This is a genomic window from Psychroflexus salis (genome assembly GCF_014640175.1).
GTDB classification, from domain to species: domain Bacteria; phylum Bacteroidota; class Bacteroidia; order Flavobacteriales; family Flavobacteriaceae; genus Psychroflexus; species Psychroflexus salis.
The window spans coordinates 57,672-115,342 of sequence record NZ_BMGL01000005.1; the positions used below are offsets into that span (position 1 = coordinate 57,672).

The 57,671-nt window shown below is 31.7% G+C and carries 54 protein-coding genes (2 of these 54 cut by a window edge); 14 read left to right on the forward strand and 40 right to left on the reverse strand.

What is annotated here, in order from left to right; translation table 11 throughout:
* Positions 1-372, reverse strand: the 5' end (the start) of a protein-coding gene (gene proC / locus IEV63_RS04975; protein WP_188405691.1) for a pyrroline-5-carboxylate reductase. The gene continues 432 nt to the left of window position 1, outside the view; the window shows 372 of its 804 coding nt (coding positions 1-372); the start codon lies at positions 370-372; its stop codon lies off the left edge, out of view.
* Between the two features lie 260 nt (positions 373-632).
* Between proC and IEV63_RS04980 the strand changes: the two genes are divergently transcribed.
* Positions 633-1,574 carry a glycerophosphodiester phosphodiesterase family protein gene (locus tag IEV63_RS04980; protein ID WP_188405692.1) on the forward strand — a complete coding sequence of 314 codons (942 nt, stop codon included), beginning with the start codon at positions 633-635 and terminating at the stop codon, positions 1,572-1,574.
* A gap of 46 nt (positions 1,575-1,620) precedes the next feature.
* Positions 1,621-3,075, forward strand: a complete 1,455-nt coding sequence (locus tag IEV63_RS04985; RefSeq protein ID WP_188405693.1) for a DNA methyltransferase — start codon at positions 1,621-1,623, stop codon at positions 3,073-3,075.
* On the opposite strand, the gene IEV63_RS04990 is transcribed toward IEV63_RS04985, so the two are convergent.
* From IEV63_RS04990 to IEV63_RS05010, 5 genes are all read right to left on the reverse strand, one after another.
* Positions 3,072-4,004 (reverse strand): hypothetical protein, encoded by a 933-nt coding sequence (locus IEV63_RS04990; RefSeq protein WP_188405694.1) that lies wholly within the window; start codon positions 4,002-4,004, stop codon positions 3,072-3,074. The two genes, IEV63_RS04985 and IEV63_RS04990, sit on opposite strands and share 4 nt — an antisense overlap.
* A gap of 105 nt (positions 4,005-4,109) precedes the next feature.
* A complete protein-coding gene (locus tag IEV63_RS04995; protein WP_188405695.1) occupies positions 4,110-6,734 on the reverse strand; it encodes a DNA gyrase/topoisomerase IV subunit A in 2,625 nt (874 codons plus the stop codon).
* Between the two features lie 6 nt (positions 6,735-6,740).
* Positions 6,741-7,211 (reverse strand): hypothetical protein, encoded by a 471-nt coding sequence (locus tag IEV63_RS05000; protein ID WP_188405696.1) that lies wholly within the window; start codon positions 7,209-7,211, stop codon positions 6,741-6,743.
* Entirely contained in the window at positions 7,192-9,069 is a 1,878-nt protein-coding gene (locus tag IEV63_RS05005) for a DNA topoisomerase IV subunit B (RefSeq protein WP_188405816.1), read from the reverse strand. The genes IEV63_RS05000 and IEV63_RS05005 overlap by 20 nt, the downstream gene beginning before the upstream one ends.
* Positions 9,070-9,154: 85 nt before the next feature.
* Complete coding sequence (locus tag IEV63_RS05010; protein WP_188405697.1) at positions 9,155-9,880, reverse strand: hypothetical protein; 726 nt, start codon at positions 9,878-9,880, stop codon at positions 9,155-9,157.
* A 297-nt stretch (positions 9,881-10,177) separates the two neighbouring features.
* Between IEV63_RS05010 and IEV63_RS05015 the strand changes: the two genes are divergently transcribed.
* The 4 genes from IEV63_RS05015 (at position 10,178) to IEV63_RS12985 (ending at position 13,305) form a co-directional block, all read left to right on the forward strand.
* Positions 10,178-10,912, forward strand: a complete 735-nt coding sequence (locus IEV63_RS05015) for a hypothetical protein (RefSeq protein WP_188405698.1) — start codon at positions 10,178-10,180, stop codon at positions 10,910-10,912.
* Between the two features lie 68 nt (positions 10,913-10,980).
* A complete protein-coding gene (locus IEV63_RS05020; RefSeq protein ID WP_188405699.1) occupies positions 10,981-12,066 on the forward strand; it encodes a DUF389 domain-containing protein in 1,086 nt (361 codons plus the stop codon).
* Positions 12,067-12,897, forward strand: coding sequence for an Nramp family divalent metal transporter (locus IEV63_RS05025; protein WP_229737182.1), 831 nt, complete (start codon positions 12,067-12,069; stop codon positions 12,895-12,897).
* A 36-nt stretch (positions 12,898-12,933) separates the two neighbouring features.
* Positions 12,934-13,305 carry a hypothetical protein gene (locus IEV63_RS12985; protein ID WP_229737183.1) on the forward strand — a complete coding sequence of 124 codons (372 nt, stop codon included), beginning with the start codon at positions 12,934-12,936 and terminating at the stop codon, positions 13,303-13,305.
* A 56-nt stretch (positions 13,306-13,361) separates the two neighbouring features.
* On the opposite strand, the gene IEV63_RS05030 is transcribed toward IEV63_RS12985, so the two are convergent.
* From IEV63_RS05030 to IEV63_RS05040, 3 genes are all read right to left on the reverse strand, one after another.
* Positions 13,362-14,201: a universal stress protein gene (locus IEV63_RS05030; protein ID WP_188405700.1), complete on the reverse strand. Its 840-nt coding sequence runs from the start codon at positions 14,199-14,201 to the stop codon at positions 13,362-13,364.
* Between the two features lie 17 nt (positions 14,202-14,218).
* Entirely contained in the window at positions 14,219-15,571 is a 1,353-nt protein-coding gene (hemN, locus tag IEV63_RS05035; RefSeq protein WP_188405701.1) for an oxygen-independent coproporphyrinogen III oxidase, read from the reverse strand.
* A 168-nt stretch (positions 15,572-15,739) separates the two neighbouring features.
* Complete coding sequence (locus IEV63_RS05040) at positions 15,740-16,123, reverse strand: DoxX family protein (protein ID WP_229737184.1); 384 nt, start codon at positions 16,121-16,123, stop codon at positions 15,740-15,742.
* 130 nt (positions 16,124-16,253) lie between these two features.
* Between IEV63_RS05040 and IEV63_RS05045 the strand changes: the two genes are divergently transcribed.
* On the forward strand, positions 16,254-16,889 hold the full coding sequence (locus tag IEV63_RS05045) for an SDR family oxidoreductase (protein WP_188405702.1): 636 nt from the start codon (positions 16,254-16,256) through the stop codon (positions 16,887-16,889).
* Positions 16,890-16,950: 61 nt separating this feature from the next.
* On the opposite strand, the gene IEV63_RS05050 is transcribed toward IEV63_RS05045, so the two are convergent.
* On the reverse strand, positions 16,951-17,202 hold the full coding sequence (locus IEV63_RS05050; RefSeq protein ID WP_188405703.1) for a type B 50S ribosomal protein L31: 252 nt from the start codon (positions 17,200-17,202) through the stop codon (positions 16,951-16,953).
* A gap of 360 nt (positions 17,203-17,562) precedes the next feature.
* On the opposite strand from IEV63_RS05050, the gene IEV63_RS05055 reads away from it, so the two are divergent.
* The 6 genes from IEV63_RS05055 to IEV63_RS05080 all read left to right on the forward strand — a co-directional run bounded on the left by IEV63_RS05055 (position 17,563) and on the right by IEV63_RS05080 (position 24,264).
* Complete coding sequence (locus IEV63_RS05055; RefSeq protein ID WP_373283717.1) at positions 17,563-17,880, forward strand: helix-turn-helix domain-containing protein; 318 nt, start codon at positions 17,563-17,565, stop codon at positions 17,878-17,880.
* A 277-nt stretch (positions 17,881-18,157) separates the two neighbouring features.
* Positions 18,158-18,679 (forward strand): DUF4199 domain-containing protein, encoded by a 522-nt coding sequence (locus tag IEV63_RS05060; protein WP_188405704.1) that lies wholly within the window; start codon positions 18,158-18,160, stop codon positions 18,677-18,679.
* A 9-nt stretch (positions 18,680-18,688) separates the two neighbouring features.
* Positions 18,689-19,657, forward strand: coding sequence for a glycosyltransferase family 2 protein (locus IEV63_RS05065; protein ID WP_188405818.1), 969 nt, complete (start codon positions 18,689-18,691; stop codon positions 19,655-19,657).
* Positions 19,657-21,375, forward strand: coding sequence for a phospho-sugar mutase (locus IEV63_RS05070; RefSeq protein ID WP_188405705.1), 1,719 nt, complete (start codon positions 19,657-19,659; stop codon positions 21,373-21,375). The genes IEV63_RS05065 and IEV63_RS05070 overlap by 1 nt, the downstream gene beginning before the upstream one ends.
* Positions 21,376-21,396: 21 nt before the next feature.
* Positions 21,397-23,220, forward strand: coding sequence for an ABC transporter ATP-binding protein (locus tag IEV63_RS05075; RefSeq protein WP_188405706.1), 1,824 nt, complete (start codon positions 21,397-21,399; stop codon positions 23,218-23,220).
* Positions 23,221-23,331: 111 nt separating this feature from the next.
* Positions 23,332-24,264 (forward strand): peptidylprolyl isomerase, encoded by a 933-nt coding sequence (locus IEV63_RS05080; protein WP_188405707.1) that lies wholly within the window; start codon positions 23,332-23,334, stop codon positions 24,262-24,264.
* A 112-nt stretch (positions 24,265-24,376) separates the two neighbouring features.
* Here IEV63_RS05080 and IEV63_RS05085 read toward each other — a convergent pair whose 3' ends face one another.
* The 3 genes from IEV63_RS05085 to IEV63_RS05095 all read right to left on the reverse strand — a co-directional run bounded on the left by IEV63_RS05085 (position 24,377) and on the right by IEV63_RS05095 (position 27,498).
* Positions 24,377-25,135, reverse strand: a complete 759-nt coding sequence (locus tag IEV63_RS05085; RefSeq protein ID WP_308419933.1) for a LytR/AlgR family response regulator transcription factor — start codon at positions 25,133-25,135, stop codon at positions 24,377-24,379.
* A 4-nt stretch (positions 25,136-25,139) separates the two neighbouring features.
* Entirely contained in the window at positions 25,140-26,159 is a 1,020-nt protein-coding gene (locus tag IEV63_RS05090; RefSeq protein WP_188405708.1) for a sensor histidine kinase, read from the reverse strand.
* Between the two features lie 214 nt (positions 26,160-26,373).
* Positions 26,374-27,498: a THUMP domain-containing class I SAM-dependent RNA methyltransferase gene (locus tag IEV63_RS05095; protein ID WP_188405820.1), complete on the reverse strand. Its 1,125-nt coding sequence runs from the start codon at positions 27,496-27,498 to the stop codon at positions 26,374-26,376.
* A gap of 134 nt (positions 27,499-27,632) precedes the next feature.
* Here IEV63_RS05095 and IEV63_RS05100 point away from each other — a divergent pair, with 134 nt between their 5' ends.
* Complete coding sequence (locus IEV63_RS05100) at positions 27,633-28,310, forward strand: ZIP family metal transporter (RefSeq protein WP_188405709.1); 678 nt, start codon at positions 27,633-27,635, stop codon at positions 28,308-28,310.
* A 649-nt stretch (positions 28,311-28,959) separates the two neighbouring features.
* On the opposite strand, the gene IEV63_RS05105 is transcribed toward IEV63_RS05100, so the two are convergent.
* The 27 genes from IEV63_RS05105 to IEV63_RS05235 all read right to left on the reverse strand — a co-directional run.
* The gene (locus IEV63_RS05105) at positions 28,960-29,967 is read right to left on the reverse strand and encodes a glycosyltransferase family 4 protein (RefSeq protein WP_188405710.1); all 1,008 of its coding nucleotides are present in this window, start codon (positions 29,965-29,967) and stop codon (positions 28,960-28,962) included.
* Positions 29,939-31,360 (reverse strand): O-antigen ligase family protein, encoded by a 1,422-nt coding sequence (locus IEV63_RS05110; protein ID WP_188405711.1) that lies wholly within the window; start codon positions 31,358-31,360, stop codon positions 29,939-29,941. The genes IEV63_RS05105 and IEV63_RS05110 overlap by 29 nt, the downstream gene beginning before the upstream one ends.
* Before the next feature lie 19 nt (positions 31,361-31,379).
* Positions 31,380-32,378, reverse strand: a complete 999-nt coding sequence (locus tag IEV63_RS05115) for an N-acetylneuraminate synthase family protein (protein ID WP_188405712.1) — start codon at positions 32,376-32,378, stop codon at positions 31,380-31,382.
* A 343-nt stretch (positions 32,379-32,721) separates the two neighbouring features.
* Entirely contained in the window at positions 32,722-33,816 is a 1,095-nt protein-coding gene (locus IEV63_RS05120; RefSeq protein WP_188405713.1) for a glycosyltransferase, read from the reverse strand.
* A 244-nt stretch (positions 33,817-34,060) separates the two neighbouring features.
* Positions 34,061-35,182, reverse strand: a complete 1,122-nt coding sequence (locus tag IEV63_RS05125) for a glycosyltransferase family 4 protein (RefSeq protein ID WP_188405714.1) — start codon at positions 35,180-35,182, stop codon at positions 34,061-34,063.
* Positions 35,182-35,682 (reverse strand): sulfotransferase, encoded by a 501-nt coding sequence (locus IEV63_RS05130; RefSeq protein ID WP_188405715.1) that lies wholly within the window; start codon positions 35,680-35,682, stop codon positions 35,182-35,184. Before IEV63_RS05130 ends, IEV63_RS05125 begins: the two co-directional genes overlap by 1 nt.
* An 84-nt stretch (positions 35,683-35,766) precedes the next feature.
* Entirely contained in the window at positions 35,767-35,973 is a 207-nt protein-coding gene (locus tag IEV63_RS05135; protein WP_188405716.1) for a hypothetical protein, read from the reverse strand.
* Positions 35,970-37,121: a glycosyltransferase family 4 protein gene (locus IEV63_RS05140; protein ID WP_188405717.1), complete on the reverse strand. Its 1,152-nt coding sequence runs from the start codon at positions 37,119-37,121 to the stop codon at positions 35,970-35,972. Before IEV63_RS05140 ends, IEV63_RS05135 begins: the two co-directional genes overlap by 4 nt.
* A gap of 8 nt (positions 37,122-37,129) precedes the next feature.
* The gene (locus tag IEV63_RS05145) at positions 37,130-38,032 is read right to left on the reverse strand and encodes a sulfotransferase domain-containing protein (protein WP_188405718.1); all 903 of its coding nucleotides are present in this window, start codon (positions 38,030-38,032) and stop codon (positions 37,130-37,132) included.
* On the reverse strand, positions 38,020-39,093 hold the full coding sequence (locus IEV63_RS05150; protein ID WP_188405719.1) for a GNAT family N-acetyltransferase: 1,074 nt from the start codon (positions 39,091-39,093) through the stop codon (positions 38,020-38,022). The genes IEV63_RS05145 and IEV63_RS05150 overlap by 13 nt, the downstream gene beginning before the upstream one ends.
* Positions 39,090-40,667, reverse strand: a complete 1,578-nt coding sequence (locus IEV63_RS05155) for a hypothetical protein (protein WP_188405720.1) — start codon at positions 40,665-40,667, stop codon at positions 39,090-39,092. The genes IEV63_RS05150 and IEV63_RS05155 overlap by 4 nt, the downstream gene beginning before the upstream one ends.
* A gap of 94 nt (positions 40,668-40,761) precedes the next feature.
* Entirely contained in the window at positions 40,762-42,141 is a 1,380-nt protein-coding gene (locus IEV63_RS05160; protein ID WP_188405721.1) for a hypothetical protein, read from the reverse strand.
* A complete protein-coding gene (asnB, locus tag IEV63_RS05165) occupies positions 42,131-43,849 on the reverse strand; it encodes an asparagine synthase (glutamine-hydrolyzing) (RefSeq protein ID WP_188405722.1) in 1,719 nt (572 codons plus the stop codon). Before asnB ends, IEV63_RS05160 begins: the two co-directional genes overlap by 11 nt.
* Before the next feature lie 562 nt (positions 43,850-44,411).
* Complete coding sequence (locus IEV63_RS05170; protein WP_188405723.1) at positions 44,412-44,726, reverse strand: GIY-YIG nuclease family protein; 315 nt, start codon at positions 44,724-44,726, stop codon at positions 44,412-44,414.
* Positions 44,727-45,074: 348 nt separating this feature from the next.
* The gene (locus IEV63_RS05175; protein ID WP_188405724.1) at positions 45,075-45,791 is read right to left on the reverse strand and encodes an acylneuraminate cytidylyltransferase family protein; all 717 of its coding nucleotides are present in this window, start codon (positions 45,789-45,791) and stop codon (positions 45,075-45,077) included.
* 50 nt (positions 45,792-45,841) lie between these two features.
* Positions 45,842-46,189, reverse strand: a complete 348-nt coding sequence (locus tag IEV63_RS05180; protein ID WP_093370025.1) for a four helix bundle protein — start codon at positions 46,187-46,189, stop codon at positions 45,842-45,844.
* A gap of 327 nt (positions 46,190-46,516) precedes the next feature.
* Positions 46,517-47,671, reverse strand: coding sequence for a UDP-N-acetylglucosamine 2-epimerase (gene neuC, locus IEV63_RS05185; RefSeq protein ID WP_188405725.1), 1,155 nt, complete (start codon positions 47,669-47,671; stop codon positions 46,517-46,519).
* A complete protein-coding gene (locus tag IEV63_RS05190; RefSeq protein ID WP_188405726.1) occupies positions 47,672-48,925 on the reverse strand; it encodes a glycosyltransferase family protein in 1,254 nt (417 codons plus the stop codon).
* A 6-nt stretch (positions 48,926-48,931) separates the two neighbouring features.
* On the reverse strand, positions 48,932-50,086 hold the full coding sequence (locus tag IEV63_RS05195) for a glycosyltransferase (protein WP_188405727.1): 1,155 nt from the start codon (positions 50,084-50,086) through the stop codon (positions 48,932-48,934).
* On the reverse strand, positions 50,083-50,997 hold the full coding sequence (locus IEV63_RS05200) for a glycosyltransferase family 2 protein (protein ID WP_188405728.1): 915 nt from the start codon (positions 50,995-50,997) through the stop codon (positions 50,083-50,085). Before IEV63_RS05200 ends, IEV63_RS05195 begins: the two co-directional genes overlap by 4 nt.
* 559 nt (positions 50,998-51,556) lie before the next feature.
* Positions 51,557-52,489 (reverse strand): glycosyltransferase family 2 protein, encoded by a 933-nt coding sequence (locus IEV63_RS05205; RefSeq protein ID WP_188405729.1) that lies wholly within the window; start codon positions 52,487-52,489, stop codon positions 51,557-51,559.
* Between the two features lie 3 nt (positions 52,490-52,492).
* Positions 52,493-53,263, reverse strand: coding sequence for a CatB-related O-acetyltransferase (locus IEV63_RS05210; RefSeq protein WP_188405730.1), 771 nt, complete (start codon positions 53,261-53,263; stop codon positions 52,493-52,495).
* Positions 53,260-54,378: a hypothetical protein gene (locus IEV63_RS05215; protein WP_188405731.1), complete on the reverse strand. Its 1,119-nt coding sequence runs from the start codon at positions 54,376-54,378 to the stop codon at positions 53,260-53,262. Before IEV63_RS05215 ends, IEV63_RS05210 begins: the two co-directional genes overlap by 4 nt.
* Before the next feature lie 374 nt (positions 54,379-54,752).
* Positions 54,753-56,057 carry an ABC transporter ATP-binding protein gene (locus IEV63_RS05220; RefSeq protein WP_188405732.1) on the reverse strand — a complete coding sequence of 435 codons (1,305 nt, stop codon included), beginning with the start codon at positions 56,055-56,057 and terminating at the stop codon, positions 54,753-54,755.
* 84 nt (positions 56,058-56,141) lie between these two features.
* Positions 56,142-56,759 carry an SGNH/GDSL hydrolase family protein gene (locus IEV63_RS05225; RefSeq protein ID WP_188405733.1) on the reverse strand — a complete coding sequence of 206 codons (618 nt, stop codon included), beginning with the start codon at positions 56,757-56,759 and terminating at the stop codon, positions 56,142-56,144.
* 14 nt (positions 56,760-56,773) lie between these two features.
* Positions 56,774-57,211 carry a NanQ anomerase/TabA/YiaL family protein gene (locus IEV63_RS05230; RefSeq protein ID WP_188405734.1) on the reverse strand — a complete coding sequence of 146 codons (438 nt, stop codon included), beginning with the start codon at positions 57,209-57,211 and terminating at the stop codon, positions 56,774-56,776.
* 74 nt (positions 57,212-57,285) lie between these two features.
* Positions 57,286-57,671 carry the end of an N-acetylneuraminate synthase family protein gene (locus IEV63_RS05235; RefSeq protein ID WP_188405735.1) on the reverse strand. The gene runs 598 nt beyond the window's last position, so the window shows 386 of its 984 coding nt (coding positions 599-984); its start codon lies off the right edge, out of view; the stop codon is at positions 57,286-57,288.

Below are 57,671 nucleotides of genomic sequence, written 5' to 3' on the forward strand. Positions count from 1 at the left end.
ACCCACTTTTGCTGGCAAATTAGGCATGGTTCGGACTACTTTTTTAATTTCTAATCCATTTTGAATGTGTTGAATAGTAACGCCAGCCATTAATGAAACAAAAATTTGTTGATCGTTAACCATCGGTTTCATTTTTTCCATTAGTGCGTCAGCATGATAAGGTTTTACTCCTAAAAACACAACATCTGCCATCGGAAGACAATCTTCAAGCTTTTCGTATACATCAAATTCTGGTTTTTTTCTTAACATTTCAATTAGTTCAGCAGAAAGATCGTGAATCATTAACTTTTTTCGATTAAGCATTGACGAAGTAGCCATGCCTTCTGAATAAGTCAAGCCCATATTTCCTGCTCCAATAACTAATACTCTCATATGTGTTTGTTTTTGATTTACCAAAAAGGTGCAATATGCGTGCAAAACATAATTTAAAGTAAAAAATAACAAAAGCGTTTACAAATTGATTTTTTATTAACTAATATTTATTTTTTTCTGATAAAATTTATCAATACCATAAAATTCATGCAAGTTTGTCAGTGACAGATTGGTAAAATAATGTTAGCTTAATGTTTTCTTCATCATTTAAAAACCTAGCTGTTTTAGATATCCTGTAAATTTGCCTATATTTTTATGTTATGAAAATCGTGAAATACATTAATCCAATTTTTATGTTTGCACTAACTCTAATCAACCAAAAAAGTACCGAACAGCAGCCCAAAGAACAAAAGGCAAAATCTTTCTTACAAAGAAAATATAACTTTGAAGTAATCGGACATCGCGGAGCTCGAGGTTTGGCTCCAGAAAACACCTTAGCAGCCTTCGAAAAAGCTATTGAAATAGGAGTTAACACACTAGAAATGGATGTAGTACTCACCAAAAACAAAAAAGTACTAGTTTCTCATGAAGCTTGGATGAGTGCTAAAATATGTGTTCATAAAAACAAAGTAATTGAACCTGAGCAAGAACAAAAACACAATATTTATAAAATGAAATATGCCAAAACTCAGGAGTATGATTGCGGCAGTTTAATCCATCCTGATTTTGATGAGCAAGAAAACGAAAAGACTACCAAACCTTTACTAAAGGATGTTTTACAAATGGCAAGTGCCTTATCTAGAAATCATGGAACTAGTATTCAATATTTAATAGAAATTAAGAGTTCTCCTGATGGAGATTTTATTTATCATCCCGATCCTAAAGAATTTGTAAATGTTGTTTTGAATGAGCTTGAGGCTTATGCAGACTTAAAGCATGTATGCTTACAAAGTTTTGATTGGCGTATTTTAAATGAAATAAAAAATAAAAATCCAGAAGTAAAGGTAGCCTTACTAACTTACGATATAAGCTTAGAAAACGCATTGGATAAATTGAAATTTATACCAGAAATTTACGCTCCACATTTTAAACAGATTAATAAAAACTTAGTTAGTTTAGCTAAAGCAAATGGCATGCATATATTTGCATGGACGGTAAATGAAATTGAAGATATGCACGATGTTTTGCAACTTGGTGTTGACGGAATTATAACCGATTATCCTAACCGTGCCATAAAATTAAAACGAAATTTAAAATTTTAGACGCATACTCTATTAAAGTTGCTATTTTTGAATTTAACTTTTTAAAATGGCAGGTAGAAACCGATTTAATAATATCTCTTCAAAAGAATGGCTACCTTTTCAAAAGTCTTGGTATCTAGAAACAGACCTTGAAGAAACTTACCGAAAAAACATTAGGTTTTTTGTGAAATTTGATTGGGAAGAACATCAGCCAAATATCTTTTTTTACGGTAATTCTGATAAAGAAAGCTTATTTAAAAAGGTAGCAAAAGAAGAAGGGGCAGAAGTTTTTACCAAAATTGAAAGCCTAACGGGTGATACTGAATTACAATTTGCATTGATTGATGTATTAGATGAAGCTGGTAAAATTGAAGATCTAAAAAAATTACTTCAGTTCAACATAAAAATTACAGCATTAGCAAAACAGCTGAAAAATAAAATAATTCATCGTCGATTTATTAGTGTATTTACCAAAAATATTTTTTCTAAAAACACCTACCTCCCATCTGCTTGGGATTTAAGTGAACGAGTTGCTGAAATTTATACACTTAAAGATGAAAAAATTGCGTGCTTACAATCTCAATTAAATAAAGAGTCTAAGCATTACTTTTCTACAAAGCAAGATTATTATTATGCTTTGTATTTTAGAAAGGATGAAAATTCTGGTTTAGATTATGGTCAGTTTAAAAATTCTAATTTTTTTAAACTGAATACACAACAAAGCTTTTTTGCTGCTCATAAAAAACCAATTAGCAATTGGCACATTATCAAACCACCGCGCAGAAATAAAAAAGAAGTTTTGCATCCTGCTAAATTTCCCGAAGAAGTGGTTGAGCTGTTTCTTCCTTTTTTTACTCAAAAACAAGATGCTGTTTTCGATCCGATGTCTGGGACAGCTTCCACTCAGTTGGCAGCCCTTCGAAACCAACGAAATGCATATGGAACGGAGTTGAGTCCTTTTTTTTATGAAATTTCAAAAGAGCGTTTACAAAATTTCTTGAAGCCTGAACAACAAGAAATTTTTGACAATATTCCTAAGGATGTTGATTTTAAATTGCTTCAAAAAGATGCGAGAACGATTACAAAAAAAGACTTTCCTGAAATAGATTATATTTTTACTTCGCCACCCTATTGGGACATGCTCAATATGGTTGGTGCAGAAAACCAAGCAAAGCGTATTAAAAAAGGCTTGCAAACCAATTATTCGAACGATGAAAAAGACTTGGGAAATATTACCGATTACAAACTATTTATTGAAGAACTAGTACATGTGTATCGAAATTTAATTCAGTTATTAAAACCTGGTGGATACTTTACCATAGTGGTTAAGAACATTAAAAAGAAAGGGAAAAATTATCCTTTCGCTTATGATTTGGGACATTTACTACAAGAAGATTTAATCTTACTCCCGGAAGTGTTTTGGCTACAAGATGATATAAACTTAGCACCTTACGGATACGGAAACACTTTTGTTTCCAATACCTTTCATCAATATTGTTTGCATTTTCAAAAACCAGCTTAATAATTTACCCAATCGCCACCAACTACCCTATTTTTTAATATTGGAAATAATTCTGTTATGGGCGATAGCAAACTTACAGGTAAAGTTTTATTGGTTATTGTACCCCAAATGCTTCCATTTAAAAATGAAAGTGATTTTTTTGCTCCAACCTTTAAGTACCAATTGGCCATAGGTTGCTGCATAAAATTATCTGCTTCGTTGGGTCCTGTATTTTTAAAAAGCAGCCAATGTTTTTCGTTTGCCATGCCTGCTATAACTAATTTGGGATAAAAATTAATGCTATACAATTCAGCCAAAGATTGTTGGCCCAATATGGCGCGTAAATAATCTTCTTTTTGAAAAGCTGCTGTAGCTTGTTTCTGCCCTTTGTACTTCAAAAAATAATTGTAAATAAGCTGAAGTTGTTGGTGGCTTAAATTCAATTCTATAAAAGATTTTCCACGTTTATGGTTATGTAAATCAGCTGCTTTCATAAATGAAAAAATATGGGCTACATGCGGCTTATCGTATTTTTTTAATCTTTTTTCCCACTGGTCGTTTTTAAATCGATTAGGAATTAATGCAGGTAGCTGCAAGTAGTTGGAATAAAAATCGCCTGTATGATACACAAAGTTATTTTTAATGTCAATTTCGGTATCTTCAAAATAAAAATCACGTTTATCGGTTTGAAAATATGGAGTTTTTGGTGTATCAAAATCAACTCTTAAACTATTTATTAAGCAAAAATACTCAAAAATAGCTTCAGCTAATTTTCCTTTTAAAATATTTAAAATTCTGGAATTGGTTGCGTTTAATGCAGATTTTCCCTTATGCAAGGACAAACGGTCAAACGTAAAAGGTAAAGACAACAAAGCATACTTTAGTGAGTTGTTTATTAACTTACGGTATTCTTTATTGGGCAGATCAACATAAACTAGTGGATGCTTCATTAGCAAATATTTCCACTAAATTAGAAAAAAATAATTTAACTTCTTTACAATGAATTTAATACAGGAGTATATTGTGATTAAAAATGACACCTAAAAAGGTTATTTTTAATCTTCATCTAAATCGTCGAATAGACTAGCTTGCGATTGCTTATCGCTTTCTTTATAGTTTACTTCTTCTTCGTCTAGTACTTCAATATCGCTCGCTGCTTTATCTTCTTCAAGCTCGAACGCAATAGGTTCGATAACATCAATCTGTTTTATTTTTTCTGCAGAAAGTTGATTTCCCATAGCTTTAATACCTTTTACAGTAATAAATTCTTTTAGGTTAACCACTTCATTGGTTTTACGGTCTTTACCACGCAATTTGGTATATTCAATTTCAATTTGCGGTATGTAATCGGTAGAAATTAATTCTAAGTACGAATCTTTATGATCTGAGATGATATTTTCTTCGCGTTCTTCATTTTCAACGAAAAAGCGCTTTACATAAAAGCGTTCTTTTTCTCCATCGAAGTATACAGCAGAAATCGGTTTTTTAGGAATCCACTTTTCCATAACAATGATGTCTTTTTCGAAATGGGTAGTTAACTCTGGACGGATGGTTTTTACAATTCCACTTTGAGTGATAATTAAAATACGGTCTTCGCCCCTAAAAGCACCCAATAATTCGCCACGCTCATCTACATTTAAACGTTTTACAGTATCATCGAACCAAATTTTTCTAGGTTTTAAAGTGGAAACGCCTTCTTCTTTAAGTTCTACTTTTTTTATGGCAAATTTAGTTACTAAATTACCTTTTGTAGATCGGCCTTTAATGGCTAAATCTGCAAAATCGATATCGAATTTTACTTTTCGAATGCTCTTACTTTGGCGCAAATGTACAGAGACAGTTTCTGCTTCTCCATTGGGATTTGCAGAAAAATAGTAAACTTTTGTGCCTGGTTTATCTTTACCAACAGAATAGGCTCTATTTCTAGTAATAGAAGTTACTGCAAAGCGTTTCATAAAACTGCTGCCATTTTTTCCATCGCGGTAAATTAAATTGTAAATGGTACGTTTGTCTTTTTTCTTAAAAATACCTACGTAAAGGATATTTTTCCCTATAAATGTTTTTGAATCGACTTTAGTAACCATCATGGTACCATTTTCTGTAAAGCAAATAATGTCGTCTATATCAGAGCAATCGGTTACGTATTCTTCCTTTTTAAGTGAAGTACCAATAAAACCTTCTTTGCGATTTACATAAAGTTTATGGTTACGAATAACTACTTTAGTAGCTTCTATATTTTCGAAGGGTTGTATTTCAGTTTTGCGTTCTTTGCCTTCTCCATAGGTTTTTTTAAGTCGCTCAAAATGGGCAATAGCATATTCAATTAAGTTAGCTAGGTGGTGTTTTACTTTTTCAATTTCACCTTCAAGCGCATCAATTTTTTGCTGTGCTTTATCTAAATCGAATTTAGAAATTCGCTTAATTTTAATTTCAGTTAAACGAATAATATCTTCTCGAGTAACTGCTCTTTTTAAATGTTTTATAAATGGTTTTAAACCATCATCTATAGCCTGAATAACCGCTTCCCAAGTTTCTTGGTCTTCAATATCACGGTAAATTCTGTTTTCTATAAAAATACGTTCTAATGAAGCAAAATGCCATTGTTCTTCTAACTCATCGAGTTTTATTTCTAACTCGCGTTTAAGCAAATGCACAGTATGCTCTGTACTTTTTCTAAGTAATTCTGATACACCTAAAAACTGTGGTTTATCTTCGTAAATTACGCATGATAGTGGAGAAATTGAGACTTCGCAATTGGTGAAAGCATAAAGTGCATCAATAGTTTTGTCTGGTGAAATATTAGCGGGTAAATGAATCAGTATTTCAACCTGCGAAGATGTATTATCTTCAATTTTTTTGATTTTAATTTTTCCTTTGTCGTTGGCTTTTAAAATAGAATCGATTAGCGAACTGGTGTTTGTACCATGTGGAATTTCGTTGATTACCAGTGTTTTTTTATCTAGTACTTCTATTTTGGCTCGTAATCTTATTTTCCCCCCGCGTAAACCATCGTTGTATTCAGACACATCCATTATTCCTGCAGTAGGAAAATCTGGATAAATGGTAAAGCGTTTTCCTTTTAAATGCTTTATGGAAGCATCTATTAATTCTAAAAAATTGTGTGGTAAAATTCGTGTACTTAAACCTACAGCAATACCTTCGGCTCCTTGTGCTAGAACCATCGGGAATTTTACTGGTAAATTTACAGGCTCGTCTTTTCTTCCATCGTAAGAAATTTGCCATTGCGTAGTTTTCGGATTAAAAACTACATCTAAGGCAAATTTAGAGAGCCGAGCTTCAATATACCGCGAAGCTGCAGCTCGATCGCCTGTTAAAATATTTCCCCAATTACCTTGGGTATCGATAAGTAAATCTTTTTGGCCTATTTGTACAATAGCATCGGCAATACTTGCATCTCCATGCGGATGGTATTGCATGGTGTGCCCTACAATGTTAGCAACTTTGTTGTAGCGACCATCGTCTAAGTCTTTCATAGAATGTAAAATTCTACGTTGCACGGGTTTAAAACCATCTTCTAAAGCAGGAACGGCACGCTCCATAATTACATAAGATGCATAGTCTAAGAACCAATCTTGGTACATACCAGAGATTTTGATAAGCTCGTTAGCAGAATCTTGAGTATGTTCGTCTTCAGATGAAGGAAAATCTTGTTCGTTCATGCAGTTTTAGGACTTGTTTTTTTTGATTAACTTATTTAATGATTGTTTTAAATAATTTATTTTTCGTGGACTTACAAAAGTAATGTTACAATGCCTAGAATAAGACTTGTTGTTACTTTCAATATAAATTATAAGTCTTTTGTAGATTAAGAAATTATAAACTTTATAATCTACAATTCTAGATCTTCTAATCTCGATAGCATTACCGCGATAGTTAAGAAAATTACTTAAAATTACTCCTCGGTTTAAAAATACAACTACTTCTCCTTCACTATCATATTCAAAATACTTCCAGCCAAAATAAACATAAACTAAGCCTACAAATATAGAGGCTAAAGCTAGGTAGTAATATCTTTTAGAAGGAAACAAAGTACCATCTAACTGAAAATTCAGAAAGATAATTAAGAAAAAAGATACTACTGAAAAGTAGTAAATTCCTGGTATAATTTTAATGGTATTATAATTGGTTAATCTCATCTTGTATTTCTTCTACTAAATCTACTTCTAAGCGTAAATTATCGATTATAAATTCTTGTCGGTCTGGTGTGTTTTTTCCCATATAAAAGCTTAAAAGCTCATCTATGGTTTTATCTTTATCAAGCATAACTGGATCTAGACGTATATCGTCTCCTATAAAGTTTTTAAACTCGTCTGGAGATATTTCACCTAAACCTTTAAATCGGGTAATTTCTGGTTTTCCTGTAAGTTTTTTTATGGCATCTCTGCGTTCTTGTTCTGAATAGCAGTAAATAGTTTCTTTTTTATTACGCACTCTAAATAAGGGAGTTTGCATGATATACAGGTGTCCTTCGCGAATTAATTCTGGGAAAAATTGAAGAAAAAAAGTAATAATCAACAAACGGATGTGCATTCCATCTACATCGGCATCTGTAGCAATTACAATATTATTGTAGCGCAAATCTTCAATAGAGTCTTCTATATTTAATGCAGCTTGTAGTAAATTAAATTCTTCATTTTCGTACACAATTTTTTTACTTAAGCCGAAAGAATTTAATGGTTTACCTTTTAAACTAAAAACAGCTTGTGTATTTACGTTTCTAGATTTGGTTATGCTTCCACTAGCCGAATCTCCTTCGGTAATAAAAAGTGTAGTATCTAAATAACCTTCTTTATTTATGTCGGATAAATGAATACGGCAATCGCGAAGTTTCTTGTTATGCAAGCTTGCTTTTTTAGCACGATCTTTAGCTAATTTACGAATACCAGAAAGTTCTTTCCTTTCTTTTTCTGCTTGCAAGATTTTACGCTGTAACTTGTCTGCCGTTTCAGTATTTTTATGGAGATAATTATCCAAATTTCTTTTTAAAAAATCTACAATATAAGTACGTACGGTAGGCAAGTTACCCCCCATATCTGTCGATCCTAACTTTGTTTTGGTCTGACTTTCAAAAACAGGCTCCATTACTTTGATGCTAATGGCTGCTGTAATGGATTTACGAATATCGCTAGGATCGTGATTTTTACCAAAGAATTCGCGGATGGTTTTAACTACAGCTTCCTTAAAAGCAGCTAAGTGCGTACCACCTTGAGTAGTGTGTTGACCATTCACAAAACTATGGTATTCTTCGCTATATTGAGCTTTGCTAAACGTAAGTGCTACTTCTATATCTTCTCCACGCAAATGGATAATTGGGAAGAGTCTGTTTTCTTGTGCAATGCTATCGCCCAATAAATCTTTTAAACCTTCTTCAGAATAAAACTTTTCACCATTAAAAATTATACTAAGTCCAGGATTCAGGTAGACATAATTTTTAAGCATTTTGGTAATGTATTCCTGACGGTAAGTATATTTTTTGAAAATTTCTTCATCTGGAACAAAAGTAACTTTGGTTCCTTTTCTTCTTGAAGTTTCTTCTAGTTGTTCTGTGTTTATTAAAACTCCTTTTTCAAATTCAGCAGAAACAGATTGGTTATCTCGTGTAGACTCTACTCGAAAATAAGACGATAAAGCATTAACTGCTTTGGTACCAACTCCATTAAGACCAACAGATTTCTTAAAAGCTTTGGTATCGTATTTACCACCTGTATTCATTTTAGATACTACATCTACAACTTTACCTAAAGGAATACCACGCCCATAATCGCGTACAATTAAGCGATTGTTTTGCAGCGAAATTTCTATCGTTTTACCCGAACCCATGACGAATTCGTCTATAGAGTTGTCTAAAACTTCTTTTAATAAAATATAAATACCATCATCGCCGCTAGAGCCGTCTCCAAGTTTTCCAATATACATACCTGGACGCATGCGTATGTGCGCCTTCCAGTCTAAAGATTTAATATTATCTTCTGTATACTTAGTTTCTTCCATGATTGTTGTAGATGGGCGAAATATAACAATTAATATTCAAGCCTAAAGTCAAATTAGCCTAAAAAAATTAACAACTTATCAACCTAAGTTATTTATACCTCAACCATTTTTCCATTAACACTTGGCCTTGAGTATCCCTACCGCTATGATGCCATAAATCGTGATCAATTTTTTTATAAAAAGAAAGCGACCTACCAACATTGCTAGGATCTTTCGAAAAGAACTCAATATGCTCTATGTAGTTTTGGTCGTTACTAGTCCATGTACCACCGCTCGAACCAACAAATTTTCCAGTTTCACTATTTAAAGCCAATACTTGGTATCGGTGGTTAGTTAATAGCTTTAAAGTTTTACGGGGTGCATATTCAATTCTTCGCCAATCTGGATCTCCTTCGTCTTGTTTTTTATGAATTCGCCAGCAAGTGGCCATTAACTTGTTGTCGGCTTCATCTATTTTTAGCCATTTTTGCACTTCTCCAGTACTCAAATTTGTTATTCTTAAATTTTCAGCTTCCATTATAGCCTTATACGATGTGGTAGTTCCTGAGCGTTCTGGATTTGTAGAATCTATTTCGTAATTTTCTTTGTAGTTAAAAAATTCATATTGGTATGTTCCGCCACCAGCTTCAATAAACTCGCCTGTTGATTTGTGATAAGCGGCGTAAGTAAAATATAAATCGCTATGTAATTTAATCATTTCATAATCTACGGCAACTCCATCTTTTTCAATCAATTTCCATGCACCGTTTAAACTTTGAGAATTGGCAGTGTACGCAAATACAAATACTAAAAACAAGATTATTTTATTATTCATAATGAAAAATTTTATGTGTAAACAATTAAATAAAAATAATACCAAAAAACATTCCACAGCTTCATTACAGTCAATTTTAATTTAATTTATTGGGTTTTTAACACTTGATAAACATCGTGAAAATATTGTTGTTTATATTTGGCAATGTGAAACTCATTTTAGCGTGTCCATGAGTATGGCAAATTCTTAGTTTTAAAAAGTCAACTTTATACTACATAAAATTTTCATACTTTTAAAAATCCTTTGCTAGCAAATAAATTGTTTAGTGAAGAATTATAGCTCTAAACGTATGATAAAATGGCTGAAAAAGAAATTAAAACTTATTTTATATATGAAGAAGAAGCTTTTCGGGAAATAGATGAAGCGATAATTGAACATATTAAAGCTTCTTTTGATGAACTTATAAGCTATCAAAATCAAGTTTTCGATGAATTAAATGATACTTGTAAAGTTGCTGTATTTATTCCAGATGAAGCCATTAACAGCTGTATTTTAAAAGCTCATGAAAAAGGATTTAGTCTTGGCTTTTTACCACATCCAAAAGCAATAAAAGCTACAAACAGCTTTCACATTGAAGAAGACTTAGCACAAGCTGTAGATGAATTTTTAGATATAGAGCAACTTGTTGAAAGCGATTTATTGTATTGCAATGAAATGCTTATCAACAATTATATGGTAATTGGAGATATTATAACCGAAATCACCAAAAAAGACCAACAAAATTCCACATTTCAAAAAGCCAAAAACTTTGTTCAATTTGCCAAAAAAATCAATCGCATTCGCCCTAAATCTTTAAGCCTAAAAGCTGATGATAAAGATGAATTTGAAACAGCCGCTGCTGGAATTCTAATTACTCCCCATGCCAAAAACGCTGTAATTTCAAGAATTATTTTAGAAAATTCTTTTTTAAATGATGGGCTCTTTCATTGCTTAATCTTTTCGCCTAGAAGTTTTACTAAAGTTTTATTTGCATACATAAAAATGCTCTTTAGTTTTAAAGAAAAAAAGGCACAACTCATCTTTCATTTTTAGGACACATAAAAACTGATGAATTAAAAATAAGCTACCCCAAAGAAGAGTCTTGTACCTTGGATGGCGAAATGATTAAAGCCAAAACCTTTCATATAAAAATAGATGGACATTTTAAGCTGGTGCCAAGCAAAAAATTGCTGTTTACAAATGAAGAAAAAGGAAATCAGCGGGTTTTTAAAATTTCACAATTACCAAAAGGAAAAGACCTTATCGAAATGCTTTCAAAAAAGCTTCCTTTTATAGAAAATGCTTCCACTTCAGAATTTAAGGATTTGTTTACCGTCTTACGAGATAATGCAGAAACAAAGGCATCTTATATAGTGCTAATGGTACTTTCTACTGTATTAGCCACATTTGGACTGTTTGCTAATTCTAATCCTATTGTAATAGGTGCTATGATTTTAGCCCCTTTAATTTCACCAGTTATTTCTTTGTCTATGGGAACTTTACGCCAAGATAGAAGTTTGATAAAAGATAGTTTAATTACTATTAGTTGGGGCTTATTCTTTTCTTATTTAGCAGCGATTGTTCTTACATTAATTACGCCTTTGTATGCGGTAAATTCGGAAATTAGTTCACGTTTAGAACCCAATTTACTCGATTTAGGGGTTGCTGTTGTTTCGGGTGCTGCTGGCGCTTATGCACATGCCAACACAAATGTTGCTAAAACCCTAGCTGGTGTTGCTATTGCTGTTGCATTAGTACCACCTTTAGCGGTTTCAGGAATTGGCATAGGATGGGGAGATTGGAGTGTATTTATCGGTGCATTTTTGCTTTTAATAACCAACTTAACCGGAATGGTTTTGTCGGGAGCTTTTACTTTTTTATTAATGGGATATAGTCCTTTTAAAATTGCAAAAAAAGGTTTGTTAATTTCCTTAATTATTGTCTTAGCGGTTAGCATTCCACTAGGTTATGGCTTTGTACAAGTGGTGAAAGAAAATAGCATTGTAAATTCTATCGATCAAACTCAGGTTGATGATTTAATTATAAAAGACGTAGAAATTATACAAAAAAAGCCTTTGAAGTTATCTATTAAACTAGTTGCTGAAAAAACACCCACTGATGCAGACCTTGAAAAGGTGAAAAATACTATTGAAAAGCGTCTTCAGAAAAAAGTGAGCTTAGAAATCAATATTAATTTAGAAAAATAAATGCTGAAAAATTTTCAAAACATTGGTCCTGGTTTTTTGCTAGCGGGTGCAGCGATTGGGGTTTCGCACCTTGTTCAAGCTACTAGAGCTGGAGCAGAATATGGATGGATTTTAATTACTGCATTATTAATAGCTTGCATTTCAAAATATCCATTTTTAATGCTTGGACCTCGTTACACAGCAGCAACGGGTAAAAACTTAATTGAAGGTTATAAACGTTTAGGTAAGTTTCAATATTACACCTATGCCGTAATTACTTTAGGAAGTATGTTTATTATTTTAGCTGCTGTAAGTCTAGTTACAGCCGGTATTGCTGCTTATTTTATTCCTTTAGAAATCAGTTTGACTTCTTGGTGCATTATGTTGCTAACTTTGTGTTTTATCATTTTGTTTTTAGGAAAATATAGTGCGCTAGACAGTAGTATGAAAATTATAATTAGCCTACTTAGTTTACTCACTTTTTGTGCTGTAATAATTGCTGCTATTAAAGTTGATCATTCTAAAATAATGAATACACATCCAAGCCTAACAAGCATGAGCAGTATAGCATTTATAATTGCATTCATGGGTTGGATGCCCATACCGATAGATGCGTCTATTTGGCACTCTATTTGGACAAAAGAAAAAAGTATACAAACCGGTAAAAAAACAAGTGCTCAAGATGCTATTTGGGATTTTAATATTGGTTATATAGCCGCATCAGCTATTGGGATTTTGTTTTTTATGCTTGGTGTTTTAGTAATGTATGGAAGCGGTATGGAGTTTTCGAGCAGCAGTGTTCAATTTTCTGCTCAATTAGTAAATTTATATGCTTTAACCTTAGGAGATTGAACAAAACTTTTTATTGCTGCTGCAGCATTTATTACAATGTTTAGTACCACCTTAAGTGTAGCAGATGCATACCCAAGAGTAGTTACTGAGTTTTTTAGTATCGAAAAAAAACTTTTAAAAATTAATAAAAATAAGGTCTACATAATTGCAATGCTATGTATTGGTTTGGTTTCTATAGGAATTATTCACTATGGAAGTAATAAATTTACATTGCTGGTAGACTTTGTAGCGAGCTTATCTTTTTTGGCATCGCCAGTTTTAGCGTGGTTTAACTTCCAACTTTTTACACAAAAAGAAATCCCAGATGAGTTTAAACTGAGTACAACTTTTAGATTATTTAGCCTAGCTTGTTTGGCGAGTCTGGTAATTTTTAATATCGTTTACTTCTGGTTTAAGTTTTATGTATAAAAAAAACCACCTGAATCGGTGGTTTTTTAAATTAAAAATCGGTGAAGCTATATATGTTATTTATCTATTTTAAATGTAATAACAGGCAAAGTGGAGTGATTTACAACATCTTCTCCTATGCTTCCATTAAAAAAGTGAGAAATGCCACGTCTACCATGAGTCGGCATAGCTATTAAATCTGCTTTGGCATCTTTAGCTCCATTAAGCACACCTAGTTCTATGGTATAATCATTATAAATCATAACATTTTCTTGGGCGTAAGGAACTTCTACTTTATGTAAAAATGCTCGCATTTGTTCTCTAATTTCTTCCGTACTATAAAACTGATTGCCAGGTAAGTTTACGTAGAGCAACTTCATTTTGGCATCAAATTGTTTAGCGAATTCTTTGGCTTTTTCAAAAGGCTTCAAATTTTCTAACTCAAAGTTAGATGCAAAAATTACATTATTGATGGCAAAATCTTTCATTTCTTTTTTTACAACCAAAACGGGGACTTCCGATTTTCTAACAATTTTTTCAGTATTTGAACCGATTAAAACTTCTTTTAAACCGCTTGCTCCTACAGAACCCATAATTACTAAATCTACTTTGTTTTCTTCAACAGATTTATTAATCATAAAGGATGTAGGACCAATTTCTACTTGGTCTTCAACATCAACACCTTCTAAATAGGGTTTTTCTAAGAATTTGGTGAAGCGCTTTTTAGCCATTTTTAAAAAGAACATCACTTCTTGGTTGTCAACATTAAATTGGTCTGTTCCAAATAAGGACTCTGCCAATTCTACAACGTGAAGAATTACTATTTTCGAATTATTTTTTTTAGCCAATTGAGCTGCTACTTGAAGTGCGTTTTCAGATGGCTTTGAAAAGTCTACGGGTACTAAAATGGTTTTCATGTGGTTTGTTTTTTAAATTAAATAGTCATTGAGAATAATTTGCGCTTTGGAGTACGTGCTTTCATTCGTAAATCGAATGCCATACAAACATTTCTAATAAATGTTTTACCTTCATCGAGAACTTTAATATGATTTGAACTAAGCTTAACTAAGTTATCTTTTTCCATCTCTTCTAAAGCAATTAAAACATCTCCCATTTGTATAGAATACATCTCATTTTTATTCCAACTTGTTTCAAATTTACACATTAAATTTAAAATATGTTGTCGTATTAATAAATCTTCTTTATTGAGCAAATGTCCACGAAAAACAGGAAGCTGATTGTTATTTAAATGTTTGTAATAATCTTCTAATTTTTTTTCATTTTGTGCAAAAGCATTCCACGAATCACTTATTGCAGAAACACCTAAGCCTATCATTTGTTTGGCTTGGGTTGTGGTATACCCCATAAAATTACGATGAAGGTTTTTATTTTTCATCGCCTTAAACAACGGATCTTTAGCCAGTGCAAAATGGTCCATTCCTATTTCAAAATACCCATTTGCTTCTAGTAATGCTTTGCCATATTCGTATTGTTTGCGTTTGTTTTCTGGACTTGGTAAATCTTGATCTTTAAAACCGCGTTGGCCATTTCCTTTAATCCAAGGCGTATGTGCATAACTATAAAAGGCAATGCGATCTGGTTTTAGTTCTACTGTTTTTTCTATGCTAAATTTAATGTCTTCAATGCTTTGAAAAGGTAGACCAAAAATTAAGTCGTGCCCAACAGAAGAATAGCCTATTTTGCGGGCTGTTTCTGTTGCTGTTTTTACATTGGTAAAGGGCTGAATTCGATTAATCGCTTTTTGAACTTTTGGGTTGTAATCTTGTATTCCATAACTCACTCTAGAAAAACCTAGCTGATATAATTCTTCTAAATGCGCTTCAGTAGTATTGTTAGGATGCCCTTCAAAACTAAATTCATAGTGGTTTGCTTTATAGGCTAAGTCGAAAATCCCATCAATTAATAAACGTAAATTAGACGGAGAAAAAAATGTAGGAGTGCCGCCACCTAAATGAATTTCTTCAACTATAGGCATAAAACCAAGAGTTTCTACATACAAACGCCATTCTTTTAATACAGCAGTAATATAAGGAGACTCAACCGAGTGTTGTTTGGTAATACGTTTGTTACAAGCGCAAAATGTGCACAAACTCTCACAAAATGGTAAGTGAATATATAAACTAATGGGTTTATTTTCTGAAACTGATTCTGTTAATGAAGAAATCCAACCCCACCTTGAAAACTGATTTTCTTCCCAATAAGGAACGGTAGGATAGCTTGTATATCGTGGCCCAGGTACGTTATATTTAGCGATTAAATTTTTCATCGACTCAACTTTTTAACAAAGGTAACCGACAAACCCTATAATTAAAATGACATCAATCAGTTACAAGTAAGATAATGCATTTTGTATATACACAAGAGCTTTTATACAACGAGAAGCTGAAGAAAAAGTCTAATTATATCAAAATTATTTTTCTATTTCAGTAGAAATTTAATTTTGTAAAACCAAAATAGCTAATGAAAGAATGAGCATGATAAATGCTGGAAGAGATTTTTTAGCTTCATCTTTTACTTTAATATGCATTCCTATAGCGCCAGCCATTAATACAATTATACCGATACAAGAAATACTAATAAATGTTGGATATGCAATTCCAATTATTAAACCTAAAGCAAACAAGACTTTTAAACCACCTACTACATACATCATATTTTCAGGTAAACCGTAGGTTTTAAATTCTTCTTTCATACTCGATGCATTTCCACCACGCCATGGGGTAGACTTGTTAAAACGGAGAAGCCAGACATTTAAAATAGTTATTGCTACGATTATTTGTAAGATACTTTGTAAAATATCAATATTTTCTAAATCCATAAGTATTGTTTTACTCCAAATATAGGTTTGATTATATCAAATAAGTCATTTATTAGTATATTTTAATCATATTTTAAAATTTTAAAATCTTTTTTGACGAAAGTGATGCTTATATTCAAAAAAATAATTTATGGAAAAAATTTTAGTTATCGGTGCCAACGGTGCCACAGGTAAACATATTGTTAAAATATTAAGTAATATCGACAGGTATCACATTAAAGCACTTATAAGAAGTGAAGAACAAAAAGAAAACTTCGACTGCAAAGCAATAGAATTTTATGTAGGTGATTTAGAAAAAGATTTTAACAAAGCTTTTGAAGAAGTTGATAAAGTAATTTTTGCAGCGGGTTCTGGTGGTTCAACTAGCGATAAAAAAACTATTGCTGTAGATCAAAATGGTGCTAAAAAAGCCATAGATTATGCAGTAGAATATCAACTTAAAAAGTTTGTCATGTTGAGTAGTATGGGTACAGAACATTCAGATAAAGTGAAAGGCTTAGAAGTTTATCTAAAAGCAAAAAAAGAAGCTGATGATTATTTAAAAAATCAGCGTATTGATTATAGTATATTACAACCGGGGACGCTAACCAAGTATGAAGCAAAACATAAAATTAAAAAAATTAAAGGAGTCGCTAATGGCAGTGTGTCTAGAGAAGATGTTGCTTATATTTTAGTTAAATGTTTAAACCAAAAAATTTGTAACAACAAAAGTTTTAGCTTTATTAATGGAACAGAACCTGTAGATGAAGTCCTCAGTGAGATTTAAATTTATAAAACAAAAAAATCCGCTTCAATTGAAGCGGATTTTAATTATATGAACCAAAAAATTACTTTTTGAATTTTTTGTATTTGTTTTTGAATTTATCAATTCTACCAGCAGAATCTACAAGCTTAGTCTTACCTGTGTAAAATGGATGAGAAGTTCTAGAAATTTCAAGTTTCATTAGTGGGTATTCAACACCTTCTACTTCAATTGTTTCTTTAGTCTCTACAGTAGATTTTGTTAAAAATACATCTTCGTTAGACATATCTTTAAATGCAACCATTCTATAGTTCTCAGGATGTATATTTTTTCTCATTGCGTTTATCTTTCAAATTTCAGTTTGCAAATGTAAATAAAACATACATACTAAACAATAAATTCAAAAAAATTTTAATCACTTAATTTTAAGCTTTAACTAATAAATATTCGTTTATAAAAAGGGATAAAAAAACCCAATTTTTTAAATTTAAAAAAAGCTTCAAATTGGCATAATAGGCTCAACATCTCAAAAATTATTTAAGTAAAAAAGATCATTAAAATTTGTTTGAATTTTATTTCTTCTGAAAAAGCATACTTAAATTAATGTAAGCTTTACTAAACCATCGTTTTCAAAAATAAGATTACCCTTTATTATAAAAAAATGTGCTTCGAGTTCTAAATTAACGCACTTGGACGTTTGGAAATAATTTTTAATGCTCCGACTGCTACAAAAGAAGGCGATGAAGCCGAAATTCTCTTGTTGATGATTAAAAACTATGAAAACGAACATTATACCATTGAATCACCTGATCCGATTGAAGCTATAAAAATCCGAATGGAAGAATTGAATATGCGTCAAAAAGATTTAGTGGGTGTAATTGGTGGTAAAAGTCGAATATCCGAGATATTAAATCGGAAAAAGAAACTGACAGTTGAAATGATTAGAGAATTGGAGCGAGTACTTCAAATTTCAGCTTCTGTTCTAGTGAACAACTATCAACTCATGAAAAAATAACAAAGGCTAACAGCGTATAACAAAAACCTGCCTTTGCTGGTCAGGCAGTTGACGAGATTTGTTTTTGAAACGAGAGTTTAGTGTACTTTTAGAAACTTAATTTTAAACCGAAATCCCTAAGCTTCGGGAACGCATTTTAAGTCGCCACTTATGTTAAGCGCGAACCGATTAGAAAAAAAAATATTCACAACAAACAGTAAGTCTTATCCATATAATTTTAATACAAGCCGTGTTTTCAAAATTTTGAAATTACTATATTTGTAGATTATTCTAAATTATGGAAAATAAAGAACAATTTAAGCAATTAGGCTTTAAATACGGTGGATTTTATGCCTTGCTCTATATTTTAATACTTGTTATCGAAGAGAGTTTTGCTTTAAAAAATCACATTGCGCTCAGCATTGGCGGACTTGTGCTTAGCTTTTTAATAGTTTGGCAAGCTACCAACGATTACAGAAATAACGGAGATGGCAGTATGGAACTTTCACAAGCACTTAAAATAGGATTAGCTATTGGCGTTATTGGTGGATTAGGTTACGCTATTTACATGTATTTAAATTATAGTTTTATCAACACTGAGTTTTTAGAAAAAGCACACGAAGAAATTCCGAAGGAATTGCAAAAACTAAAAGATAATGGTCAGATAAAAACAGACGAAGAAATTGAGATGGCTACAAAAACAGCTTATGTATTTGCATCGCCATTTATGCTTGCAACAATTGCACTAATTGGTCAATTAATTAAAACTTTTATATTTAGCTTAATTATTGGTTTAATAGGTCGTGGAAAAAGGCAATAAATGAAACCAATTCAACTTTCAATCGTTATTCCTTTGCTCAATGAAGCAGAATCTATCCAAGAATTGCATGAGTGGATTTCTTCCGTTTTAATTGAATCTAATTTTAGTTACGAAATTATTTTTATAGACGATGGTAGCACAGACAATTCTTGGACAATAATTAGCGATTTATGCAAAAAAAATGAGTTTGTAAAAGGAATTCGGTTTTTAAAAAACTATGGAAAATCACAAGCTTTACATGCGGGTTTTGAAGCTGTCCAAGGCGAAGTTGTAATCACCATGGATGCAGACCTGCAAGACAATCCTGAAGAAATTCCTGAACTTTATAACCTAATAAAAAATGAAGGATATCATTTAATATCGGGTTGGAAAAAAGTTCGTTATGATTCTTTTTTTGCTAAAAATTTACCTTCTAAACTCTTTAATGCGGTTGCACGAAAAACTTCAGGTTTACAACTACACGATTTTAATTGTGGGCTAAAAGCTTATCAAAAAGAAGTAGTTAAGCACATTAAAGTAACTGGAGAGATGCATCGCTATATTCCTGTGCTTGCTAAAAACGAAGGTTTTACTAAAATTAGCGAAAAAATAGTGCAACATCAAGCAAGAAAATACGGAGATACCAAATTTGGCTCCGAACGATTTATCAATGGATTTTTAGATTTAATCAACATCTGGTTTTTAAGTAAATTTGGCAAAAGACCCATGCATTTTTTTGGTGCTTGGGGTGTAGTTATGTTTAGTATTGGATTTTTAAGCGCAGCTTGGATTGGTGGTAGTAAACTTTACAAATTATACCATCAGGAGCCTGCCATTTTAGTGACTAATAACCCATGGTTTTATATCGCACTAAGTGCAATGTTAATGGGATTGTTGCTTTTTATAGCTGGATTTCTAGGAGAACTTATACTTTTGAATACTAACACAGGAAAAAATTATAAAATAAAATCAACTAACAATATTAAAAGTCATTTATAATGGAAGATATTCTTAAAAAAGCAAATTATTGGCTTTCTAGTTTTTTTGATGAACAAACCCAAAAAGACACGCAAAATTTAATTGATCATGATCCTAAAAATTTAGAAGAAAGTTTTTATCAGAATTTAGCATTTGGCACAGGTGGAATGCGCGGTATAATGGGTGTTGGCACCAATAGAATTAATAAATATACCCTAGGAAAAAACACGCAAGGCATATCAAATTACTTAAAGAAGTCTTTTCCAGACAAAAAGGAAATTAAAGTAGCTATCGCCTACGATTGCCGAAAAAACAGCGATATCTTGGCTAGAGTTGTAGCCAATGTTTTTGCAGCCAACGGCATAAAAGTACTTTTATTCTCAGAGTTAAGACCAACCCCACTCCTATCCTACACGGTTAAAAAATTTGGTTGCCAATGCGGAATTGTTCTAACTGCAAGCCATAACCCACCCGAGTACAATGGTTACAAAGTATATTGGGAAGATGGCGGTCAATTAGTTCCACCACAAGATGAAGAGATTATTGCTGAAATTGAAGCCCTTCAATTTGATGAAATTCAATTTAAAGGAAAAGAAGACTTAATTCAGTTAATAGACCAAGAAGCAGACCAGGTTTATATGGAAGAATCCGTTGCCAATGGAACATTTAATGTTCCTGCAAAAGATCGCGAAAACCTAAACATTTGCTTTACTTCACTCCATGGAACATCCATTAAATTAGTACCGCCTATCTTAGAAAAAGCCGGATTTACGCAAGTGCATATCGTTGAAGAACAAGCTGAGCCCGATGGGAATTTTCCAACTGTAAAATCGCCAAATCCTGAAGAACCTCAGGCCTTGAGTATGGCTATAGAACTGGCCAAACAAAAGGGAAGTGATATTGTAATAGGTACAGACCCAGATGGCGACCGATTAGGGATTGCTGTACGAAATGAAAACAACGAAATCGAGTTGCTTAATGGTAATCAAACCATGGTACTTATGACCTGGTTTTTATTGGAAAAATGGAAACAAAAAGAACAACTAACAGGAAAAGAGTTTGTTGCATCTACAATTGTTTCTACCCCAATGATGAAGATTTTAACCGAAAGTTACGGCGTAACATATAAAGAAGGGCTTACTGGTTTTAAATGGATTGCTAAATTAATAAAAGACCATCCAGAACTCAATTTTATTGGCGGTGGCGAAGAGAGCTTTGGTTATATGGTAGGTGATTTTGTTAGAGATAAAGATGCCAACACTTCCATAGTATTAGCTTGCGAGATGGCAGCTGAATTAAAAGCTAAAGGAAAAACTTTAATCAGTAAGTTAAAAGAACTTTATGTTGAACATGGCTATTACCAAGAACATTTAGTTGCTTTGGTGAAAAAAGGCCTAGATGGCGCAGAAGAAATCAAACAAAAAATGATTGATTTACGGAAGAATCCATTATCGGAAATCAATGGTGAAAAAGTGGTTTTAGTTGAAGATTATGCTACTTCTGAAGCTACTAATTTTCAAGAAAATAAATCTTACTCCATTAACATTCCAAAGTCTAATGTTTTAATTTATTATACTGAAAAAGGAACCAAGGTAGCAGCAAGGCCAAGTGGTACAGAGCCTAAAATTAAATTCTATATAAGTGTAAATACCACATTACAAACAGTTGAAGAGTTTAGTGCTAAAAAAGTAGAAGCAGAAAAAAAGATTAATCATATTTTAGAAGAAATGGGAGTTTAAAAGCTTCAGAAAATAGAATACATGAACTATTTTAAGAAAATTCTTCGTTTTGCGAAGCCTTACAAATCCTATGCAATTTTAAACATTGTTTCTAATGTATTTTTTGCATTGTTCAGCACGCTATCCATGCTGTCTCTTTTTCCTTTGCTAAAAGTTTTATTTGGAGAAGATGAACCAGTAAATGTGCAACCTACTTGGCAAGGATTCGATCAATCTAAAACCTATATCGAAGATTCACTTAATTATTTTGTTACACAAAAAGCAGAACAGGGCGTAGATGATGTCTTGATTTATATGGTAGGACTTGTCATCAGTATGTTTTTAATGAAAAACATATTTAATTATTTAGCCATGTATTTTATAACTTTTCTTAGAAATGGTGTGCTAAAAGATGTGCGAAATGCCATGTACAAGAAAACGGTAGAGTTGCCACTTTCCCATTATTCAGAAAAACGAAAAGGCGACACCATTGCTCGTATTACCAGCGATGTACTAGAAGTGCAACATTCATTTTTATCTATTTTAGAGTTGGTTGTTCGAGAACCGCTTACTATTTTATTTACCATTGGTGCAATGGTTTACATTAGTTGGGAGCTAACCATATTTGTGTTTATTTTTATTCCTGTCTCTGGATTTATTATATCTAGAATTGGAAAATCTTTAAAAAAGAAATCCGATCGTGTTCAAAAAGAACAAGGCATGTTTTTGTCTATTTTGGAAGAAACATTAGGAGGACTAAAAATTATTAAAGGCTTTAATGCAGAAGGTATTTTCAACAGAAAATTCAAATCTTCTACACAAGAATTTTACAATTTTTCAAACAAATTGTTGAATCGTCAAAATTTGGCTTCACCTACTAGTGAATTCTTAGGCATTGGTGTAATTGCCATTTTGTTATGGTATGGTGGCCGGATGGTTTTAATCGATGGAACACTCGAAGCCAGTATGTTTATTGCATATATGGGACTTTCCTATCAAATTTTAACACCAGCAAAAGCCATTTCTAAAGCTTCGTATAGCGTTAAAAAAGGAAACGCAGCGGCCGAACGTATTTTAGAAATCTTAGAAACCAAAAACGAAATTGAAGATTTACCCCATGCGATTGAAAAAAATAAATTCAATTCAACTATCGAAATCAACAACATCAACTTTAAGTATGAAGATGATTATGTGTTGAAGAATTTTTCTGTGAAAATTCCGAAAGGTAAAACGCTTGCTTTAGTAGGTCAATCTGGAAGTGGAAAATCTACCATTGCTAACTTGCTTACGCGTTTTTATGAAGTTAATGAAGGCGAAATTAAAATCGATGAACTTCCTATAAAACAAATGAAACTACAAAGCTTACGCGGCTTAATGGGTTTGGTTACTCAAGATTCGATTTTATTTAACGATAGCATTCGAGAAAACTTAAAGCTTGGAAAAGAAAATGCAAGCGATGAAGAGTTGATAGATGCTTTAAAAATAGCCAATGCCTACGATTTTGTAATGCAATTACCCAAAGGTTTAGAAACGAATATTGGAGACAGTGGAAACAAACTAAGTGGTGGACAAAAACAACGAATTTCGATTGCTAGAGCAGTGCTTAAAAATCCACCGATTATGATTTTAGATGAAGCCACTTCTGCACTCGATACCGAAAGTGAACGCTTGGTTCAAGAAGCCTTAGAAAACATGATGAAAAACCGAACTTCGGTGGTTATTGCGCATCGACTTTCAACCATTCAAAATGCAGATGAAATTATTGTTTTACATCAGGGAGAAATTGTAGAACAAGGCAATCATCAGGATTTAATTGCAAAAAATGGCACTTACAAGAAGTTAGTCGATATGCAGAACTTAAACTAACAACAGGCTAGCTTAAATCCACATTTAAAATTCAAAACAAAGCTTGTATAAGCAGTTCATAAGCTTGCACAATTCAATTTTAGCTTTATTTTTGTGCGAAAAACAAAAACAATGCAAGACGGAATTTACGCCCATTTTCATACTACAAAAGGAAAAATCAGTATTCAACTTACCTATGAAAAAACACCGGGAACAGTTGGTAATTTTATTGGTTTAGCCGAAGGAAAGATTAAAAATAAGGCTAAAGCACTTGGTGAAGCCTATTATGACGGATTGATTTTTCATAGAGTTATTCCTGATTTTATGATACAGGGTGGCGATCCTAAAGGCAATGGAACAGGAAACCCAGGCTATCAATTTGAAGATGAATTTCATCCTGATTTAAAACACAACCGACCAGGCGTGCTATCTATGGCAAATGCGGGTCCAGGCACCAACGGAAGTCAGTTTTTTATTACCCATAATGAAACACCTTGGTTAAATAACAAACACAGTGTTTTTGGCTTTGTAACAGAAGGACAAGATGTGGTAAATGCCATTGCACAAGGCGATGTAATTGAAAAGCTTGAAATAGAAAAAGTAGGAAAAGAAGCTGAAGCTTTTGATGCAGTACAAGAATTTAAAAAATTTACTCAGGCAAAAAAAGAAAGAGAAGCTAAAGCTAAACAAGAAAAAGAAGCTGAACTTGAAAAACTAAGTGCTGGTTTTAAACAGACTGAATCTGGTTTGCGCTACCAAATTATTCATGAAGGAGACGGAATTCGTGCAAAAAAAGGAAATATTGTAAAAGTACATTACAAAGGAAGCTTGCCCGACGGAAAAGTTTTCGATTCTTCCTATTCCAGAAAACAACCTATCGAATTTCCTTTAGGTATAGGACAAGTTATTGCGGGTTGGGATGAAGCTATTCAACTTTTAAATGTGGGTAGCAAGGCTAGATTAGTTATTCCCGCAGAATTGGGCTATGGCGATCGCGCAGTTGGTGGTGTTATTCCAGCTAATTCCATTTTGTTGTTTGATGTGGAATTGGTTAGCTTAAAATAAATTAATTTTTTTTTGAATTAAATCTTAGTTTTCAACTTATAATTTAAAATAAAACAAGCCACTAATGCATCATTTTAGTGGCTTTTGTTTGTCTCATAAACTTAAATTTTGACTAGCCTAACCAAGCCTTAAAATCTTTTACACGTTCTCTACTTACAATGAGTAATTCATCTAAATCCCTGTGCAATTTCAAAACTAATCTAGAATTAGAATAACTCAATATTTCTTTTATAGCTGAATGCTTTACAATATGTTTTCGACTAATTCTAAAAAACTGTTTAGGATTCAACTCAATCTCCAATTGGTCTAAAGCTGCATCAATTAAATACGAACGCGCATCTGTGTTGCGTAAATAAGTAGCTTTATTTTGACTGTAAAAGAGCTCTATTTCTTGTACAGTATAACTTTTTAAATGTTTTCCTACCCATACCGAAAAACGATCTTTATATTGATTTTGCTGAATTTGATTTTGTAAAAATGCTTGTAATTGTTGCAAATTAACTTGCTTATTAAGCTGTTGATTTTTAAATTTTTCTACAGCCGTATGCAATTCAAATTGATCTATAGGTTTTAATAAATAATCTATGCTATTAAGTTTAAATGCTCTTAAAGCATAGTCATCGAAAGCAGTTGTAAAAATTACAGAAGCATTTACTTTCACTTTTTCAAAAATTTCAAAAGATAAACCATCACCTAATTGAATATCTAAAAACAAAAGTTCTGGATACTGATGATTTGCAAACCAATCTACTGCTTCTTCAACTGAAGCTAACTTTGCTAAGCAATTTAAATCTTCATGCTTCAACAAGCGTTCTAACCTTCTAGCTGCAGCTTGTTCATCTTCAATAATTACACAATTTATTGGTTTCATATATTTATTTAAATAATAAAGGTAAATAAATTTTGAATGTATGCTGATTTTGTTCGATGTGAAGCTGTTGATTACTAACCAATTGGTAACGGTATTTTATATTTTGTAAACCAACTCCATTTCTTGTAGATAATTGCGTTTTAGGTTGAAGTGAATTTTCTATAATTAAATGGGTGTCATTTTTTAGAATACGAATCTTAAGTGGTTTCTGCTTGCTGATTGTGTTATGCTTCACTGCATTTTCTAACACCAATTGAAGCGATAACGGAATTAAATATAAATTTTGAGTCTCAAAGCTATCAATTTGCATTTGTACGCTGTCTTCAAAACGCATTTTCAATAAATCTACATAGCGCTTGGCAAAGTTTAATTCTTCTTGCAAGGCAACTCGACCTTTTTCTTTTTGTTCTAAAACATAACGGTAAATTTTTGAAAGTCCTGTGGTAAAATTTTGTGCATTGGTAGGATTTTCTTCAATTAATGAAGTTAGAACATTTAAACTATTGAACAAAAAATGCGGGTCTAATTGGTCTTTTACGGCTTGTAATTGAGCTTTTTGAACAGCAGCAATACTTGATTGTTCTTTAATTTTTGAATCCTTTAATTCCTTGTAAAAATAAAACAAATGAAAAATTAGCGTTATAATAAAAGCAATTAACATTGAAAAAATGTAGTTACTAATGTGTTCAATTTCTAAAAATTGAGTAAAATAATAATTTTCAATCCATACAATATGTACAACTCTAGCCAAAAAAAAGGATAAAGTTGAAATCAATACTGAGCCAATTACACCTTTAAAAATCATTTGCTTTGGTTGCTTTTTCCAAGCATCTTCGGTATTGATTATTTTAAAGAAGATAATGTTGGCTATCCCAATAATTGCTGCGTATAAATAATTGATTAGAATTGGTTTCCAACTCCACAAAAAGCTGTAATCAAACCCCGTAGAAGAAAAATTGATTAAATGGATTACCAAAGCAATGCCTATAGTAATAAATAAATACGTGAAAATTCTTTTTTGCATAATATTAATTTTATGTAAATATCATTCGCAATAAGCTAATCTAATTAAAGAATGTACCGAAATGTTGATTTTCTTAGATGAATTGTAATAATTTGGGAATGTAATAATTTAAAGATTTGGTAATTTGAAAAATGAAATACCTATACAAGGTAGCAGTGTAGCAATAATCTAATGAGACAATTTGATATGAGAGATTTGGTAATTGCACAGTAAATTATCGCCTGCTTCCTTCGTAGATATCATATTTTACCAGACGTGCTTCAATAGGACCGTTATACAATTTGATTTTTCGAGAGGGTTTTAATCCTACATTTTTAATGGCTTCAAGATTTCCGACTATCATCCAAGCTTGGGTTCCCGGATAATGTTGTTTTAGGGTGTCGCCTACTTTTCCATAAAATTCAGGGATGTTTATTTCTAAACGTTCGCCATAAGGTGGGTTTGAAACCATGTGTAAAGGACCTTGAACTTCTTTTTTAGAATTAAAAAAATCTTTAATTTCAATATCAATAAATTCATCTAAATTGGCATTTGCCACATTCTCAATCGCTTTCATTACTGCAGAAGGAGCTTTGTCGTAACCCATAATTTTAAAAGGAAAATCGCGTACTTTTTTCATCACCGAATCAACAATGGTGTTGTATAAATCTTGGTCCCAATCTTTCCATTGCATAAAAGCAAATTTTTTCCGGTTGATGTTAGGTGGAATGTTACAGGCCATCATAGCCGCTTCAATCAACAAAGTTCCACTTCCACACATGGGGTCCATAAAATTGGTTTTTCCATCCCAACCCGAAAGTTTTAACATACCAGCTGCCAGGACTTCATTGATAGGTGCAATATTGGTGTCGGTTTTATAACCTCGTTTAAATAAAGGATCGCCCGAAGAATCCAGCGAAAGCGAACAGAATTTTCGATCGATGTGAATATGAATATGAATATCGGCGGTTTTTGTATCTACATCCGGCCGATTTCCTGTTTTATTCCGCATCCGGTCTACAATAGCGTCTTTGGTTTTAAATACTGCAAATTGCGTATGATTAAATAAATCTGAAAAAACCGACGAATGAATTACAATGCTTTGATTTTCGCCGATAATTTTTTCCCAAGCCAAATCATAAACTTGATGATATAAATCGTCTACACTTTCAATTTTAAATTGTTTGATGGGCTTTAAAATATTAATCGCCGTGCTTAAGTTAAGGTTTGCTTTGTATAAAAAACCTAAATCTCCTACAAATTGAACCGATCGGTTTCCTTTTTTAATGTGCATTGCACCAAGCATCTGCAGTTCTTTTTCTAGCACATCTTCTAATCCAAATTGTGTGCGCGCAAGCATTTTAAAATTATTTCCCATCAATAAATCTGTTTTAAACTTCAAAAATACATTAATTTTGCACTTTTATAAGCCTACATCAATTTAAAGTGAAGCTACTTTGCTGGGTGTATATAAAATAATTTCCGTTTAATACTATGAATATATTACTTCCTATTCTTGCTGTATTTGCTGGTTTTGGTATTGCTTACTTCATAAAATACCAGGCTAATACCATCAATCTTTTGTTGGCCTTTAGTGGTTCTTTTTTATTGTCGATTACGGTGTTGGAATTTATTCCCCATGTATATAGAAATACAGAAATTTCGGTGGGAATATTTATAATGGCGGGAATTATCTTGCAGCTAGTGCTCGAATTTCTCTCAGGTGGAGCTGAGCATGGACATTTACATCAGGAAAAAATGGAAAATCACTTTCCTTGGGTGTTGTTTATCAGTTTATGTGTACATGCTTTGTTTGAAGGTTTTCCAATAAGTCATACCTCATCTTTACTCTTAGCTGTGGTGGTACATAAAATTCCCGTTGCAATAATTATTAGTAGTTTTTTGTTTAAAGCGAACTTATCGACTTTTAAAATTACAGGGTTTTTAGTCTTGTTTGGATTAATGACTCCACTGGGAAGTTATATTGGAGAATACACCGATTTTTTAAAGGACTATGCCGTTTACATCGATGCCATTGTAATTGGAATTTTCTTACACATCTCTACCACTATTTTATTTGAATCTTCTAAAAATCATCGATTTAATGCTTCTAAATTTATCGTGATTTTAATTGGAATTGCAGTAGCCTATTTTCTAGGACATGGACATTAGGTTAATTTGAAAATGTGTTAATTTGATGATTTGAAGATGGAGTGGTTTGGAAATTTGATGATTTGGGGTTGATGATTTTGGATTGATGATTTTGGATTGGTGATTTTGGATTGGTGATTTATTGCATTGTTTATATTAAGCCCTAATACTCCCTAAGTATCCCCTAAATACATCCCTAGTATGTCCTAAGTATTGCCATAGAGTTAATGACTTATATTGTATTGAATTTATGGTGAGTTTTCGTTCTTTTCCTATTTAGGTAGTGTATTAAAAATTGAAATCTCATCTGCAAAGATTTTAGTGATTTTTTTTTCTTCCTAGAGCGTTTCTTATATGGTTCACGGAAAGTTCGCTAAGGTCTTGGGTTATCTCACAAAGACAAACAAGACTTTGAGTTGAAAATTTTCACGCAAAAGCGCAAAGACGCAAAAGGCTTTGAATTAAAAGATTTTCGCTATAAGCTGCTAAGGCTAGATAGTTGGTAGTTATTAGTTGGTAGTTCGTAGTTGGTAATTTTTTTTTGTATTGTTTTAAAACAAATGTATTATCATGAGATTCCGTATAAATTTGTTTGAAAATTATACAGAATGATAAATGATAGGCTTTAAGAAGGCTTACCTTTATTAAATATGATTTAAGATTGTGGTTTTTATTGAAGAATTTCTAGCCATTGATGCTTTACAGTTTGCCAATCGAATGCTTCTACTTTTTTGCGACCTTTGATAGAAAGTTCTTCAACTTTAGCTGGAGATTCAAGTAATTCTGTTATTGCATTAGTCATAGCCATTACATTATTTGGTGGAACTAATAAAGCTTCATCTTCCTTTAGCAAATAAGGTATTCCACCTACATTCGTAGTCACTACAGGTAAACCTAGCGCCATGGCTTCTATAACACTTACTGGGGTATTGTCTACATTAGTGGTATTGATGAATATATCGAAGTCTTTAGCATATGCTAGCCAATCTTCTTTTGGCATTCCGCCCGTAAATGTGACTGGTAAATTATTTGCTTTTGCAAAAGCTTTGCATTGGTCTATGGAATCATCCTTAAATGGGCCGATCATACTTAAGTTGGCTTTGGGATAGGTTTGTACTATTTCTTTTAAGACTTTAAGTGCTAATAGAGGATTGTATATATGAGCAAAGGAACGCACATACAATAAGTTAGGTTCAGCTTTTTTACGAAGTTGAAAAGGGTATTTTTCAATTTCAATGGTGTTGGGTATAAATTTTAGGTTTTTAAAACCTGCTTTTTGAAAAGCTTCCAATAAATAATGAGATGGGGCTATGTTTAGGTAAGCCTTGCCAAATAAATGTTGACACAACTTAGGATTGTTTTTTAAACGGTCTGGTAGGTTACCGCCTCTGAGTATGGGTATATATTTTAATTTAAATATCCTTGATAAAACACTAGATGTGTAAGAAAACCAAAAACCAGTTGTAGAATAGGTATCAATTAAAATATAATTTATCTCTGATTTAAAACGTAGAATATACCACCACATATCAACTAACCTTAATAACTGATTTTGAAGAGATGAAGCCTTTATTACTTTAAAAGACTCATTTTCTAACCAATTTCCTAAAGTTTCAATAGAAGTAGGAGTGTTTCCTTTTGTAGCAAGTTTATTGCCTAGATAAAGTAAGGTTTTCATTTTTAAATGATTTGTTGGATGCAGCAACTCCTACTTTTTTCTTTTTCTTTCTATATTGAATGTTTAACATAGCAAAGCCATACATGAATCCTGGAGCTGCAATTCGCATAGCAGAATGGTTAATAGTAGCCCCCCAAAAAATCAATAATGAAATCATGAATAAGTTTTGAGGATTTTTTAAAAATCGAAAAGCAGGGATAAGCAATAATACTAAAATACCAACCAGACCAAAACTACCATGTTCTGATAACATTCGTGTTAACTCGTTGTGCGATGCGGCCGCTTCTTCATTTTCTAGTCGGGCATACTTACCAATACCTACACCCACTCCAAAAATAGGATTTTCACTAAAATTATTAAATTCAGTTTCAATAAGATCAAATCTGCCCGCTGAAGCATCTTCTTTTTGTATACCCCTCGCATTTTTATTGGTATATCTGTTTGCTAATTGATTATTAGTCTGTACTAATGTATAGGACCAAACTAAAATAGCACCCAAAACTAACAGCCCTAATTTTGGAACTAATTTTAACTTCGATTTTGCTGGAGCATAAAAAGCATATAAAACTAAAAACACAACAAACATTAGAATTGCAACAACAACTCCTCCCCTAGACAATGTGGCTAATGCACGATAGGATATGGCTGCTAAAATTAGCATCATAATTAGTTGAACTAATTGGTTTCTATAAGGAACAATTAAACGGATTAAAAGAATAAAAATGCCTATACCTAAAGTGGTTGAAACTTGATTAGGACCAAAACCACCAGATGCTGCAAAATTAGATTGGGAACCTATAATAACTGCTTTTAAGTCTGGAGTATATAAAAATAAGTAGGTAGTCATAGTAATTACAGGAAGTACTATAATATTTAATATTCCTAAAAAGCGTTTTAATGATATCTTTAAATCGTAACAATATAATGTGGTTACAACCAATGAAAAGGGACCACTTAAATTAAACAATACAAATTTACGAAAGCTGTCTTCTAAATGAATAGACTGATAGGTAAAGTAAATGGAAGGAATTAAAGCCAAAAAATAAATTAAAATAGGAAGCCCTTTCAGTTTAAAACTATGAAAATACATCCCCAATAAAAAAAATAATATAACGGCGTATTTTCCAGACTCATAAAACACCATACCATTAGTCATCCGTAAAAAAACTTCTACAGCCATGATATAAGCTGCAGCTTCTATGGGAACAAATTTATCCTTTTGGTTTTTTATTATTTTAAAAATGTAATATGCTAAAATACCAAGTAAATAGATTAGTGATAAAAATTTAAAAGAATAAATTAATATTCCAATCAATACATGGAAAATAACAAAATTAAGATACATCACACGTGTGGGTTTCTTTAGTTTTTGTTTTAGATTTTTTTTAAGCATTTTTTATAAAGTTTAACCACTAATTTAGGTCAGTTTTATTTAAAAAACTCCAGGCATCCAAATCTCTATTTAGTTTCTTTCCGATTACAGATAAATAATTTGAAGCATCAATACCCTTATTTTTCGGTTTTTTGGCTTCTAAATCTTCAAAACGCAATATATGCCCTTTAGGCAAGTATTTATTGACCGCTAAAGATTTTTCAAAAATAGCTTTTAAGCTTGAAAATTCGTAATGATTAGCTTTATCTATTGGATTTTTTAAGGCAGTACAAATTGTTTGAGTTGCTTTTACTAAAGCTGATGTTTCTTCTAAAGTTAAAGAAGCATTTACATCGGGACCAAACATTTGTTTATGAAAAACCACGTGAAATTCTAAGATTTCAGCTCCTAATGCCGTGGCAGCAATTCCAGCAGCAGTAGTGCCAGAATGATCTGAGAATCCAATTTTTAGATCAGGATAACGCTGATGAAGCTCTGTAATTACATTCAATCCATATTGTTCAGGTTGTGTTGGATAAGCGGTGGTACATTGCAAAATGCTTAAATCTACTTTCCGTTCTAAAAGAAATTGCACTGCCGCATCCAATTCAGTATAAGAACTCATACCACTCGAAATAATAACGGATTTTTGAGTTTGGGCTACTTTTTCTAACAAAAGAAAATTGGTGACTTCACCACTCCCTATTTTATACTTTTCAACCCCCGCTTCTTCCAATACATCTACTGCTGCATTAGAAAATGGACTGCTAATAAAGTCTAAACCTTTTGATTTGGTATACTCACCAATTTTATTCCATTGCTCTTGGGTAAACGACATGCGCTCCCAATATTCATACCTGGTTAGATCTTGTTTCGAAAATTTCACCCGAAAAGGTTCAAATTCGCTACTTTCTGCATGGGCAATATGCGTTTGAAATTTGATGGCATCTACTCCAGTTTTAGCTACAGCATCAACGTAGGCGTATAGCATTCCTAAACTGCCATCATGGGCTTGTCCTATTTCAGCGATTAAATACATTTGTTTTGTTTTTTGTGATTAGTGAACCCTTCGACATGCTCAGGATAAATATTGAATCGTGTTGGGTTTTTGTTTACGGTTATCTAGTTTCAGATTTCCTTATAGCTCGTGGCTTTTAGCTTTTAGCTCTTAGACCGTGTTCAAGGTGAATCGTGAACTGTGAACTGTGAACCCTTCGACATGCTCAGGGTAAATAGTGAATTGTGTTGGGTTTCTGTTTACGGTTATCTGTTTTCAGTTGTTTTTTGTAGCTTATTGCCTGTATATATTGACTCTTTGAACTAAGCTCAAGGTGAACTTGATAGTTATCTTTGATCTTTTCTCTTTTTAGCTACTATTGACTTTAAATTACCGAACTATATACCTGAATTACTTGTTCTATTATTGTATTTGGATTAAATTCATTATTTACTTTTTCATGTAAAGCTTGTGCATCTTTTTCAGCTTCAATAGGATTTTCTATATAAAACTGAATGGCTTCAGCTAAAGCTGTAGCATCGTTTGGGGCTACTAACTTACCGTAGTTTCCTATCACTTCAGCGCACTGTCCCACATCAGTAACTACTACCGGTTTTTTTGCCATAGCATATTCAATTAATGCCATGGGTAGTGCTTCAACATCTGATGACAAAACAGCAATTTTAGATTGATTAACAATATTGCTTACGTCTGAGCGTTGACCTAAGATTAAAACTTCTTGAGTTAAAGATGAATTACTTATTAATTTCTTAAGCGATTGAGCATATTCATCATTTTTATTGTCTCCAACTAAAACCAACTTCCAGCTTTTATAAGCATCATTGTTTTTAATAATTTTAAACGCATTGATTAGATTAAAATGGTTTTTGAGTTTTCTTAGATTAGCAACACATACTATACATGGCTCATTTAACTTAAAAGTTCCTGAAATATTTTGATTAGTATCTGCCGATACAAAATTATTGATGTGGCTAATCGAATTGATCTTTAAATTGGTTTTTGACCATTTAACCAAATCATTACTCACACAAAATACATGCGAAAAATATTTTGAAACTTGTATTAGTATTTTATTATTCAAATGTTTTGTTTCGTTTATTCGATTTCCATGGTGGTCGTGCCAGACTATTTTTAGGCTAGAATCCACTAATTTCAATAAAAAGGCGAAAAAAAAGGAACTCCCATGTGCATGAATTATGTTAACCTGATACTTGTTAATAAAATTCAATGTTTTCCTTAAAGCTACAAAGTCAAAAATTCTTTTTTTGTCACTGTAATAATATACCGTTTTTGTATTTAATAAGCTTCTTAAAACTCCTTCCTTTCGCGTACACACCAAACCTGAAAAGGCGACTTTTCCGGCTAAGGTATTAGCAAGATTTACAGCCATACGCTCTCCTCCTCCCGCGTCTAGCGAGTCGATGAGTTGGATCACTCGGATTGTATTCTTTTTGGGCATTTTTTTAGTTGTTGGTTTTCAGTTGTTGGTTGTCTTACCGATTCACTACGTTTATCGGGATTAATTCCCATGACTATCGATACATCGAGAGATTGGGCAGGCGATTACGCAATTATAAATTGCTATTTCATTAGAGTTGTTACTTACTTTTAAACTATTATTTCATAAAATATAATGAAATAGGTTTATTGTGTAACTTACTATGACAAACTTTATATGAACTTTAGTTTTAAAATGCACAATATTAAGTGGCCAATAGTTTTTTTACTTCTTTTTCAAACTTATCTAAGGTATATTGCCTTGACCATTGGGCTGCTTTTTCGGCCATGTGTTCCAATTGACTTGGTTGATTGATTAGCGATTGAATACTACTTGCTGATTCATTTAGTTTAGTATCCTGCATCAAAATACCACGTTTCCCATTATCTAGCATCCAAGGTACACAGGAAATAGGAGTAACTATAGGAATACAGCCCCAAAACATGGCTTCCGCTACTACTTTTGGCCAGCCTTCTGATTTGCTAGGTAAGATTAAAAAATGAGCCTGTTGTATGGCTTTTTTTACTTTTTGTTTGGGTTGATTTCCATAAATCAATACCGTATCCGTTAATTGATGAAGCTGGATGTAATTGCTTACAGCTTCTCGTTCAGTTCCATCCCCATAGATGTGTAAAATTGCATCTTTACCTTTTTGTTGCAATTCCTGCACGAATTGAATGGCCTTTAAAGGTTGTTTGCCAGGTGCTAAACTGCCTACAAAACAAAAATGAAGTGTTTGGGTATAATTTCTAATCTTGATAGGTTCTTTCTCGCTTTCTTGATAAGTAGCCGTAAAAAAAGCTTTGATGTTTTGTGTTTGATTTGGCCAGTTACCGTAGACTAAGACCTGCATTTTTTTTGTGAGTAAAGTATTGCTCAAAATCCATTTTTGAAGTTTATAGCTCCAAGGTTGCTTTGCTTTTGGATCCCAATTGCCAGCATATTTAGCCGTTTTTGGGGTTTTAGGAAATAAAATTTGAACGAAACAACCCAATAAACCCATGCTTCCTGGACACCGCAAATGAATATGATCGGCTTGTTTCATGGCTTTGTAAAGCGTACTTAAAATTTTAGGCAGTTTAGTTAAAGTTGATAATTTTTCTTTCAAGCCAATTAATGAAAATGCCGGAACTTCCTCGATAGAAATATTAGGGTGTTTATAAGCTAAACTGATGTTTTGATCAAAGTTATTCGATACAGGCGCAACAATATTAACTTGATCTACATGTTTCAACCATACATTCATTTCTCGGACATAAGGTGCGTAGGCGTAAAGGTGATCGTTGACTTGATAATGATTGGTATGTGAGATGATCAGGAAGGTCATTAAGTATATTTATAATATGTTAAAGGCTCTTGAAGGAGTTTATTAATTAATTTAATTTCATCATTAGTATATTTACTTTTATAATGAGACCAACCTATTTTTCTAATTTGTCTGTTTTTTACTTGAGAAGCATGATATTCTGAAAAATCAAGGCCAAAATCTTTAAGCAAGTTTCTCATGAATTTTTCTGGATTATCGCACAAATCTTCATAAAAGACTAGTTTTCTCTTTACTGATTTTGAATTATTAAAAACTCTCATATAGTAACTTGAATAAAACTCGATTTTATCCTTTTTGGACAACTTTTTATATTCCAGAGGCTTGTCTTTATAAAACCATTGTTGTTTTATGTAGGAACTTACAACAACCCTAGGGTCTCTTTCGATCCATAATATTTCAAATTGATCAAATATATTATCGAAAACATTTTTTCTTAAATCGCCCGTCACTTTTGTGATAAAATGAGATTTATTACTTCTTGTTTTGATGAGATTGATCACAAAATTAAGCTTATCTATTTCTGATGATGTTGGATTATGTTTATCACTAAACTCTTTAATATAATAGTTCCAAAAATTATAAGCCTAAGCTGGTTTTGGTGTTTTAGGTAAATCAGAAATATCAATTCCAAATAAATTTGATCTATACAAAAAATTAAAATAAGCTAACATCGTTAAATTTGGATATCTATTTAACCAACCTGATATCCAAGTAAAATCTTGATGATAGCTGAATAATTGACTCAGCAAAGTTGTACCGGATCGACCTGGACCATTTATTATGATATTCATTTTATTTTTATTAGGTTATTATACATCTCAACATTCTGATTCATTAGCACCTCTAAACTAAAGCGTTTTTTAACATCTTGAATAGCATTCTGTCCCATTTGATGAGCTTCTTTTCTGTTTTGCAGCATATAGATGACTTGTTTGGCTAAATCACCAATATCTAAAGGATTACACAATAGTCCTGTTTCACCATGTTTTACCGCTTCTGGCCCCGGACCTAAATTGCTAGCTACAAAGGCTTTGCCCATGCTCAATACTTCTATCCAGGCTAAGGGCATGGCTTCCATGTGCGATGGATAGGCACAAACTTCCGCTTTTTCTATTTCTTTGGGTATTTGTGTATTTTCTATAGGACCTAAAAAATGAATATCCTTTTTAACTTCATCTGGTATTTCAGTTTTTAAGTAATCTAGATATGAATCTTGTGTGCCTCGAATTTTTGTATCACGACCTGCTATAACGAGATAGGCTTCTGGTATAGCTTGTTTGATTTGGGGCATGGCTTTAACGAGTTGCCTTATGCCTTTCTTTTCACATATTGAACCTGCAAAAAAGATGCGGCCTTTTATCTCTTTAGATAAATCCGCTTTGTAAAACATGTCTAAGTTAGCGGGATTAAAAATTACTTCTCCACGTTTAGATTCAAAATCTAAAAATTTAGCCGTATGATTCAGCACATATTTACTTACACCTATGATATGGTCAGCTTTTTGGAAACTACGCTTTTCTTGATAAGCTTTCCAAGTTTCTACATCTCTATTTTCAGACTCTGCAAAGAAATGATGACCGCCATTCATTCGTATTAAATACTTTATTCCTTTTATTTTTTTTATAAATGCTAGGCCTAATTCGGTTGCTTCAACTACATCTATGGGTTGGTTTTGATGTATTTTTTTTATTAACTTGTCAAAGTTACGACTATTGTAAAACCAAGAAAAGCCTTTAGCTTGGGATGGTTTTAACCGATAAATATCAACCCCATTTATGGTTTTAGTTTCTTCTTTATGTTCATAAATATTAATGCCAACTATGCTCACTTTATGGTTGTTCCTAACTAAGTATTCAGCTAAGGATTTTATAAATGTACCAACGCCACCATGAGGAAAGCCTTTTTTTGGATATTCTTGAGTTTTAAAAAGTATATGCATTTTGATAGTTAAATATTATAGTCAAAATATTTTTTTATTGTTGATTTTAAAAAGTTATAATTTTCATTTAAAATCAGGCTTCGTGAAATACCATTATTATTTTGCGGTTTTTGATTATTAAATGTTTTTGATTTAGTTTTTTTTAAAGTGAATTTTTCACCAAGTTCAGCTTTTAATCTTTTTAATATATATTTATTTCTATCTTTCAAATCTTCATATCTCAACATTAAAATTTGATTATTAGATTTTGCATAAGTGTAAGGTTTATAATTTTCAAAAGCCCAGCCTATAATATATTTCATTAGTATATTGTCTGTTTCTAAGTATATTGTTTTCAATTTTTTAAATTCTTTAGGATATTTTTCAACAGCTTTATACTTTATCAAACTATCTCCAGAAATTCCATAATTATAATTAATGTTACTCAATGAAGTATCCAAAGGGTTCCTAATCAAATAAAAAATAATGATATCCTTTTGTTCAGTAAAAAAATCAATTTTTTCCTTTAAAAAGAATATTTTAAAAATTTTTCGTTCATATAAAAATTTAAATTCTTTTGAAAACACATTCCATGTAGAATTTATATTTATGTTGCCATTAACTAATTTACTCCAATAAGCATTTAATTTTTTATTTTCACTATTACTTAAGTTTATAAAGTGAAAGTTATCATTATTTATCGGAAGTTTATTTTTATAAACATTATTGTTAAAGAAACAATCATAAGGTTGATTTATATGTTTAGCACGAAGAGATAATAAGATTGATTCTACAAACCAAGTACTACCACTCCTGCTGGATGTTAGAATTACAATATTTTTTTTCTTTTTAATTCTATAACCTATTCTGCCTAATGTATTAAATAGAATAATTCTAATATTTTTTTTAAAAATATTTTTTAGCTGATCCATTTTGAAACCTTAGTTTTATATTTTTTTAGAAAACGATCTGCCACTTTAAAACTAATATAAAGTAAATTATTGTGTATAATATGATAATCAGGCTCTACAAAATAAATTTCTTCAGCTCCAAATTTGCTTTTAAAATCTTTTACACCTTTTGAACCACCCATTGAAATATTGTAACCTTTATAACCTTTAGAAATTGATAATTTTATGTTTTCTGAATGTATAGAATATCCTGCTTTTGTATCAGGTTTTAAACGCATAGTACCTCCAAATAAATAAACTTGGTAGTTATTTGTATCAATAGTAAAACCTGTACTTACTATTTTATCATTTAAAACAGTATAGTTACAAATAAGCTTATCTTTTCTTAATAAAAAATTGAAGGGTTTTTTTAAACTCGAATAAGACTTTACTGAGTAATTATTTTCACTAGCATTTAATTCTATTAACTTATAAATATCTGATAACCTAAAGTCATTATTTTTACCAAAGGTATTGGTGTAGCTATTTTTTCTATAAGATAATCTAATATTCCGCCTAACCTGAGCTTTTAAAGTTAAGAGATACTCTTCGAAATCATTAAATTTTTCAAGATCAACCCAATTCATCCCATAACCTGCATAAACATATTTAAAAATTTTACCTAATTTAAATTTATAAGGAACCTTATTTTTTAAGTCAGTCTGAAATGTAAAGTCTTTAATTTTTGGGTGATTTGAAAATGGAATAGATACTTGTAAAGCTGTACTTTTTAGGACTTTAGACCTTTTAATCGCAAAATTTAATATCTTTTTAAAAACGTCAGTTTCTACTTCTTTACTAACTATTGGCCCTTGTGGTATAATATAAAATTTAAATATACTTTTTCTGGCTATTACGGCAAGATAGCCCCCTAAAATCTCTTTGTCATCAGATATACATAATACTAGATCAAGGTCAAACCCGTAGGCTTTATATGAAGAAAGCCAGGTCGGGTCTTGCAGATGATTTCCAAGAAGTTGAGACTGATTGAATTCATCCCATTTTTTAAACCATTTTTTGTCTTTTGTATGAAATATATTCATTTTATGTATCTTGTTAATAGATAATTTTTTTCTTTAAACACTACTTTGTTAGAAGCATCTAAAGTTAGTTCTGAATTAAAAAGGGGTCGCATGTATTCTATTAATTCCGTTAAAGTTGGGTTCCATAATTTTGATGATTTAATGTGATGACTTAAAATCTTGAAATTATGTTCAACTGCTGGATTTACTGTGTGATCATCAATTAATAAACGTCCCTTATGATAATTTAATTTTACTGAGAAATAAGTGTGTAATATTACAAAACCTTTATCTTTAAGGAGTTGATTTTGATTAGAATTACTTAATCCATTTTTAAAGTCATTGATTTCAACAGTTTGAAAAAGAAAGGTATTATTAATAAATGGAAATACTATTGGTTTATACATAGATAATGGAAATATCTTATTCTTATACTTTAATGACAGTAAAGGTGTAATAACTAAAGATGATAAACGTACAATTTGCTTCAAAAAAAGAAATAGATTTTTAACATTCATGCGCTGTTTAAATGATTTGTATGATGAAGCTATCATTTTATAAACAAGCACAGCTTTTTTAGATTCATAATAATAGAATAATACACCTTTAATCCTTAAAGACCATCGATGTACAAAACCAAAATGTTGGGTTGCTTTTAGTAGCTGATTTAAACTAAAACTATTGGCATCTAACTGGTTAAGGATGCCTTTTTGCGCACTAGCATTATCAATATAGGTCCAAAAAAAACTTATTTTTTTTGTCCTAGCAGTTTTCATAAAAGCTTCTATTGTTTTGTTTTTTTGAGATAGCGTAAAATTGTACGGCTGATAACCATGATCTATCCAAGTCTTTGCATTTTGTAGTGGTGTAAAATTTTCAAATTCTTTAAGTGCTTTTGTTTTTTCACGTATAGACTGTGTAAGTGAGTGATAAGCTAATTCGTGTCCATCTTGTTCCCAAGATTTTAATTCACATCTATCTGTTTCATAAGAAGCATTTGTTTCTCGTTTTGAGAATTGGTTAAGAAAAATCCCTTTGGTTGTTTTAATATGGTACTTTTTGAAAAAAGTCCTTATGGTTTTTAAATTATCGCGTGTATCAAAATCACAATGATCTGTAAAACAAACAACTGGAGTAAAACCAATCTTTGAACGACTGAACTCTAATGGATGCTTAGTAGCTAGTAACTTCAAAATTGAAAGGTTGATTGTATATTTGTGATGTTTGGTTATTTTTTGATTATTACTATTTTCATACTGTGTATATGGATATTGATAAGGTTGGTTGAATAACCAATGCAATGTTGTATTATCAGGTGAAATTGTCCAAGCACCTTTTACTGTGTTAGCTTGTATGTAAAGACCATTAGACAGCTGTAAAATTTTTGGACATAACTCTGAAGCTAAATAACTTTTATTAGGTTTTACCCAAGTATAGTCATGATTTCTAAGCCTTAAAATAGGATATTTAAATTTAAATTTTAAGCTAAAACTATCTGAGAAATTCATCTCTGGTAGATGAATCCTATTCTCAAAATATTTAAAATTTATATTTTGAATATAACCATCAAAGCAAATTTCAATACTCTTTATCATCAATTGCAATCTAAAACTCTTATAAATGTCCCTACTCCACCATGTGGAAAGCCTTTTTTTGGATATTCTGATGTTAAAAAAACAATGTGCATTTTTAGTTGTTTGTAAGGTATTGATTAATTAAATGGCTTGATGATACTCGAAGTTCTTTTGGAATAATTCGTTCACACCAGGTTTGCATATCTTCTTTTGTTTGTTGATGGTATTTACCCAAGTTCATGATAATTTCAGGTAAGTCTTTTTTATCATTCAACCAAATAACGGGTGTAAGCTCTCCCATACTTCTAAAATGTTGAAATTTATAAACCCTTTTAATCGACCAATTTGAATTTGGTTTAACTTCATAATTTAAATAGATAGCAGGTTTATGATGCATGCCAAAATCTAAAGCCATGGTTGAGCCTACATTAATGACAGCATTAGCGTGTTCGCATAAGCTCGATAGTATATTTAAATCTGTTTCTTTAGGATAAACATCAGACCAATTTGAAGACATCACCCAATCTGCCCCTGTTTTTTTTATAATTTCAGGATATCGATCAATGATCTCTTGATATTTATCAAAGCCTTCTACAGGTACAGGCCTTAATAAAATTTGCCATTCAGTAGCTAGACCCGAACTGTATATTTCTTCAGCTATATCTTGTAAGTATTCCGGGTCAAAAGGCGAAGTAGTTTTATCGTCTCCACTAAAGCACAACCATTTTTTATTTAAGTCTAAATCATAAAATTCAGCCAACTTTTCTTTTGTCCATAAATAAGAGTCGTCATAATGAAACTGAAATTGTGGTGTACCTAGTATTTTTATTTGTTGATCTTTAATTTCAGGATAGTAGGTTGTTAATTCGTCTTTCATATAAGGACTCCAAACCAAATATTCATCTGCTCTCAGAGCTAATCTAGCCTTAGGTAAATTATCCCACGAATAGATAGCTGTAAGCGTTTTTATACCTGCATCTTTAGCTGCAGCAAAAATTGGTGCAGCAATCACAGCACGTTGATGTGTACAAAATAATTTAGTGGGTTGATGCTCTTTAAAATAATTATAATAATATTGATATACCTTTGAAGACCTTATAGCTTTTTGATATTGAATTTCTAAATTTTGAATTTGACCTTGAGAAATATAAAACTTCGAGCAGAATTCAACAATAGCATAAAATAATTTAAGTTTTAGCGCATTTTTCTTAGGCATATAATTACTCAATATGCTTGAGTTAGTTTTTATTTTGGCATTATACTTTAATCGCACTAAATGGATAAGTTCACGGTAAAACTTTTCCTGAAAGCTTTCTTTATAGGTTTTTAGTTGTTCCAGTTTTATAGATTCATGTAAACTGAAATCATTAATAGTGTTTGGATTAAAATTATGTAGTATTTTAATATCTACATCAAACTTATCAAAGTTACTTGAATATATGTAATTCCTGATTCCTACTCCATCAGGCATGAGTATGTAAATCTCACTTTTCATAATCAATAAATTTACTTACACTTATCCATTGCCATATATGAAAACTTGAGTCTTGTTCTCCTTGTTGATACTTCTTCCATTCTTTTTGTAGTTGTTGCGTATCAAATAGAACTGCTAAATTACTTTTTTTAATGCTAATTATTGCATTTTCAACCATAGCACTTAGGTCTTCTGCTAGCCATTCACGTTGTGGTGTTTGTAAAGGTCTTTTAGGAGCAAAAGCCAGATTTTTACTATAATCGCTTAAAATTTCCCGGAGTAAGTATTTGCCTTGATTATTCCTTATTTTCATTTTTGTAGGTAATGAAAATGCATATTCAACTAAACGGTAATCTAAAAAAGGTTCGCGTAATTCGGTAGTTGATGCCATCGAAACCCGATCATTAAAGCGTAATGCTCTGGGTATCTTTGTATAAAACAAGTCGCGGTACTGTTTGTTCAATACATCCTCTTCAAAGGGTTTTGGGTATGTTGGTTTTTCAGCTTTAGTTAAAAAAGTAGTCGCTAAAACATTCGTTTTAAACGGACTTGTATTGGTTTGCCCTTGGATGGTACTATTGGAGTTATTTTGGTAGTAGTCATATCCTGCCCAGGCTTCATCCATTCCTTGTCCATCTAAAATCACTTTTATACCTTGCTTAGCCATAGTTTCAAATACTTTTGCATACGCGATGGTGGGAATGCCTCCATAGGGTTCGTCTTGGATTTTCGCGAGTTGGTAATGACGTTTATTTATTTCCTCTGGTTTTAAAAGCACTTTTTCAAGTTGTGTTTGTGTTTTTAAAACCATTTGCTTAACCCAAGGTAATTCATCATAACGTTCATCTTCTGTATAAAAAGTAAATGCTTTGATATTTTTTGCTTCTTCACGTTGATTGACTAAGGCTAATAATAAAGATGAGTCTACTCCACCACTTAAGGTAAAACCAACGGGGACATCTGCCCGAAATCGTAAATCAATACTATTTTTAAGCAATTTTTTATACTCTTCTTTTGCTTCATTTTGACCTATGTTTTGAAGCTCTAGAATTTTTTTATTCGTTCTAGAAACGAAATCATACCATTGTGTAATTTGTAGCTTATTTTTATTGTAATTTAAAAAATGCCCCCCAGGTAATTGTTTTATACCTTCATAAAAACTTTCATTAGGCATACCATAACTGCCATAAGCTATGTAATTGGCTAAGACCTTTTCGTTAAGTTTTGTATTTACTAATTGCCTTATTGCTTTTATTTCACTCGCAAAAATAAAATTTTCTTCGTCATGGTAATAATATAAAGGCTTTACTCCAAAGCGATCACGAGCTGTAAACAATTCTTTGGTTTCTGTATTCAAAAATGCAAAAGCAAACATACCGTTTAACTTTTCTAAACAATTTTCTCCCCATACTAAAAAGGCTTCATAAAGAACTTCTGTATCTGAGTGTGTCACAAAAGTTCGCCCTTTGTTAGCTAATTCACTTTTGATCTCAAGATAATTGTAAATTTCTCCATTAAATACTAAAATCCATGGATTTCCATTTTTATGAAAGGGTTGATTTGCTCCTTCATTTAAATCAATGATAGAAAGTCTGTTGTGACCTAAAGCAAGTTTTTCATCAATGAAATGACTTATGTTGTCACTTCCTCGATGAATAATTGCATCAGTCATTAAACTAATGTTTGTTTTAGTGGCTTTAGGGCCTATTATGCCGGATATTCCGCACATGCTGTTGTTTTGTTAATTTTTTTGTGTCTTCTCGACTTAGCTTGTCTTGAGCTCAGACGAAAGGCTCGAAGCTACTTCTCGACTCCGCTCGAAGCTAAACAAAAATGTTTTATTTAAATTTTGTGTTGTTTTGTATTAGAGAGCATAATCTAACTTTACTTATTATAAACTAGCTAGAAACTAAATGATTGTAAATGTTTCAAGTTCGAGCGGAGTCGAGAACAGTTTTTCTTCTCGACTCCGCTCGAAGCTAAACAAAAATGTTTTATTTAAATTTTGTGTTGTTTTGTATTAGAGAGCATAATCTAACTTTACTTATTATAAACTAGCTAGAAACTAAATGATTGTAAATGTTTCAAGTTCGAGCGGAGTCGAGAACAGTTTTTCTTCTCGACTCCGCTCGAAGCTAAACAAAAATGTTCTATTTAAACTTTCTGTTTTTTTTACATTAGAAAGTGTAATTTGACTTTTCTCTCTATAAACTGGCTCGAAGCTACTTCTCGACTCCGCTAGAAGCTAAACAAGATGCCCAATTGTTTCAAGTTCGAGCGAAGTCGAGAACCTATTTTTTATTACTAAAGTGTGTCTCATTCTTACAAACAGCTAGCTCTTTCAGTTTATCCCAATTTTGATTAATTAAAGCTTCTTTTTTGGCTTTGCTCCACTTTTTAAGTTTACGCTCAAAAGCATAAGCTTGATTAACATCATTAAAAATTTCACAGAAAACTAATTTTAAAGGTTTCCTTTTGTAAGTATATGAATCTGGATTTTCTTCACTATAACAATGCTCTTGCCAACGCCTATTGATATTATTGGTCATTCCTGTGTAATAAGTAGTGTCGGAACATTGAATGATGTAAACATAGTAGGTTTTCATTTTGATAGTGTGTGAGTGTGTGTTCTCGACTACGCTCGAACCTAAACAGACTCTACTTCGTCTTTGCTCTGTATAAACTACTTCTCGACTTCGCTCGAAACTAAACAAAAATGTTCTATTTAAATTTTGTGTTGTTTTGTGTTAGAGAGCATAATCTAACTTTACTTATTATAAACTAGCTAGAAACTAAATGATTGTAAATGTTTCAAGTTCGAGTGGAGTCGAGAACAGTTTTTCTTCTCGACTTCGCTCGAAGATAAACTAAACGGAGCTTGTCCTGAACATTTGATGAAGGGCTCGTTGCTACTTCTCGACTACGCTCGAAGCTAAACAAGATACCGAATTGTTTCAAGTTCGAGCGAAGTCGAGAACCATCTCCTCCGCCTTTTTCCAATCATCCATAGTATCTATATTAACATATATATCTGGGTTTGATTCGATATAACTCAGTTTTTTACCAAAAAAGCTTCCTTTTTTGATTACTTCTGTTTTAGTGATGTAAATGCTTCCATCTCTAAAATAAGCTTTAGGTAGATCTTGTCTGCGTTTTATAATTTGCTTTTCGCCTGTGGATATTTTTAAATTATCATTCTCATCAGTTTCGAATACCCAATGTGGATTGTATTCATGTGGCACTGGTAAAACGCTTACTAAAGCATCTACATCTGATTGTATAAACTTTTGAATAGCTTGGTCAATGAAACCCTTCAATCTAAAAGGCGATGTTACTTGCAACAAAATAACTGCATCAAAATATTCTCCTTGATTTTCAAAAAACTGAATAGCGTTTTGTACAACTCCTAAACTCCCTGATTGATTTTGTGCTAATTCACTTGGTCGTTGAAAAGGGACATCTAATCCACATGACTTACCAACCTTCATAATTTCTTCGTCTTCAGTAGACAAAATTATTTTGCTAATTAAATTTGATGCTAGTGCAGCTTCTGCTGTATAAGCTAATAAAGGTTTTCCGCCAAGTTCCTTGATGTTTTTTCTAGGAACTCCTTTGCTTCCACCACGGGCGGGAATTATTGCGAGGATTTTAGTTCTTGGTTGCTGGTTCATTGTTGGTCGTTGTTGGTTGCTGGTTGCTAGTTCATGGTTGTTGGTTGAGTCTAAAATTTTGTTTTCAAATAACGCTTTAGACCGTTTAAAAGTTTTTTAAGCTGTGTTATCTCTTCTAATATACTATCACTTTTCAAATATCCTAAGCGAATTGATATAAGGACTTGTGTTTCTAATTCAACAGTTGAACCATAAGCTATTTCAATAAACCGATAATAGTCTTTAAAAGAATTTCTAGAAGATCCTTCTGCAATATTTGAAACAATTGAAACAGCTGATCTCCTCATTTGAGAAACTAATCCATATATTTCTTCACTAGGATACGATTTCGTTTCATCATAAATCAAACTCACTAATTCAAAACCGTGTTTCCAAGCATCTAGTTTTTTATAATCCATTTTTTGGTTGTTCGTTGCTGGTTGTTCGTTGCTGGTTGTTCGTTGCTGGTTGTTCGTTGCTGGTTGTTCGTTGCTGGTTGCTTGTTGCTGGTTGTTTGTTTTTCGTTGTTCGTTGTTCGTTGTTCGTTTTTATTTTTATTTTATTGACTATGAAATTAGTACGCGAAAAAAAATAAATACTCTAAAATTCATTGATTTTTTCCCCAACCCTAAAGGGAGAAATCAAGGAAAATAAGGCTTCCTCTAGGGTTGGGGCAGAACTGATTTGACGTGTTTCAATTTTTGTCGTGTACTTTATACTATGAACTATCAACGAACAACCAAAAACTAATACACTATCGTCTTATGAAACTTCAATTCAACCTTTGCTAAAACGGCAGCTATCTTTTCTCCTGCATCGCCTTCTCCGTAAATAGTGGCTGGTGTGGGTCTTGGGTTGGTTTGAATTTGGTTCATGGCTTGGGTGATTTCTTGAGTACTATAATTGACATCCATAACATTTTTACCGCGTTGGCGGCGATTTTGTCGACTTCCGATATTAATAACCGGGACACCAAGATAAGCGCACTCGCGTATGCCCACCGAAGAGTTGCCGATTAAGCCAATAGATTGGTCTAATAGATTTAAAAAATCATTCCCTTGCATATTTTTAAAGAAATGAACATGACTTAAATCGTATTTTTCTCTGTAAGCTCGAATACCGGTAGATGTGCCATCGGAGCCTGCATCTACATTGGGCCAAAACCATAAAACAGGAACCTCGGTTTGTTGGCGAATGGCTTCTAAAGTAGTTTCTACATGCTTTCGCGAGTTTTGATATTCGTTAGTAACGGGATGTTGCATGACCACCCAATAGCAGTTGCTTAAATCAGGTTGCGCGCCCACGCCACCATATTTTTCATAGGGGTTAAAATTCAGTTGGTTGAGTCCCTGAACTTCTTTGGCTAAATCTATGGATGGGCAGCCTGTATTAAAAACCGAAGTAGGTTCTTCTCCTAATTTTAAGACGCGTTGTTCTGCATCTTGTGAAGCGACCAAATGGTAATCGGCTAGTTTGGTAATGCTGTGTCTTACTTTTTCATCGATATTGCCTGTGACCTCTCCGCCTTGAATGTGGGCTAAAGGAATGTTCATGTACGAAGCGGCAATGGCCGTTGCCATGGTTTCAAAACGATCGGCGACGGTTACCACAATATCGGGTTGAAGATTCTCAAACACACTCGAAAGTTCTAAAATACCGATACCCGTTGTTTTAGCTGCTGCGGTTAAATTTTCACCTTCCAACACATTAAATACCTTAGCAACGATATGAAAACCATCCGCTTTAATATAATTGACTGCCGTTCCGTAGCGTTCTAATAAAGCTGAAGCCGCTACCACCAATTGTAACTCCAAATTAGGATGCTCTTGGATAGCTTTTAAAGCGGTTTTTATTCTGGAATAGGAAGGGCGTGCTGTAATGACGACGCAGATTTTTCTCATTTAATTCAATTTATTTAATAAAGCCTCAATCCAATTTTCCGGAAAAACAACTTTTCTTTTGTCATGAGAAACATTAAGTTCAAAAATTGTATTATTAATATACTTACAATAAATTAATTCAAGAGCTTTATATAATTCTTTTTCATTTCCATTTTCTATACATAATGCATAATCGTAACCCAATAATCTGGCATTTTCTGATTTCTTACTTGTTAGAGCTAGAATTGGCTTTTCATACGTAAAATAATCTGCCATTTTACCATGCATAATAGGTGAAACATCTGTAACTGGTTCAATAGTAAATAATACATCAGACTGTTTCTGAATATCTAAACTTTCTGAATATGAAATTCTTTTCTCAAATATTTTTATGTTTTGTGATGTTGCCTTAAGACTTGACCAAAAATTAGTTACTTTACCAATTACATTTATATACATCACATCTTTCGCTTCTGGATTATTTTTTAGGAATTCATTAAACACTTTAAATAGAATTCTTGGTTCACGATGCCCGATTAATGTTCCAGTGTGCGTAACGTTTAGACCTTGATTTAACTTGATTGTGTTTTTGGAATTATAATCTGTTAAAATAGACTCCAATTCATTTTTATTTAATCCAATATGATGTTGTATTATGGATTTATTTTCAAGCTGACTCCCATAATGGTTTTGCATCCATTTTTGTAACTCTAAAGATGGATATGATAAAATATCTGCTTTATTAACAACGCACCTAAACTTTTTGAATAAAATTTGTTCAATTCTATTTTTTTTTATTTTGTAAGGCGTAGGATAACAGCTTACTGGATAAGGATCATGAATAAACTGTAAATATTTACCATATAATTTTCTTTCTACTTTTATCATAGCCATCGATGGTAAATGACTTATACCCGTCGCCAAAACAACAATTAAATCTTTATTATGTTTATTTAATATATTAACAATGTTTTCTTGCCAAAGTTTTATTGTTTTTAGATTTTTCAAATTGAAACCATATAAGTAAGCAGGTATAGCCTTAATTTTTGGTATTTTATTTAAAAAACCTAAATTGATATTTGTAGTGTCTATATAATTATATTTTACATTAACCAGTTGTTTAAATTGATCCTGAGGAGTTGTAGTTAAAACTTCTACATCTTTAAAATATCTTTCATAAAGTAGAATTTGTTTATTGCTTCGCAAACCTGATGAAGTTCGATTCACTTCAAGGTTTTCTGCAAGTATTAAGACTTTTTTAGAGATTTTTTTCAATTGAATTTAGTTTAGCCTAAAGCAATTAATAAACATTTTTTTAGCAATACTAGAATGATATTCATTTAAATATCGTTTTCTTCCATTTTTGCCATGGTTTTCAATCAATTTGGGATTTTTGATATACTCCAGCATATAATTAGATAATTCAATATGGTCGTCATTATCATTTAAAACAAACCCATTATGGTCATTTATAACCCGATTAGGCACATCACCTACATTTGTGGAAATTACAGGTAGCCCTGAAGCCATAGCTTCTAATACAGTAATAGGACCACCTTCTGACCAAGATGAACATACAAAAACATCAATATCCTGATAAGCTTTATACCTATTATTATAATTAATACTGTCCATAAAATTAATTTTATTATAAAGTTGAAGCTTAGAAACATATGATTTTAGACTTTCAGCTTCATTTCCATCGCCATAAATTAACACCTTAAAATTATCATTTTTAATGAGCTTTGTGGCTTGTAGTAACAATTGTATGTTTTTTTCTTTATCAAGTCTTGATATTAGCCCAAAAGTAACATGTTTATTTAACTTTAATTTCGAATTTAAAAACTCATTTTCATGCGTATAAATCCATTGTTTAATTCTCTTGAATCTTGGTTTAGCATTTAGTTCATTGATTTTATTAAATTTACTATCGCTTGAAATTAGCAGAATATCTTTTTTTGTCAATGATTGGTAAAATGAGCTATATTTTTGATGAGGCTCAGCTATTTGATGAAAAATAAATTGTCGCTCATTTTCATTACAAAATTGTTGAATATGACTTACCATTTTTTGAGGATGTAACGAACAAAAAATAAGATCATCAACTTTTGTGAATTTTAATAGATATGGATTAAGCAATTGAGGGTAACGACTTAGATAGGTTCTAATCGTTTTTTTAAAATTAATTTTAGATTTTATTAATACCTTAAAAAACCAAACCGATAAACATTTAAATACTATAGAATTTTTTAATTTGACAAACTCTGCGTTACTGTTTATTAAAGCTTTAGATTCTCTATCAATTTCTATCGATAACACTTTAACCTTTAAATCGCTGTTTTCGACTAAAGCATTGATAAAACCTATATTTTCGAGCTGTAAACCACCATAACCGGTCAGTTTGGGTAAAATGATTAAAATTGATTTATTACTCATTTATTTTTTAGCTTTTTTTTAATTTTTCTGTATAATTTATTGGGAAAGGAATGATATTTTATTTGCTCTTTAAAAAAGGTTTTGTTTTCTGTAATCAACTCGGGGTAGGTTCTTGTTAATTTCATGTACAAGAAAAACTTTGCATTTTTAATGTAATTGTCGAAATCTTGATCCAATAAATTTAAATAGCTTTCTATTATTCTCCAACTGAATATTGAATGTTTCGCTTTTACTTTGTCACTAAAATTACTGGTATTCTGATTAGATTCGAACCTATAAAGACCGTGGGATATTTTTGAAAAAAAAATCTGATTTGAATTGAGTATTACTCTACAGAAAAACTCACCGTCTTGATTGATTTTCAAATACTCATTCCATAATCCTGATTTTAATATTACATCTCTAGTTATCATGTAACAAAACGGTAGGAAGTAGTTACCTTTAATTCCAAAATCCTTGATAAGTAAATGTGCTGGTCTATAACCTTTAAAAATATCTAATTCCTTCAACTCAAAATTATCTTTTTGTTCAAATCTACCCCATTTACAAGTGCTGACAGCATAAGATTTACCTATTATTAATTTTAATTGCTCCTCAATTTTATTTTCAGAAAATAAATCATCACTATCCAACCAATTCACATATTCGCCTTGACTCATCTTGAACCCATAATTACGGGCACCGTTTCCGCCTGGTAAATGTTCGTCTGGTCGGTGATAATACTTAAAACGAGCATCCTTTCTAACGTATTCACCTACCACTTCATCGGTATTGTCCTTAGAGCCATCATCTACAATGATGCATTCCCAGTTTGGGTAGGTTTGTGCTAATACCGAGTCGAGCGTTTCGCCTATTAAATGGGCACGGTTGTAGGTTGGGATGATGATGGAAACAAGAGGTTGTTCTCGCATATGTATTGATTGGTTTGTGGGCATAATGTTACGACGTGTTTAGTTGTCGGTTTTTGGTTGTCAGTTTTCGGTTGGCTGTTGTCAGTTTTTGTCCCGAATCGCATTGCTCTCGGGATTAATTCCCTAAGCTATCTAAATAGATAGATAGACAGGGCAGGCGATTACGCAATTATAAATTGCTATCTAATTGAATCTGTCTTCTGTGAACTGTGACTTGTGATTGGTGAACCGCTATTCTTGTTGTAAAAGTTATGGCGTTCATAAACTCACTGTTGTGGCGCTGCGCTGTTTTCAGTTGTCGGTTTTCGGTTTTCGGTTGTCTGTTTTCTGTATTTGTCCCGAATCGCGTTGCTCTCGGGATTAGTTCCCATGGCTATCGATAAATCGACAGCTTGGGCAGGCAATTACGTAATTGTAAATTGTTGTTTCATTGAAGTTGGTGGTTTGCAGTTGTAATGTTTTCCCTTGTTAAACGGTAGGAAAGTAAAAGTTATAGAGAACTAAGACTTTCCATGAAAAATTTACACTAATTTGATTTTAAGACATCATCAAGTATTGACTAGTATTTCAATGCCATTCTTTTCAGAAAATACATACGATTTGTAAATTTATTGATAAAAAAATAGAACAGTCTAGTAAATGCATTAAATCTAAAATAACTAAATATACAACTCCAAAATCTTATTTTATCTATACCTTTAGGAATACTTTTATTACTCAAGATAGTGTAATAAGTTTTGTTAAGTAAAAACTTTTGATTTTCTAGATTTAAGAAATCTTTGGTATCCATAAAAATATGCCAATTAGTAACAGATTGGTTTTTTGCATAATTAACTCCATTAGCTAAAGTTGTTCTTTTAGAATTTTCATGGTAGCGTCTTAAACTGACTGTTTTATCTAAAAAAACACCTTTAGCAGTCAAGCAAACCAATTTTGAGAAATAATTGTACTCCTGCCCTATTTTTATGTTTTCGTTAAAACGAATAGATTTTGCAACAGATGATTTTATAATCACGTCTAATGTTAACCAGTTTAATTTTTGTAGAACATAATTGTCTCTTGTAATATCTTTGGTTGTAAAGTTATAATACCTATCAATAAACTTATTGGTATAGTTGAAATATTTTGTTCTAGTAATCCCAAAATCATACGCACCAGATGTAATTAAATCGTATTTAACCTGGAGGTGATCTTCCGTCATCAAATCATCACTATCAAAAAATACAATATAATTGCCTTGTGCTAAATCTAAACCATAGTTTCGCGCACCATTCCCGCCAGGTTTATAATTCTCATTTCTTTTTACATAAATAAAGCGATTATCTTTTTTTACATACTCAGCAAGCAACTCTTCCGTATTGTCGCTTGAACCATCATCTATAACAATACATTCCCAGTTTTGGTAGGTTTGTTCCACAATAGAATCCAGTGTTTCGCTAATTAAATCTACACGATTGTAAGTGGGGATGATGATGGATAATAAATTAGACATTCATTAGACTTTATTGAGCTTAAATTCTTCTTGAAATAATTTTTTGTTAGAGACAATTTCCTCAACGCTCCATTCCCACCATTTAAGATTTAATAAATAATTTCTTGTTTTTTCATCGAACCGATAACCAATAATTTTGGAAGGTGTTCCTCCAACAATGCTATACGGTTCTACGTTTTTTGTAACTACACTATTAGAAGCAATAATAGCACCATTTCCAATTTCTACACCTCCTAAAATAATACAATCTGAACCTATCCAAACATCGTTTTGAATATTAATATCACCTTTAGATATAATCTCATCATCCCAACTTTCCTTAAATAAATTCTGACCAATATAATACGATGTTATTTTCTTGAAATTATGGTTATAACTTTGAAAAGACACATTGCGTGCTATTGAACAAAAACTACCAATTTCAAGTTTATTTTTTTTTACTCTAATATTTAAATTCGGACCCCATAGAGATGAGAACCTACCTAACTTAACATTTCCAATTATATCACACTTAGATAGTCTGCAGTTTTCTCCAGTTAAAATTACACCACTAAAACTTACATTTTTAACTAAATTTTTGTCACCAAGGCTTATACTACCTAATAAATTCGAATCATAAATATTAGAATAATCCCCAATAATCACTCCTGCGCCTATCTTACTACCTATAACTTTAGTATGCTTACCGATATGAGCAGATTTAGATATCGTGTTTTTCTGTTCTATGTAAGTAATTAGTCTATTTACTAAACTATTTTTTAGCTTATTTATCATTTAGGAAATAAATTTTGATCATAACTTATTGCTTTCCCCCAAGTATAGACACAACTAGTATTTATTTGTTCAAGCACTAAATTAATTTTTTTCTTGAAATCTTTATCTTTAAAATCGATATATACAGCTTTGTCCTGTTTTATTAATACAGGAAAAGAGTTTAGGCCTATTTCATTAAACAATATAGTCTTTACACCAAACAATGATGCTTCAATAGAAGTCCCTGAAAAATGTGTTAGGTTTAACTTTGATTTATTCAAAAGAATTGGCAAGGCTTCTTTAGTTGCGTATTCAAGATTGGACTTATTGTAAATACCTTTATCTTTAAGTAATTTTATAATATTTTTTTTTTCTGACATTTGCCTAGGGTGCAATCTAACCAACCATTCTTCTTCTGATGATTTAATTAAATTAATAATAGCAGTAGTAAACAATTGTTCAATTCTAACTGGGCTTGGCTGCAAACTATATAAAATATACTTTTTATCGTTTGTTGAAGTTTGCTTTTCTTTCCAATAATTGATCCAAGGGTGACCAACTATTTTAACTTCATTTTTATTGTTATTCGACGCCCATTTTTTGATAATATTTCCTGATTCTTGATCCCAACACCAAAATTCGCTTGGTAATATATCATAACCTTTTATTGGTAAATTTGACCAATTACCATATGCTAAATGTAAATCTGTTTGTGGACCATGCTGCATTTCTACAGTTTTAATATTTAAACGGTTTGCAGAAGCAAGCAAAGCGAAATTAAAATCTGAATAGTAACATAAAAAATGTATTTGTTTTGGTTTAATCTTTTTTAATAACATTTCAGAATAACGCACTTTTGGCATATAACTATTTATCAACCATTCTTGAAACTTATTTTTATTGTAATATTTAGCAAAATTTGAAGTAATAGGGATTTTATTTAAAAGTTCTTCAAATTTAGAATAACCTTCCCATTGGAATGTATGAATATGTTTTTTAAATTTATCAAAAGTTATAAAATGATTGTAATAGGGTTCATGAAAACGTACTTGATTTGCCAAATATTGATTAAACACAATTTTGTTTCCATATTCAAAATATAAGCTTTTTTCTCTAATTTTATTTTTATCTATCAATACATCAAAAAAACGATTAAATCGACTTGACTTGTAATCAACTCTATGCACATCGCCTGCAATGAAAAGATAATCTTTTTGCGGTAGTTTTAAATACCAGTTAAAAAGTTTAAATAATTTTAAAACTAACTTAATTTTAGATTTAAATTTATTAACTACAACTTTAGTAAATACTTTTTTATCAGGTTTTTTATATACAGTTTTAGTGGTCTTTTTGGGAATAGGTTTTATTTCTAATTGTCTTATTAAATAAAAATAAAGTTTAATTCTAAGAATAGGCCAGATATGTATATCATCTACTCTCCATTGATTTATTTTGAAATTACTTTCAATATAAACTATAAAATCTTTTATATCTGTACGGTTTCTCAATTTTAATTATTCAGTATACTTATTGAAGCTTCTTGTATAAAACCATTAGGTCTATTATAAATACCTGCACCCCAATAATCTCCTGTTAATACTTTCAATTCTATTGCATCAACAATATGGTCTATAACCTTATGGGGAGTATTATGCGATAGTTTTTCACTTACCATAAATGTTAATTTATATTCTCCCTCTCTTAATTGTAATTTTGGTATATGGATTTTAAAAACACCTTTTTTGCCAACTTTATTAAACTTAATACCCATCTCATCGGTTGCTATGGTAGTTACTATTATATCTTCGTTATTTTTTAATTGTATTAAGAAATTTAATTGTTTAGGGTCTATTGATTCTTTACTAATAAAATTAAAACATATATCATACTCTTCTCCTGTATGTAATTCGTTTACTTTTTGCTGATCGGCGTTAGTTACATAAATAGCTGTAATTTTTAATTTAAAATTACCTTTCCGATCTTTTCGGTCTTCTAAACTAAGTTGTGCTTTTTTATTAGCACTTTCTAAATAATAATTTACAGCTTCATTACTACCTCCACTAAAAACTGTCTTTCCATTTTCTAATACAATGCCTTTTGTACATAGGTTTTTAACAGCTGTCATATTGTGGCTTACAAACAAGACTGTTCTACCATTATTAGAAGAAATGTCTTTCATTTTCCCTATGGCTTTTTTTTGAAAGTCAACATCGCCCACTGCTAGAACTTCATCCACTATTAAAATATCGGGTTCTAAATGTGCAGCTACGGCAAAAGCCAAACGCACGCGCATTCCTGAAGAATAGCGTTTTACCGGTGTATCAATATACATGGCACAGCCAGAAAAATCAATAATCTCTTCTTCTTTAATTTTAATTTCAGCTTTAGTCATACCTAAAATTGCTCCATTTAAATAAATGTTTTCTCTTCCTGTTAACTCAGGGTGAAAGCCTGTTCCTACTTCTAATAATGAAGCTATACGTCCTTTTGTTTTTATGATACCAGTGGTAGGTGAAGTTACGCGTGATAAAATCTTTAGTAAAGTAGATTTTCCTGCACCATTTTTGCCAATTATACCTAATACATCGCCATCTAAAACATCAAAATTAATTTCCCGTAATGCCCAGACATAATCGGTTTCGGCTTTTTTACTTCTATCATTTTCTGCACCTATTTGCAAATAAGGGTTTTCTTTACCTCTAATACTAGCCCACCATCTATTTAAATCGTGACCTAAAGTACCCGTACCAACTAAGCCAAGACGATATTGTTTCGAAATATTTTGAACACTTAATATGATATTATTTTTTTCCATGATAATATTTAAAAATTCATAATTTAAAAAATATAGGAGCATCAGCTATATTGATAGAGTATTCGATATAATTTACATAAAATATTAATCAATTACTTTTATAATTTGGTTGAATAATATATTGTGACCTTTTGCATTCAGGTGATGCTGATCAGACATTAAACCGTTTTGTAAAACTACATTATCTGTTTTAATAACATTTTTAAAAGTATTAAAAATAATGTGATTATAGTTTTCAATTTTATCTTTAACTCCTGGGACTAATTTCTCATATTCATCTGCTGCAGGAATTATACCTAGAACAATAATCTTGCTATTTTCAAAATGAGATTTAAACTTAATCAAGTTAGATTTAAATTCATTTTCATTTACATATGAAATTTTTCTGTATTTCCTAATCGATTTTTTATTACAGAATGCCCTTATTTTTTTTCCTAAATTTCCTAAACTGTAGGAAATGTCTAATTCTAATCTTGACATAAATCTTGGTACACAATCAACAATTCCTACTTGTAGTATGACTATATCAGGATAAAACATTTTGTGATAATGTACTTGTTTTAAAATTTCTTTTGAAGTTGCACCACCTATAGAAACTTGATGAATATTAAAGTAACCTTTTGCTCTAAGTAGGCTAGGCCAAGTTTCTTTATATTCACATACTTCGGGTATAGGTCTTGCTAATGCTAAGGAATCAGACATTATTAAAATCTTCTTCAATTTACAGGTATTTTATATACTATTTTCTTAACAACACTGCTGCTAAATTCATTAACTTTTCCACCTGCTACATGTGGTTCGTGTTCAAATAAAATTAAAAACTCACCTTCTTTTAATTCAATAGTTTCATTTAAAGCGCCATCAAATAATTGGTAGTCGTTTTGTTCATTGTATTCCATATTTGGCTTAATATCGTCAAACCTTGCTAAGCCAATTTGTTCACTGCCACTTATAATATAATGGATATCAATATATTTTTGATGATTTTCAAATTTACTTACATCAAAACTTTTAGTTTCATATTCTAATGGAATAGCCTTAAATGGTGCTTCAATTTCATCTAAATTTTTACTTTCACTCATTATCTTTTTAAATCTTTCAAAAGCATCATTAATTTTGTATTTATCAATGTTGACTAATTTATCTTTTATCATTTTCCTTAACTTAGATTCTTAAATTACGCGTTTAATTTTTAATCTCAGTTTACATTAATAACTAAGATTGAAAACTAGAAATGCTTTGCAGTAAAAGGTTCATCCTTTTTAATAGTTCTCTTTAATTTTTTACCCTGAATATGGTTTGGTTCTGTAAAGCAATCTTCAGGATTATGTACCATTTTAAGAAAAATATTTTCTTCAGTTAAAAATTCGCCTTCATTAAAATCTTTTTTTGCAACGCACACTAACTGTCTGTTTCTGTAAGCAATTTCCTCTTCCTCCATTATAAATGAATTCTTTTTATTTATAATGTATTCTTCAATGAATTTAAGACGTTCAATTATCTCTGATATTTTAGAAGCATTAACAGCTGAAGCTGCATCAACTCTTTTCTCTCCTTCATCAATAGTTATATGCTTTTCAAAAACTGTAGCTCCAAGTAACCGAGCGTAATCAT

Coding starts and splice junctions, on each gene's coding strand:
- IEV63_RS04980 (WP_188405692.1), top strand. CDS start 633: ATGAAAATCGTGAAATACATTAATCCAATTTTTATGTTTGCACTAACT.
- IEV63_RS04985 (WP_188405693.1), top strand. CDS start 1,621: ATGGCAGGTAGAAACCGATTTAATAATATCTCTTCAAAAGAATGGCTA.
- IEV63_RS04990 (WP_188405694.1), bottom strand. CDS start 4,004: ATGAAGCATCCACTAGTTTATGTTGATCTGCCCAATAAAGAATACCGT.
- IEV63_RS04995 (WP_188405695.1), bottom strand. CDS start 6,734: ATGAACGAACAAGATTTTCCTTCATCTGAAGACGAACATACTCAAGAT.
- IEV63_RS05000 (WP_188405696.1), bottom strand. CDS start 7,211: ATGAGATTAACCAATTATAATACCATTAAAATTATACCAGGAATTTAC.
- IEV63_RS05010 (WP_188405697.1), bottom strand. CDS start 9,880: ATGAATAATAAAATAATCTTGTTTTTAGTATTTGTATTTGCGTACACT.
- IEV63_RS05015 (WP_188405698.1), top strand. CDS start 10,178: ATGGCTGAAAAAGAAATTAAAACTTATTTTATATATGAAGAAGAAGCT.
- IEV63_RS05020 (WP_188405699.1), top strand. CDS start 10,981: ATGATTAAAGCCAAAACCTTTCATATAAAAATAGATGGACATTTTAAG.
- IEV63_RS05025 (WP_229737182.1), top strand. CDS start 12,067: ATGCTGAAAAATTTTCAAAACATTGGTCCTGGTTTTTTGCTAGCGGGT.
- IEV63_RS12985 (WP_229737183.1), top strand. CDS start 12,934: ATGTTTAGTACCACCTTAAGTGTAGCAGATGCATACCCAAGAGTAGTT.
- IEV63_RS05030 (WP_188405700.1), bottom strand. CDS start 14,201: ATGAAAACCATTTTAGTACCCGTAGACTTTTCAAAGCCATCTGAAAAC.
- hemN (WP_188405701.1), bottom strand. CDS start 15,571: ATGAAAAATTTAATCGCTAAATATAACGTACCTGGGCCACGATATACA.
- IEV63_RS05040 (WP_229737184.1), bottom strand. CDS start 16,123: ATGGATTTAGAAAATATTGATATTTTACAAAGTATCTTACAAATAATC.
- IEV63_RS05045 (WP_188405702.1), top strand. CDS start 16,254: ATGGAAAAAATTTTAGTTATCGGTGCCAACGGTGCCACAGGTAAACAT.
- IEV63_RS05050 (WP_188405703.1), bottom strand. CDS start 17,202: ATGAGAAAAAATATACATCCTGAGAACTATAGAATGGTTGCATTTAAA.
- IEV63_RS05060 (WP_188405704.1), top strand. CDS start 18,158: ATGGAAAATAAAGAACAATTTAAGCAATTAGGCTTTAAATACGGTGGA.
- IEV63_RS05070 (WP_188405705.1), top strand. CDS start 19,657: ATGGAAGATATTCTTAAAAAAGCAAATTATTGGCTTTCTAGTTTTTTT.
- IEV63_RS05075 (WP_188405706.1), top strand. CDS start 21,397: ATGAACTATTTTAAGAAAATTCTTCGTTTTGCGAAGCCTTACAAATCC.
- IEV63_RS05080 (WP_188405707.1), top strand. CDS start 23,332: ATGCAAGACGGAATTTACGCCCATTTTCATACTACAAAAGGAAAAATC.
- IEV63_RS05085 (WP_308419933.1), bottom strand. CDS start 25,135: ATGAAACCAATAAATTGTGTAATTATTGAAGATGAACAAGCTGCAGCT.
- IEV63_RS05090 (WP_188405708.1), bottom strand. CDS start 26,159: ATGCAAAAAAGAATTTTCACGTATTTATTTATTACTATAGGCATTGCT.
- IEV63_RS05095 (WP_188405820.1), bottom strand. CDS start 27,498: ATGCTTGCGCGCACACAATTTGGATTAGAAGATGTGCTAGAAAAAGAA.
- IEV63_RS05100 (WP_188405709.1), top strand. CDS start 27,633: ATGAATATATTACTTCCTATTCTTGCTGTATTTGCTGGTTTTGGTATT.
- IEV63_RS05105 (WP_188405710.1), bottom strand. CDS start 29,967: ATGAAAACCTTACTTTATCTAGGCAATAAACTTGCTACAAAAGGAAAC.
- IEV63_RS05110 (WP_188405711.1), bottom strand. CDS start 31,360: ATGCTTAAAAAAAATCTAAAACAAAAACTAAAGAAACCCACACGTGTG.
- IEV63_RS05115 (WP_188405712.1), bottom strand. CDS start 32,378: ATGTATTTAATCGCTGAAATAGGACAAGCCCATGATGGCAGTTTAGGA.
- IEV63_RS05120 (WP_188405713.1), bottom strand. CDS start 33,816: ATGCCCAAAAAGAATACAATCCGAGTGATCCAACTCATCGACTCGCTA.
- IEV63_RS05125 (WP_188405714.1), bottom strand. CDS start 35,182: ATGACCTTCCTGATCATCTCACATACCAATCATTATCAAGTCAACGAT.
- IEV63_RS05135 (WP_188405716.1), bottom strand. CDS start 35,973: ATGAATATCATAATAAATGGTCCAGGTCGATCCGGTACAACTTTGCTG.
- IEV63_RS05140 (WP_188405717.1), bottom strand. CDS start 37,121: ATGCATATACTTTTTAAAACTCAAGAATATCCAAAAAAAGGCTTTCCT.
- IEV63_RS05145 (WP_188405718.1), bottom strand. CDS start 38,032: ATGGATCAGCTAAAAAATATTTTTAAAAAAAATATTAGAATTATTCTA.
- IEV63_RS05150 (WP_188405719.1), bottom strand. CDS start 39,093: ATGAATATATTTCATACAAAAGACAAAAAATGGTTTAAAAAATGGGAT.
- IEV63_RS05155 (WP_188405720.1), bottom strand. CDS start 40,667: ATGATAAAGAGTATTGAAATTTGCTTTGATGGTTATATTCAAAATATA.
- IEV63_RS05160 (WP_188405721.1), bottom strand. CDS start 42,141: ATGAAAAGTGAGATTTACATACTCATGCCTGATGGAGTAGGAATCAGG.
- asnB (WP_188405722.1), bottom strand. CDS start 43,849: ATGTGCGGAATATCCGGCATAATAGGCCCTAAAGCCACTAAAACAAAC.
- IEV63_RS05170 (WP_188405723.1), bottom strand. CDS start 44,726: ATGAAAACCTACTATGTTTACATCATTCAATGTTCCGACACTACTTAT.
- IEV63_RS05175 (WP_188405724.1), bottom strand. CDS start 45,791: ATGAACCAGCAACCAAGAACTAAAATCCTCGCAATAATTCCCGCCCGT.
- IEV63_RS05180 (WP_093370025.1), bottom strand. CDS start 46,189: ATGGATTATAAAAAACTAGATGCTTGGAAACACGGTTTTGAATTAGTG.
- neuC (WP_188405725.1), bottom strand. CDS start 47,671: ATGAGAAAAATCTGCGTCGTCATTACAGCACGCCCTTCCTATTCCAGA.
- IEV63_RS05195 (WP_188405727.1), bottom strand. CDS start 50,086: ATGAGTAATAAATCAATTTTAATCATTTTACCCAAACTGACCGGTTAT.
- IEV63_RS05200 (WP_188405728.1), bottom strand. CDS start 50,997: ATGCGAGAACAACCTCTTGTTTCCATCATCATCCCAACCTACAACCGT.
- IEV63_RS05205 (WP_188405729.1), bottom strand. CDS start 52,489: ATGTCTAATTTATTATCCATCATCATCCCCACTTACAATCGTGTAGAT.
- IEV63_RS05210 (WP_188405730.1), bottom strand. CDS start 53,263: ATGATAAATAAGCTAAAAAATAGTTTAGTAAATAGACTAATTACTTAC.
- IEV63_RS05220 (WP_188405732.1), bottom strand. CDS start 56,057: ATGGAAAAAAATAATATCATATTAAGTGTTCAAAATATTTCGAAACAA.
- IEV63_RS05225 (WP_188405733.1), bottom strand. CDS start 56,759: ATGTCTGATTCCTTAGCATTAGCAAGACCTATACCCGAAGTATGTGAA.
- IEV63_RS05230 (WP_188405734.1), bottom strand. CDS start 57,211: ATGATAAAAGATAAATTAGTCAACATTGATAAATACAAAATTAATGAT.